The organism is Neobacillus sp. B24, from assembly GCF_055381825.1.
Map to the genome: position 1 here is coordinate 5,332,778 of NZ_AP035777.1, position 57,671 is coordinate 5,390,448.

Genomic DNA, 57,671 nt, shown 5'->3' on the forward strand with positions numbered 1-57,671 from the left:
GGCCCGCATAAGTTTGACGTTGCGGCGTTCAATGCGAAATTTGCTTACACCGTTGACGGCGGTCCGTTAGGGGAGCTGGAATATGAAAGCTTCAACGCTGCTTCAGCGAAAATCACCATAAAGGGTAATAATATTCACCCGGGCTCTGCGAAAAATAAAATGGTTAACTCGATGAAAATTGCCATGGAATTGCAAAGCCAATTGCCAGCACAAGAGGCCCCGGAACTCACTGAAGGCTATGAAGGCTTCTATCATCTAATTTCCTTCAATGGCGAAGTCGAGCAAACCAAGCTTTATTACATTATCCGTGATCATGACAGAGAGCTTTTTAACAACAAAAAAGCCAACATGAAAAAAATCGTTGCTGACTTAAACGAGAAATATTGCGAGGGTACTCTTCAGCTTGAACTGAACGACCAATATTACAACATGAAGGAAAAAATTGAGCCGGTGTTCGAAATCGTAGAAATTGCTAAGGAAGCAATGGAGAACCTGGACATTAAACCGCTGATTAAACCAATCCGCGGCGGTACCGATGGATCACAGCTATCCTACATGGGTCTGCCGACTCCGAATATCTTTACTGGCGGCGAAAACTTCCACGGTAAATTTGAGTTCATTTCCGTAGATAATATGATCAAAGCCACCAATACAATCATTGAAATTGCCAAGCTTTTCGAACAAAAAGCTTAATTTTAAAAAAGCTAACCCCTTGTGGTTAGCTTTTTTCAATAATCGACATATTTCCCGGGGCATATCGACAATTTCCCCTAACTTAAAGAACCGCCGCGCACTCTCTCAGGCTCAACACCGTTTCACTCAATTGTCTTTCCAACTGTTCCTTCGACCATTTTCCATCGCCCTCAGCCAAATCCTTCTGAATCAACAGGATCATCCAAATGGAGAATACAGCGGAAAACAAATGGTATTCCCGAAAAAACATTTCAGCATCCAGTTCCAACTCAACTTGCTCAAGATAGTTTCGTAAAGCTCGCTTGCGAAGCCCGACCTCTATCTTTTTTGGAAAAATTGGATGCGACAAATCAAGCAGGTGGTACAGGTCCCAGAAAGGGGTATTCAAATGAGCATGCTCCCAGTCCAAAATAACAATCCGGCCATCCGCAAATGCATAATTGCCCACATGCAAGTCGCCATGCGATAGAACAAGTCTCTTTGAAAATATGAAACTATCAATCCATTCATAAACACGCTCAATCAATCTTTCATCCAGCGCTAACGCAGGGAGCAGCGCAAAGAACTCCTCCTTATCCCGGCGGATATCCGAAATCAACTGTTCCAGCTTCGGCTTCAGTCCTGCCACTGGGACTTTGGGAAATGACTGTAGCGGAAGGGAATGCCACCAGGCCATCAACTTGATTACGCCAAGTATATTTTCTTCGCTGAATTCGTGCGAAAGCGGGCCTAGATCTTCAAGTACCATCCAGCTTAACTCAGGATTATCGTGTTTCGAATAGGAAATAATTTTTGGAAAAATGGCTGGGAAGAGACGGAGGACATGTTCATTGATCCACGCTTCCCTGCCTAATTGAGCATTATTCGTTAATGGTTTAAAAATATAGCTTTCGGACGGCGATACATAAAACCGCTCCACAAACTTTCCGTTCATCCCTTGATAGAGAGTTTCTTTTTTAAAAATTAACCGTTCATTTAAGGTTCCATCCGAAAGAACGATATCATCAGGAAGCGCCATAGACCCACAACCTTTTTTAGTAGGTTTTAACTATGAATATAATGCGAATCCAAAACACATGCAAACTTTTTACCCATAGGTGGAGAGGGAAGTAATACCCGCTTTTTACATATGTATGATGGATATAGAGATTAATTCTGATAGCGGTCAAGGATACTAAAGAATTCGCTGAGGAATTCATAAAATAACATTTCCGTTGGCAGCAGCTCGCGGTCAGTTGGGATGATGACGCCGACCGTGCGGCTGACATTAGGCTCCACTACCGGAATTTTGACCGTTGACCGCGGCAGGCTGTCAATCAAAGTGATTTCCGGAATGAGCGTCACGCCAAGCCCTGCAGAAACCAGTCCTTTTATCGCATCAATATCCTTGCCCTCAAAGGCTACATTCGGCTCAAATCCAAGCTGGGCACAGGCGTTAACGATAATTTCCCGCAAAATATACCCATTGGGGAACAAGATAAAAGAATCCTCCCGCAAATCGGCTAATTTGATATTTTTTTTGGCTGCAAGGGGATGACTCAGCGGCAGCAGAGCGACAATATTTTCCGTAAATAACGTCTTTCCGGTAATCTTCTTTTCCCGTTTTGGAACCGGACCGAGCAATGCCATATTAAAATTTCCTTTAATGACACCTTCAATTAAAAACAGATATGATCCTTGATTTAATTGGAACTTCACATCGGGATAGCGTTCGCGGAAGGCAGAAATTGCTGTCGGCAATGTATAACCGGCAAGGCTTGAGGGAAACCCAATATGAACCGTGCCTTTTTCCGGGTCGAGGTATTCCTCAACCTTGCGTTTGGCATTATCAATCAACTTTACGGCTTGTTCCATCTGCTGCAAAAACATTTCGCCGATTGGGGTCAATTTGACATTACGGCCCTCGCGAATAAACAGACTAACGCCTAGCTCTTCCTCAAGATTAACGATTTGTCTGCTTACCGCGGATTGTGCTACATGCATGGCGTCAGCTGCCTCTGTCACATGCTCCCGTTTTGCTACTTCAATGAAATATTTAATCTGCCGTAACTCCATCAATACCGCTCCTTCCCATTCCATCTCATTATGGCATTAATTATATCTAATATCCATATTGCTTAGATTAATAATCAATTATAAAATAATTAAATGTAAATAAAAAGAATTTTCAGTTAAATAATTTACTTAAGGGGTGATTTCATGCAAACCATCGAGCATGTTAAACAATCAGGATCAAAGGCAGCAAGGGACTACGTAACCGAGGTATTTGCCACAGTGCAAAGCCGGAACCCTCATGAATATGAATTCCATCAGGCCGTTAAGGAAATATTCGATTCCCTCGTGCCTGTTTTTGCAAAACACCCAAAATATATGCAGCAGGGTATTCTTGAAAGAATCGTTGAACCGGAGCGGGTCATCAGTTTCCGCGTTCCATGGGTAGACGATAATGGAAAAGTTCAGGTAAACCGCGGTTTCCGTGTCCAGTACAATAGCGCCATCGGGCCTTATAAAGGCGGTCTGCGTTTTCACCCATCAGTAAACGCCAGCATTATCAAGTTTTTAGGCTTTGAGCAAATTTTTAAAAACTCACTAACCAGCCAGCCTATCGGCGGCGGTAAAGGCGGGTCAGACTTCGATCCTAAAGGGAAATCTGACGGAGAAATCATGCGTTTCTGCCAAAGCTTCATGGCTGAGCTTTACCGTCATATCGGACCAGATGTCGACGTGCCGGCAGGAGATATTGGTGTTGGCGGGCGTGAAATCGGCTATCTGTTTGGAATGTATAAGAAGCTCCGTGGCGGCTATGAGGCTGGTGTCCTCACAGGTAAGGGCATCGGTTATGGCGGAAGCTTGACGCGGACTGAGGCGACAGGCTATGGTACCGTCTATTTTGTTAATGAAATGTTGAAGGATCGAGGACAAAGCTTCCAAGACAGCACTGTCGTTATTTCCGGATCTGGCAACGTGTCCATTTATGCAATTGAAAAAGCAACCCAGCTTGGCGCGCGCGTTGTCGCTTGCAGCGATTCTAATGGATATATTTACGACGAAAATGGAATCAACCTTGAAACGGTTAAGCAAATTAAAGAAGTCGATCGCCAACGAATCAGTGAGTATGTCAACTATCATCCACATGCTCAGTATTTCGAAGGCTGCACAGGCATATGGTCGATTCCTTGCGATATCGCCCTTCCTTGTGCGACGCAAAATGAAATTGACGAGTGCTCCGCTAAATTGTTAGTGGAGAATGGCGTGAAAGCAGTAGGCGAAGGCGCCAACATGCCATCAACCCTTGAGGCTGTTGATGTATTTTTAAACAATGATGTGCTGTTTGGTCCTGGTAAAGCAGCCAATGCAGGCGGTGTCGCCGTATCAGCACTGGAAATGGCACAAAACAGCCAGCGCCTGTCTTGGACGTTTGAAGAAGTCGACGCCAGGCTGCACCAAATCATGATAAACATTTACCAAAACGCTGTGAAGGCTTCCGAAGAGTACGGCTTCCCTGGCAACCTCGTTGTCGGCGCCAACATCGCCGGATTTACAAAAGTGGCGGATGCGATGATTGTGCAGGGCGTTATTTAATTTTTGGTCTAAAAGCTTCCGGGGATTCGGAGGCTTTTTTTATGTGAGATTTTCTTCCATACTTTTGTGGCTGCATGTTTTTCTTGCTGATTGGTTACATTAACCAATGTCCAATCAATAAGGAGGTTAATGGCATGGATAAAAATCTTCAAGGCGATACCCAGCAATTTGTCGAAAACTTGCACGATCGGCAGGAAAAGGATCTCAAAAATCGACAAAATCAGGGCAGCGACACCCCTTCTAAAAAATTGCCGAATAAGCAGCATTAATAAGAAGAAAAAGGTAGGCTCTTTAGAATGGTACCTGTAGGTAGGACACTTGTAAAAAAGAGTGTTCAACCTGCAGGTATTTTTTATATACTTGAATTTCAGAATATGGGGATTAGGGGACAACATGAGTAAAATAACTTTTTCATCTAAAGAGATAAATACACTACAAAAAAATCCAAATGTACAGCGTGTCAGCGAAAAATCCATTACCTATACAGAAGAATTTAAAAATAGATTTATCGATGAATACCAAGTCGGCAAACTCCCACGTCAAATTTTTGAGGAGAATGGATTTGATGCGGACGTCATTGGCATAAAACGAATTGAACAGTCGGCCTGTAGGTGGAAAAAAGCCTATGAAATGAATGGCTTGATCGGGCTTACAGATACAAGAAAAACATCCTCCGGCAGACCTTTAAAACGGGAGCTTACACCCTCCGAAGTAATTGAGAGACAAAGAGCCAGAATTGAGCTATTGGAAGGGCAGGTAGAGCTGTTAAAAAAGCTAGAAACGACCGAAAGGAGGCTGCTAAACGCAAGCGAGAATCTAAATCCAAATAAGGCATATCAATTGATCCAGGAGACGCTTGAGCAAAACGGATTTAAGGGAATGACTAGGTACTTTTGTGAGCTTCTGGGTGTTTCCCGGTCTGGATACTATAGTTACATGAAGGCTGCCTCTGTTCGTGAAGCAAGGGAGAAGTTAGACCTCGAAGCGAAGGAACTCATTTTAAAGGCTTTTGACCGAAGAGGATATAAGAAAGGTTCACGCTCCATCAAAATGATTTTGAAGAATGAGTTTGATGTTAACTTCAGCCGTAAAAAAATCCGGAGAATAATGAGGAAATATGGAATTGTCTGTCCTCACAGAAAGCCAAATCCATATAAAAGAATCGCCAAAGCAACAAAGGAGCATCAGGTCGTACCAAATAAGTTAAACAGGGAATTTAAGCAAGGTGTACCAGGGAAAGTATTATTAACGGATATTACATATTTACCATATAACGGAAGTAGTATGGCCTATTTGTCAACCATAAAAGACGCCTCCACCAATGAGTTATTAGCTTATCATATTTCAGATCGTATCACTTTAGATATCGCAACAAAGACCATCGATAAATTAATGAAAAATAAGAAAATTAGTTTACATTCGGAGGCATTTATCCATTCTGATCAAGGGAGCCATTACACAAGCCCAAGATATCAGAAATTGTTAAAAAGACATGGTTTAGACCAGTCAATGTCTCGGAGAGGAAACTGTTGGGACAATGCCCCGATGGAGTCTTTCTTTGGGCATTTAAAGGATGAGGTAGACTACCAGTCTTGTAAAACATTAGATGAACTGGAGGCGAAAATAAATCATTACATGGTTTACTATAACAATTATCGATATCAATGGAATTTAGAAAAGATGACCCCTATTCAATATAGGAATCATCTTTTAGCTTCATAACTCTTTTTTTCATGTGTCCTTGACATGGGTGCCAGATTACTTCTTTGTGTAGAAGATCTCCCTTTTTAATCTTATTTAGTTCCATACGCAAACAGTAACAGGAACTACGGATACAATATTTGCTTTATCGGTTGCAGTAGTATTAGTAGCAATAGTAACTCATGGATTATTATGCCGCCTTTATCAAAGAGGAAGAAACAAAGTTAGGGTGGCGCATGCCGCCCTAAATGCCTATTTTAAAAACCAATTCTTCCTGTATTCAAAGCAACATAAACCACCAAAAACAACCCCACCATCGTGACAGAAACAGCCATCCCAAACACCTTAAATCTATGAAAAAAAGCAAAACAACTAATCGGCACGGCCACCACGATAATAAAGAAAAACACCGTAGAATTTATGTATTTGTATAAGTATTTAATAACATCCGGCTGCTCAATCCCCAATAAATAAAACAGCAGCCACCCGGCAAGGATTCCTATAACAGCCTGCAAAACTATCTTCATTCATCCTACCTCCCTCCTAATCCATTAAAATTCGATAATATGAATCTTAAGTCCTACTAATATATTATTTTTGGGGCAATAAATGAAGAAGGCACCTCAAAGGGGTGCCTTCTCATTACTCTACTTATTCATACTCGCTAAGAACCCGCCCAATAGGTCATCAAGGTCTGGCTCTTCATCCAGGTCCGTTTCCTTAGCAGGGAATTCCTGTTGCCTTGCTGCGCTGTCCCAATCAAACTCATCAAGGTCATCAACCAAGTCAACACCGGCCGCAATTTCATCCGCAAAATCTGGCTCAACTTCGGGAGGCTGTACCGGGTCGTCCATAAAAGCATCTTCCTCCTGCAAATACAACGCTTCATCAATATCAACCGCTTTGCTATTCATCGAGGCAAGCAGTGCGGTCGACCTCACGGGGTCATTGATGAGCTGATAGATGATGCTCCCCAGCAATGCCTCCGAATGCTCATGCTTCAGCCAATTGCGCTGGGCCTTGGTTAATCCCTTCGGTAGGGGAACGGTAATGGTTTCCTTTTCGCGGGAAACCGATTGGCTTACCCCCTGCATGACAAACGCAGCAATGCTGCTGGAAAAATTCCGCCGCTCGGTTTCCTTTAATTTTTGCAAGTGCTTCAAGATGTGGTCAGGTGTATCGGAGGGGACCCGGAACGATATCGCCTGCCCCCTCTTAATTTCATTACCCGCCGTCTTTTTCATAGAATCACCCTAAGTTAACTTTTTACAGGAGCTTTTTCAGCCTTTTGCTTTTCAGACTTGCGGACAAAATCGGTAATCAGCTTATAGTAAGCATTGGCCATCATCCAAATACTTTCCTTCTCATCCTCGAAGAAATCGATATTAAAGCCATCTAAGCCATTATTTAATGTTTTTAAGTATTCTTTTAAAATGATTGACCCGCCGCCGACAAAATAGCAGATTTCCGTTTGCGAGTTTTTTGCCCACACATTGCGCAGCAAGCGATATTCCTTTTTTGCCAAATCAAGCAGGATTCTATCGGTGATATCGTGGACGCTTGTCCGGCTCCCTTTCACCATGATGTGGTTACGATCGTTTTTCTTGGTGATAATCTCCACGACATCACGGCGGCTGTCGAGCTCTACGCCATGCTTTTTACGGATTTCCTCACGGATCGCTTCTAATGATTCTGAAACCCCGAGATTAAAACCTTGGGCCTTATCATCATCAACGTTCCGGTTCTTAATAACCGCGATATCGGTCGATAATCCGCCGATATCCTGGATTAAAATCCGCTTATCGATTAAATCCTTATTAATAATTTTTGAATTATTATCCATCACAAGGTTAATGTAGGCCGCAAAGCCTTCGGGATAGACCTTTACCTCATTAAATTTAATGTTAACCTTGATTCCTTGATACCGCGGCGTCACCAAAAATTCAACCTGGTGGACTGAACCAAGCAGCCTAGAGCGATAACCGGCATCCTTGCCTTCCTTAACCTCGCGAAGCGGCAGGCCCGTTCCGAGCGTATAATTGGCATCAATCACGTTTTTTGACCTTGGAAAGTCCGTATTCACTGCATCCAATGCCAACGTCGCAAATAACATAATTAAAGTTTGGTCTTCTTCAGACTTGCTGCTGCCGGGATCAAGTTCTGTCGCATTATCACTCTTGGCAGCCAAATTTCCGATACGATAAATACTATTGTTTTCTTTTAGGGCAGGGGAGTGGACTTTAATATGAATTCCATCGAGAGGGTCCTTGCTGTCCAATTCTTCAATTCCGATTACCGGGCGATCTTCCGTATCTCTGGCGATAATGTTTGGGATGTTCAATTCGTAGTCTATTTCTCCGAAAATAGCTTTAATGGAGTCATTACCTACATCCACCGCTGCAATTCTGGACTTAGTCATATTATCATTCCTTTTCATTTAATAGATTCTTTTCTTTTAAGGTTATAGAAGATTACTAGATTCTTCAATGACACTGAGTGAAAAGAAACACAAGTGTAAAGTTGTAAACATGATGTAAACATAGAAGAAATTGTAAACATTTTTGTAAACAAAAATGACAATATCGTTTACATGGCGGTTTAACGGAATGTATACAGATTTGTAAACATGTAAACGGATTTGTAAACATCATGTATACAAAAAGTAAACACGTATACAGTTTTGTATACAGTCCTGAATTGTTACAAATATTTCATGATAAGAAAAAAGAAGGCACCCATAGGGAACCTTCAAGTTCAATGTATTCTATCATTAGTGTAGGTGGATGTTTACTCAGGTCTATTCCTGTGAATTAATACCTTAAACCATTCTACAAATTCAATTCTAAATCCGTACTAACATAAAGGTAATACCAGTTATTATTGTATTTAAGCAAAGAGGTTTCCACTGGTTTGCTTAAAGTAAAATTATATTTGATTCCGCCCATATTTAATAAGGCAGTTTTCGGATGATCCGGTTGTTCAAAGTAGTCCTGATTGCTGATTAACGAGGCAGTTGTTAATTTCAAGACCCCAGTTGAATCTGTGTAATACCACTTTCCTTTATAGTTGACCCAGCCGGTTACCATTACACCATTATCGTCAAGATAGTGCCAAGACGAGTTATCTTGAAGCCAGCCCGTTTTCATCACACCCGCCGCATCAAAAAAGTATTTCTTCCCAGCTTCGTCCAGCCAGCCCGTTTTCGTTGCCCCGGTAGGCTCAAGGTAATATCGTATTCCATTATCTAATAACCAACCGGTTTTCATGACGCCGTTGTGGTCAAGATAATACTTTTGCCCAGCATCCTCCAGCCATCCCGTCTTCATGGCACCAGCACCATCAAAATAAAACCTTTGCCCGTTCTCCTCATGCCAGCCTACCTTTGCTTTTCCTTCTCCATCAAGTAAATACTTTTGCCCGCCCTCTTCAAGCCATCCCGTTTTCATTTCACCGTTGGCATCAAAATAATATTTGCCTCCTTGAAGCTCCAACCATCCTGTACGCATAACACCGTTTTTATCTAAGAAGTACTTCTTTTTACCTTCAGTAAACCAGCACGTTTTCATAACCCCGGAGCGGTCAAAGAAGTATTTTTTACCTTTTATAGTCTGCCATCCCGTTTTCACAACACCATTAACGTAATAAAACTTTTTGCCACCGGCATTGACCCATCCGTTCAGGATTGGGGCAACAGCATCACCTGCATTCGCACTTGCCGGGGCAGTAACCACATACCCATTCGCCGCGGCAATCGCATCAAACCCGGCACTTGAATATGTAATAACAACATCCGTCTTCAGTTTGATTTGGTCAAATAGCCAGCGAACATCTGCATTATGCATCCGAACGCAGCCAGCACTGACATATCTGCCAATCGAATTTTCATTGGCATTGCCGTGAATTGCGTAAGTTGTTCCATACGTTCCTCTAGCATCAAGTCCCATCCAGCGATTGCCTAAAGGATTACGAGGGTCACCACCTGGGATATTGTTCTTATAATAAGGGCGATTGACAATCTTGTTCACAATCTTGAACTTCCCTTCTGGTGTTAGCGACCGTGATCTGCCCGTTCCTACCTTAAAGGTTTTGACTAAAGTGCCGCCATTATAATAGGCAAGCGTATTAGTCTTCTTATTGATAATGATTAACTGGGAACCATTGCTGGCTTCTGCAGGACCAACAAAGGCAAAAAAAGTAAAAAACAGTAAAAATGGTATTAGTAATTTCTTCATTGCAGCTACGCACCCCAATTATGTTTCTTTTCTTTAACATAACATGCCGGATAGGGAATTTTTGTCATATCCTATTAAAAAATTTGTAAAATTTTGATATTTTAATAGGTATATCTTAGTGATTTTTAACATTTCAGACTACATCAAATCGACCTGCTTTATATTTTTGAGGCATATTACCTAGATTCATATACTTCGACAGAAATCATAACTAATAATTATACCTAATCATGAATATAAGTAAAAAAATTATTCTGAACTCCCAAAATATTGATACAATGGTATAAAAGGCGATTGGTGCCTGACACCAAAAGGAGTATTACCATGTTGGAATTGTTGGTTACAATGGTGGAACGGCTGGGGATTTTGGTGACGATTGCGTTTATTTTGACGCGGATTCCGTTTTTTCGGGGGATGGTTTATCAGGAGGAGCTAAATCCTAGGCAGCGAATAACGGCCATTGTGTTTTTTGGATTTTTCGGGATTATTGGAACATATTCAGGGTTAACGCTTAGTACGGACAGTCTGCAGTTTAACCGCTGGACTTCCGGATTGAATAGTGATGAGGCGATTGCCAATTCCAGGGTGATCGGTGTCGTGCTGGCCGGACTGTTTGGCGGCTGGCGGGTTGGACTTGGCGCCGGATTAATTGCAGGAATTCACCGTTTTACATTGGGAGGATTCACCGCCATCTCCTGTGGGTCAGCCACGATTATTGCCGGAGTTATCGCTGGGATGTTTCATCGTAAAAACAAGCACGTAAGTTTAAAGGCTGCTTTTCTCATTGGTGCTCTCGCTGAAACGATTCAAATGGCGATCATTCTATTAATCTCACGGCCATTCGAAAAGGCGTGGGCATTGGTGGAGATCATCGGTCTGCCGATGATTATTGCAAATGGACTCGGGTGTACCTTGTTCCTTCTTATTATTAAGAGTGTCATCAATGAAGAGGAAAAGGCCGGAGCACTGCAGGCGCAAAAAACGTTGAGGATTGCTGAAAAAACGCTTGTCTACTTGAGAAATGGACTTACCACTGAGTCAGCACAAGCTGTCTGCCATATTCTTCATAATGAAATCAACACAAGTGCTGTGGCAATGACTAACTTAACCGAGATATTGGCACACGTCGGGATTGGCGATGATCATCACCATGCAAAAAGCCCGATACAGACTCAAATTACCCTTGAGACAATCAGCGAAGGGAAAATTCTCGTTGCCAATCAACAGTCGATCCATTGCCGTGTAGAAAAATGTCCGCTGGATGCAGTGGTAGTTGCTCCGCTAAAGCAACGGGGGCAAACAATCGGGACATTAAAGTTTTATTTCCGGTCGGAAAAAGAAATTAACCCTGTCATTATGGAGCTGATTTCCGGGCTTGGCTCGTTATTAAGTAACCAATTGGAAATTGCTGATGCCGACAGTGCCTATCAATTGGCCAGAGAGGCCGAAATTAAAGCGCTACAAGCGCAAATCAGCCCTCATTTCTTGTTTAATTCACTCAACACGATTCTCTCACTTGTTCGTATTGACCCAACTAAAGCAAGAAGGCTGCTGGTATCTTTGTCACATTTTTTACGGCAAAATCTTTCAGCTACTACCCAGAACATGATATTGCTTGAGCAGGAATTAAGACATGTCAAAGCTTATTTGGCGATAGAAGAAACCCGCTTTGTTGATAAACTGACAATTATTTATGACATTCAAGAGGAAGCTCTCATCCAGCAGATCCCGCCATTAACCTTGCAGCCCATTGTGGAAAATGCAATCAAACATGGGTTCAAAGACAAAGAAAGCAATTGCATCGTAAAAATCACGATTCAAAAACAATTGGACTCCGTTTATGTGGAGGTGGAAGACAATGGCCAGGGGATGACAAATGAGCGCGCGCGCCAAATTTGCAAGTCCCCAATTGATTCTAACACCGGCAGTGGTGTGGCACTTTATAATGTCAATCGCAGGCTGTCGATTATGTTCGGGGTGGCAGCGGCTCTAACAATCAAAAGTGAACGTAACAAAGGTACAGTCATCTCGTTTTCTATTCCATTGGTGGAGGTGGAGAGTTATGGAACAATCAATCAGAACGTTAATTGTGGATGATGAATTATACAGCCGTGACGAACTGAAGCATTTATTGGAAGCCTTTCCAGAAATTCATATTGTCGGTGAAGCGGAGTCAGGGGAATCTGCTTTACTGAAGGCGCTTCAGCTCCAGCCTGATGTGGTGTTTCTTGATGTAGAAATGCCGAAACTGAACGGGATGAGTACTGCAAGGGCGTTTATGGAGTTAAAAAAGCCGCCATTGGTGGTGTTTGCCACGGCTTATCCGGAATTCGCCGCGGAAGCCTTTCGCTACGAAACAGTTGACTATTTACTGAAACCCTATGACGAGGAGTTACTTGCAGAAACCGTCAACCGTATCATAAAAATCATTCGTACCGCTAAAGAACTGGACTCGGGGAAACCCGCCGGAAAGCTGGCGATCGAGGCGGATGGTGAGATTTTTTACATTGAGCCAAAAGATATTCTCTATATTTATCGGGATGAAAAATGGACCAAGCTTATTACCAAGACCGGTGAGTTTGAAACAAAGACGCCGCTAAAGGATTTGGAGACGAGGCTATTAACCTATGGATTTTTTCGAATCCATAAAGGATTCCTCGTCAATCTTGAATACGTAACAAAACTGACACCTTGGTTCAACGGTGCCTATCAACTGCAAATTTATGGCAGAAAAGAAATGTTATCTGTCAGTAGAAACTACGTAAAAGCATTAAGGGCACGATTAGAAATATAGATATTTTTTAATTTTCTGCATTTTGGTTCATAAATAAAACATGTTAATGCCATTTTTCTACCTTTTGTGCCCAAACTCCGATAAACCTGTTTCTTCTTTTTTATAATGATTATATGTAACCGCATTCATTTTTTTAAAAAAAGGAGGAACTATTTTGTATACGTTTTTAGGTGGAATTGCACTTTTAATTATTGGTTATTTTACGTATGGCAAGTTCATTGAAAAAGTATTTGGGGTTAAGGAAGAACGGGCAACACCTGCCTATGTTAACAATGATGGTGTTGATTACGTTCCAATGAGCACTAATAAGAATTCTTTAATCCAATTATTGAATATTGCCGGAACCGGACCTGTCTTTGGTCCAATTATGGGAGCGCTTTACGGGCCGGTAGCGTTTATTTGGATCGTTGTCGGCTGTATTTTTGCTGGTGCTGTCCACGATTATTTAACCGGGATGATTTCAATTCGTAACCGAGGGGCTCATTTGCCTGAGCTCGCCAGCAAATTCTTAGGAAAAATCATGAAACACGTGGTTAATGCCTTCGCAGTCCTGCTTCTGCTTTTAGTAGGAACCGTGTTCGTTTCCACACCGGCCAGCTTGTTGCATGTTTTAATGGATGGAAAAATCGCTCTTGGCATCATTATCGCGGCTATTTTCGTCTATTACATTTTAGCGACGCTGCTCCCAGTTGATAAAATTATCGGTCGTCTATATCCTTATTTCGGAGCATTACTAGTAATCAGTGCTCTCGGTGTCGGTATTGGTTTAGTGGTCAAAGGAGCTCCTATTCCTGAATTATCATTAACCAATTTCCATCCTGCTAATGCACCAATTTTTCCATTATTATTCTTTACGATTACTTGCGGTGCATTATCTGGATTCCATGCTACCCAAACGCCGATTATCTCTCGTACAACACAAAAGGAAAAACAAGGCCGGTATATTTTCTACGGCATGATGATTGCCGAAGGGATCATCGCGATGATTTGGGCCGCTGCAGGGATGAGCCTATTTGACGGCTACACCGGATTGCAGGAAGTACTTGCTGCTGGCGGACCTGGTGCCGTTGTAAGTGAAGTTTCTACCGCAATGTTAGGTGCAATTGGCGGAACACTTGCTGTCCTAGGGGTTGTTGTCCTGCCAATTACTTCTGGAGACACCGCTTTCCGCAGTGCCCGGATGATTATTGCTGAATACTTAAATATTGCCCAGAAGAAATTCTCAAGCCGTTTATGGATTGCCCTTCCGTTATTTGTTATTTCCGTTGTGTTAACACAAATCGACTTTAACATTTTATGGCGTTACTTCAGCTGGGCAAACCAAGCGACCGCTGTCATTGCCTTGTTTGTTGGTGCCATGTATCTATACATTGCCAGAAAAAACTATTGGATCTCACTTGTCCCAGGGTCATTCATGTTGGTGATGGTTATCACCTACATCCTTAATGCCCAAATCGGGTTCGGCTTGTCAATGACTGTTTCCTGGTATGGCGGATTCATTGGGGCTGCCATTCTAATTGCATTATTCTTCAATGCTGCCAAGAAAGCCCGTACCAACGGACTGCCGCTTGAAGAAGATATCTCCGGCTGGAATAAGGTGGCCTAAAATGGGCTGCTGCAGTCCAAACTACCGTAATACAGTGAATGAGCATGAGGAAAAAATTAATCAAAATTCCAAGGAAAGTTTGCCGCTTTTCGCAAAAATTATCATTGCAGTTATAACGGCAGGAGCGGCCGCAGCCGCATTCCTTTTTTGAAGCAGGGGGCCCCTTGCTTCTTTTTTTTGGGGGTGCAAAGCCCTCCTCCCGCTTTCCAACAGGAAATATTTGCTATACAATTTACTTGAGTATTAATAAAGCGTGGTGAATGTTGATGTTTAGGCTGTTGTTGGTTGAGGATGATGTGACTCTGTTTAATGAAATAAAGGACAGGCTTACTGGCTGGTCGTATGATGTTTTCGGGATTACTGATTTTAGCAAGGTACTTCAGGAATTCACTGCTGTCAAACCCGACTTGGTGATAATTGATATTCAATTACCGAAATTTGATGGATTCCATTGGTGCCGGATGATCCGCTCCCACTCGAATGTACCAATTTTGTTTTTGTCATCCCGCGACCATCCGACCGATATGGTGATGTCAATGCAGCTTGGTGCTGATGATTTCATTCAAAAGCCGTTTCATTTCGATGTCCTAATTGCTAAAATTCAAGCGATTCTACGCCGTGTCTATAATTACAGTACGGAGCAAATAGAGTTAAAAACCTGGTGCGGGGCCACCATTGATTACCTCAAAAACACAGTAACCAATGAGTACGGAACGATAGAATTAACAAAAAATGAAATGTTTATCCTACGGCAGTTGATTGAACAGAAAAATAAAATTGTCAGTCGGGAGGACCTCATCAAAAGCCTGTGGGATGACGAACGATTTGTCAGTGACAATACGCTGACGGTTAACGTCAATCGCCTTCGTAAAAAACTTGATGAACTTGGACTCGGCCAGTTTATTGAAACAAAGGTCGGCCAAGGCTATAGGGCCGTGGAAGAAGCGGGCACATTATGATTAAGAAGTTCCTTATTGAAAGGAAAAGCTGGATTCTGCTCATTATTGTCCTAGAAACCATGGTGCTATTTGTCTCATTTCTTGATGCATCGATTCCGTTTACGTCCCTCTTTTATATTGTTTTTTTATCGTTGCTGATTTTCACCGTTTTTCTCATCATTCGTTACCATAAGGAAACGAAATACTATAAAAGTTTAGTAGATTGGGAAACCCATCTTGATTTAACTGGGCTGGCAGAACCGGAAACTCCCTTTGAAAAAATTATTTCCGACAGCGTCAGCATCCAGACAGATCACTTGAAGCAAGAAGCTTCACAAAACCTATTGGCTCTGGAGCAGGAAAAAGATGAACTGCTGGCCTGGATTCATGAGGTGAAAACACCGCTGACAGCTATGGCATTAATGATTGACCGTCTCGATGATGATAAGGCTAAAGCCAGTCTGACCTTTGAATGGCTGCGCATCCATCATTTACTGGATCAACAGCTCCACCAGCGGCGGATTCCGTTCATGGAGAATGATTTGTATATTGAAACTGCTGAATTAAAACCGCTAATCTTTAGCGAGATTAAAACGCTGCGTTCATGGTGTATGCAAAAGGGTATCGGCGTTGAGATTGACCTTGAGGTGAATGAAGTGCTGACCGATGCCAAATGGGTGGCCTTTATCATCAGGCAATTGCTGACAAATGCCATCAAATATAGCAATGAGGCTGACATCATCATCAAATCGTACCAGAAAGGTGGCCAAACCTGTCTCGAGATTAGGGACTTCGGGCGCGGGATCTCTCCACACGACCTGCCGCGCATTTTTGACAAAGGCTTTACCTCCACGTCCATGCATCAGGAAAATGCCGCAACCGGAATGGGCCTATTTTTGGCCAAAAAAGCAGCCCAGCCATTATTAATTAAAATTGATGTGCAGTCTAAGCTCGAAGAGGGGACGACATTCACACTGACCTTTCCAAAAAGAAATGACTTCCTACATATTTCGGGCATGTGACAGTTTTGTCACATGCTTTTGTAATTTGTTACCTCAATCGCAGGAATTGAACTGCCGGCTTTTTTATAATGAAGCTATGTAATGAAGGAGTGTGTAAGAGATGAATATTTTAGAAGCTGTGAAAATTAATAAAAGCTACGGCAACAAGTTCAATAAACAGGAAGTATTGAAGGGCCTCGATATCAGCATGGAAAAGGGCGAATTCGTCAGTATCATGGGGGCTTCCGGTTCTGGGAAAACAACACTGCTCAACGTGCTTTCCTCGATTGATACAGTAAGTCACGGGACGATCAAAATTGACGGCAATGAAATTACCCGGAGGAGAGAAAAACAGCTGGCCCAATTCCGCAAGCATCATTTGGGATTTATTTTTCAAGAGTATAATTTATTGGACACTTTGACCGTCAAAGAGAATATCCTGCTTCCGCTATCGATTAACAATGTTTCTAAACAAGCGGCAGAACAGAAATTTACCGAGGTAGCCGCTGAACTTGGCATTTTGGATATCAAGGACAAATATCCAAATGAGATTTCCGGCGGACAAAAGCAGCGGACCTCGGCAGCGCGGGCATTTATCCATGAACCAAGCATTATTTTTGCTGATGAGCCCACCGGTGCCCTTGATTCCAAGTCGGCATCCGACTTATTAAACAAACTAAGTCAGTTAAATCAAAAACGCCAGGCAACCATCGTAATGGTCACTCACGATCCAGTTGCGGCGAGCTTTAGCAACAGAGTTATTTTCATCAAAGATGGGGCGATTTACACCCAGTTAAATAAAGGGGAGCAATCACGGCAGACCTTTTTCCAGGATGTCATGAAGACGCAAGGCGTGTTAGGCGGGGTGAATCAGTATGAGCATTAACCAGCTGATCCTCCGCAATCTAAAAAAGAATCTCAAAAATTATTTTCTTTATGTATTTGCGCTCATCTTTAGCATCGCCCTGTATTTTGCCTTTGTCACGTTACAGTTTGACCCAGCGATGGTGGAAGCAAAGGATTCGATCAAAGGGGCGGCGGCACTAAAGGCCGGAACGGTTATGCTTGTGGCAATCGTTTCGATTTTCCTGCTTTATGCCAACACTATTTTTATCAAGAGGCGCAGCAAGGAAATCGGGTTATTCCAATTAATTGGCATGACCAAGACAAGAATTTTCCGAATCCTGACCACGGAAAACTTTATCCTTTACTTCAGTTCCTTAATTATTGGGATTTTTATCGGATTTTCCGCCTCCAAGCTTTTGGTCATGATTTTGTTTAAGATAACCAAGGTTGACGCTGTTGCGACACTGCATTTTTCACAGCAGGCTCTCAACCGAACGCTAATTGTTTTTGGCGTTATCTACTTGCTGATCATGATGATGAACTATGTATTTATTAAACGGCAAACCATTCTTGCTCTGTTCAGGGTGGTCTCCTCCACAGAGGGGAAAGTAAAGAAGATGTCGGTCTTCGAGATTATCATAGGAGTCATTGGCTTGATTTCCATTGCGACCGGCTATTATATTTCTTCGAAGTTATTTGGCGGTGACTTCACGACAATGATAGAGTTGTTCCTTGCAATGGCGGGCATTCTAGCATCAGTCATTATCGGGACTTACCTGTTTTATAAAGGGTCAGTCAGCTTTATATTTCACCTTATTCGAAAAAAGAAGGATGGCTACCTGAATATTAACGAGGTCCTTTCGCTTTCTTCCATCATGTTCCGGATGAAATCAAATGCCTTGTTATTAACAGTCATTACCACCGTATCGGCATTGGCAATCGGGTTATTGTCGTTAGCGTATATTTCCTACTACTCCGCAGAAAAAACAGCGTTAAATAATGTCGCGGCAGATTTCGCTTTTACCAATCCGAAGGAAGCACAACAATTTACAGGGGCATTAACTGAGAACGGTATTAAATACAAAGAAAAGAGAATTGATGTTATAGAGGTTGAGGCTAATCTAAGCTCAATTATGGAAACAAGCATGGAGGGCATGCTTGTTGATGCCGAGAAAATGCCCCTTTCCGTCGTCAGTGAACAGGACGTAACTGGTATAGATGTTGCCTCGGATGAAACGATTTTTACTGGTTATAATGATTTACTTCAGAAGTTTATGTCGTTTAAAGATTCCGGGAAAATTGAATTAAAAGGACAACAAGAAGTGATACCAGTGGAATATGCGGGTTTGAAAAAGGATTTCATTGTTTCCTGGTATTTTACAGGCGGCGGCTCACCTACAGCTATTGTTGACAATACCATATTTAACAGGTTAAAAAATGATTTAAACCCTGAGATTCAACGAGGGTCCTCTACTTTTATCGGGATTACCCTGAATGATGAAGCAAAGCTGGAAAAAGCCAATGAGCTATTTAAAGACGAAGGTTACAGCGAGAATAGTCCTAATGATTCACGCCTGGAAATCAGCAATGGGCAGAAACAAACCATGGGTCTTGCCTTGTTTATCGTCGGATTCTTGGGGCTCACGTTCCTGATTACCTCTGGCTGCATCCTATATTTCAAGCAAATGGGAGAAGGTGAAGAAGAAAAGCCAAACTATACGATTTTGCGTAAACTTGGCTTCACCCAGGTAGATTTAATAAAAGGGATTCGCGGCAAGCAGCTATTCAACTTTGGCATTCCGCTAGTAGTCGGCTTATCCCACAGCTATTTCGCTGTCCAATCAGGCTGGTTCCTGTTTGGCGCAGAAGTTTGGACACCAATGCTCATCGTCATGCTGCTATATACTGTCCTTTACTCCATCTTCGGATTCCTGTCCGTCCGCTACTATAAAAAAGTCATTAAAGAAGCGCTGTGAAGTTGCTTCCAGCTTTTCCGAACGGGTGGTGCCTGACACCACCCGTTTTTTTATTTAGATTGATTGGTACACCAGCTTACCTCCAACCATCGTCCAAAGTACCTCAAACTGCCCATCGATTAGTATCAAGTCAGCATCAGCACCTGGCTGAATTCGGCCTTTTGTGGTCAAACCTAATACATCAGCCGGAGTTTGGGTTGCCATCTTAATGGCATCTGCCAATGGGATGCCAGCCTGAACAGCTTTCTTCAAGGCTTCATTCATTGTTACTGTGCTCGATGCAAGAGTTCCGTCAGCAAGCTTTGCCACTCCTTGAGACACTTTGACTTCATGCCCTCCAAACAGATAGGTCCCATCGCCCATTCCCATTGCCTGCAGGGCATCGGTTATCAGGACCATTTTATCGGCTCCTTTTTCGCGGTGCATCAACCGAACAATCGCCGGATGCAGGTGTACGTTATCAACAATGGCTTGAACACTGACATGCTCTTCTTCAAAAGCGGCAATGACCATGCCAGGGTCACGATGATGGATCGGGCGCATTCCATTAAAACAGTGGGTAACATGGCTGGCACCGCGGCCAAATGCTAGCTTTGCTTGATCATAGTCGCAGTCCGAATGAGCAATAGCGGCAATAATTCCTCTTTCGGTTAAGAAATCAATTAACTCAAGACCCCCTGGCAGTTCCGGTGCTAGCGTGACCATACGAATCAAGGAACCTGATTTTTCAAGAATCACCTTCATTTCCTCTATATCAGGATGGCGTAAATACTGTTCATTCTGCATCCCTTTGCGTTTGATATTTAGATAGGGGCCCTCAATGTGAACGCCTACAATTTGTGCCCCTGGCTCATTTCCTGAGACCATGGCAACGTTGGAAATCATTTTTTGAAGATCCTCCAATGTTGACGATACCGAGGTAGCCAAAAATGTGGTGCAGCCTGTCCGGGCACAAGCCTTTGAAACAGCTTCAATGCTAGCCAACGTTCCGTCCATCATGTCATACCCCTCTGCACCATGTATATGTACATCAATCATTCCCGGGATTAGCAATTTGCCGTCTCCATCGATTTCAACATCTGCTTTATAAATGTCATTTTCTCCACTTACAGCCTCAATTTGACCATCGTGAATAAGAACAGTTCCAGGCTTTGACTCTTGATTTTCCAGTAATATAATATTGCGAATGAGAGTTGTCGCCATTTGTATTAACCCCCTTATTGAAAATAATAATTTGTTTAATACTATTATAGATGTTAAACCTGGAGGATTGGTATGTAATATGGAAGAAATACAAAAACGACTCACTCTTAGTACAGTTAAACCGGTAATTCTTAAATACGGACAGTTTCTTAAATTTTGTATCGTAGGTGCAGCAAACACATTGATTTCACTAGTGGTCTACTACCTTTTAATTAAGTTCTTCGGGTTGCACTATTTACTTTCCAGTGTTATCGCTTATTGTGCCGGGCTCTTAAATGGCTATATTTTCAGTTCCACATTTGTATTTCAACAAAAACGCAATGTAAAACAGGGAGTTAAATTTATTGGTGTTAACACCTCTTCACTCCTGATTAACTTGCTGATCCTTTATCTTCTGGTCGAGGTAAGTGGAGTATCGAGCCTCCTTGCTCAACTATTCGCCACCATTTTTAATGTCATCTATAACTTTTCCTTAAACAAATGGTGGACATTTAAATAAATTTCGAGAAGCAGGGGACAGTTCTAATATAGGCAATCGGAAGTTTTGCTCAAGTTTCGAAGCACTTTATAAGTAAACGGAATTTTAATCTAAAGGAATTACTTCTAAGGAATTATCGCAAAATTTTTGATTGCCTGAGTAAGCAGGAAGTTTTAAAGTTTTTGTACAAGTAATTCGACATCCATAGTCAAATTTCCTGCTTCTATTTTTTCTCGCAGGAATAAGGCAGGGATAAAATAGAAAACGACCCCTTTTAAAGGGACCGTCCATTATGAGACCTCTACGACTGGCCAGTTAGACTATATGATGGTTCACTCGTTTCTATAGTACCCGACAACCATTTATCAAAAAAATCACGGTATCCTTGTTTCATGACTGTACTTGAAAATCTGTCGAATGCGTGCATCCGATTTTCCATTGAATATTTGTAAGGTGCCGCCAGCGCCATATTAACGAGTTCAAACCAGTTCTCTTCGTTGCCTGAAAAGGAGTGTCTGGAATTGATGTGATCGTAGCAAGGATGCGCGGGCTTTATTATCAATTTCCCCATCGCCATCGCCTCAGTTAATGGCATGGCAAACGTATCAAATTTGGAGCTGTTCCAATAAACCTTTGCCGTGTTCATCAGCGAAAAAACCTCATCCTGTGACAAAGCAAACTGAAGCTTTACATTATCAGGAATTTTATGCCTTCTCACACTATCCCGATACCGTTCGCCGCCAAAGACCATGAACACTTCCTTGTCGGGATTTTGCCGAGCGTACTCCAAAACAAGCTCAGGCTGGCGGTTTTCTTCATCCCGTCCAATCCAAAGTACGCGGTTATCAACAATTTGCGAAGGGTCAAAATACCTTTCTGCCATTCCTTCATCAAACCCAATCGGTATAACCGTTACATCGTCGACACCAAATTTACCATAGAGCTCCCGCTTTAAAAAATCAGTCTGAACAATAGCCTTGTCGACAATCGAGTAAAATGGCTTCATCATTTCATAGCCCGTCAATGCCGGGTCGGGGAAACTATGCGGGAACAGTACACTATTTTTCATAAACATCTTTAAAAAAGTAAACCCGGAAACGGTATAGATAACATGGTTAATTTTTTCTGCATAGAGTTTGTCCAATACAATATCATAGTTGACGAGGTCACCCTTTTCATGTTCGTAACCAGAGAGATGATCATATCCACTCACATGCCGTTCAGGAGAAATAAACACGATGTCCACACCGAACTCCTTGCAAAGTGCCTTTAAGCGATCCGCAAAGATTCTAGGTCCATGTGCTTCTGTAAATTGTATTTTCCTCATCACTAAGCCAACTTTTTTCATTTAAACTCACCTAACATTAGTATTCTGTTATTCCTCTATTCTATCATAGATAGGCTGCTATATTTCCTTTCCAACCGTGACATTAGGAGTTTGCTTTAGCTTCTGATTTCGCAAATTAACATATCCAAATGCTGTTACAACCATTGCACCGAGGGTATCGACGATCAAATCCTCCATTGTGTCGGTCACTGCTTCCCGTCCAATTAATACTGTTCCGTCAGCGGTGATAAATTTTTGCATGTTTGTTCCTAGCAAACCGTCAGCAGCAAATTCATAAATTTCCCATACAGCACCACAGGCAAGGGCGAAACAAAAGGCGAATAGCGCCACAAATAAAGGACTTAATTGAATCTTAATCTTCTCTGTATCATTAAAGAATTGGACAAGGACGAATCCCAATGCCCCTAACATCCCTGCACTAAAGCAATGCAGAATCACATCCCAATAAGGAATTCGATAATAAAAATTACGAACTTCGCCAAGATAGATCGCACAAAACAAGAATATGAAATAAATGATTTCCATTACATCTGGAATATCAACACGAAACCGCTTCTCCACCTTTGACGGAAGGAAAATAATAATACTGCCAAAGGCACACTGAAGAATCATCAGGACATAATCACTTTTTACATGTTCGTATTCATTTCTGGCAGTACCTGATGGGGCTATGCTAAACATATAAATGGCATAAATAACTGAAATAATTAGTAAGGCCAAGACAATTCTAAAAATCCAGGTCTTTCTTTTCTCATACTTTTTCTCTGTCAACACTTCCCCCCCTTTATTCTGAGGTAATTTTATTATAATACTCTATCATTATAGCTTTTACGTACAGAAATTAGGAAAGATTCGCAATCGATGCAAAAGGGATAAATTTTAATTAATTTTCATTATTATTACGGTAAATGCTTAATTTTTTTTACAGTGTAACAATCTGTAAAATTCCAGTAACAATTTAGTGATAATTTAAGAATAATAAGGTAAACTAAATCAGAAGTTTACTATAATATTACAAGAAAAAATCTATTTGTAATAATGTCTAGGATAACAGGCATTCGGGGGTAAGGAAGTATGAGTAACACTGGAAGAAAATCAGTCGAAGAAATTGGAAGGGTACAGGCACATGCAAAGAAAAAGAAGGGTATAGGCAGGAAGGCGGCAGCCGTAACTGGCATCGCTATCCTTGCTCTACTCATTGCAGGACTCAGTTATTATCAGGCCACTCGCTTCAATTCCCAGATTATGATTAATGAGATTAAGGTCGGCGGGCTGACTGCCGACGAGGCGATAAAGAAGTTAAAAACGGAAGTACTAGTGAACAAAGTCTCCATCGGTCAACAGCAAATTTTGGATGAAGCTGACACGAAGATGGGATTTTCTGATAAGGATCTGCCCGAAGTGAACAAACTATTAAAAAGCCAGTGGACATTTTTCCCTTCTTCAAAGGAAAAAAATTATTGGCTGATACCGATAAAGGCAGACCAATACCGGACTGAGACAATGAAGAAACTGGTTGAAGACAAGCTCCTGTCCATGAATGAATCGTTGAAAGCACCAGTAGATGCTTTTGCCAAACTTGAACAGGGCAAAATCGTCATCTCCAAGAGCAGTGATGGGGAACAGTTTGACGTTTCAACACTTATGAAGGATTACGACAAGCAGTATTATAAAAGCGAAATTAACCTGGAGCCTGTATACATACAGCCTATTCGAGAAGATAGCAAAGTTGTAAAGAACGAAGCGAAAAAACTTCAGGAACTTCTTGGACAAACGATTGAATACAAGGTGCAGGATAAGGTATACACTTTAAAAGCCAGCGACCTAATAAAAACTGCTACGGTATCAAAGGACATGCAAATTACCATCGACCCTGATGATATTAAGAACACGATTAAAGAAATTAATGATACCCAAGCTACGTTAAACAAAAATATCAACTTTAAGACCCACTCAGGTAAGGTTGTTCCTGTCAAAGCTCGAGGCTACGGCTGGGCATTGGACGTTAATAAAGAGGCAGCACTCGTTCAACAAGCTTTTGAAAAAGGGGAGCCAGCCATTTCTGCTTCCAATATTGTCGGTCATGGCTGGAAAGGCGAAGGCTATGGTTATGACACAACCACGAATAATGGAATTGGAGATACGTACGCTGAAGTATCAATTGCTGAACAGCGAATTTGGATCTACAAGGAAGGAAAACTGGTCATCACTACAAATGTTGTGACTGGCAAGCACAGCACCGGTAATGATACATCAACTGGGGTTTGGTATATCCTCTATAAGAAATCACCTACTGTATTAACAGGCAGAGAGGTCGGAGGAAAACCAAGCTATAAAACCCCAGTCAATTATTGGGCTCCATTTACAAATGATGGACAGGGATTCCACGATGCTGGCTGGCGGAAAAATTGGGCAAGCAATGCCTACCTTAACGATGGATCGCATGGCTGTGTCAACACTCAGCCAAGTGCTATGAAGACGGTATACGAAACCCTTAGCACGTACGATCCAGTTATTATTTACTAAATAGACAACTTGGAACAAGCAGGAAACCACTACGGTTTCCTGCTTGTTTTGTTTCACGTGGAACGGAAAAAAACCTTCTTCGATCACGCTTTGATGAGGATAAAAGGTCATTGTTTAATAATTTCTGATTTAATAGGAGTTTTTTATTAATATAATTCTTGCAATTTATCAATTAATTTAATAGAATAGTTTTTGTTGAAGTGCTTTACTATGCTAAATAAATAAAGCACTAAAGTCAACTTAGGAGGATACTACCATGAAAAAGGCCATATCATTACTATTCATTGTTGTGCTTGCTGTGATGACTGCAGCTTGCGGCACACAGCCTGATTTACCGGATACATCAAAAAACACACAAAGTGAAAAAAAATCCGACAGTAACACACTGTCACAAATAAAAGAAAAAGGTGAACTCACCATTGGCATGGACGATACACTACCGCCAATGGAATATCGCAATGATAAAAATGAGTTAGTCGGCTTTGATATTGATTTTGCCAATGCACTTGCTAAGGAACTTGGAGTTAAGGTAAAATTTGTACCCTCTGCATGGGATGGAATCATTCCTGGCTTAGATGCAAAACGCTTTGACATCATTCTCTCTTCCATGAATGTAACGGATGAGAGAAAGAAAAAGGTTGATTTTGTTGAGTACTTTGGCGTCGGGCAAATTTTAGCTGTAAAAGCAGGAAATCCTTTAAAAATTCAATCCATTGATGACCTAAAAGGGCAGGTTGTCGGTGTCCAATTAGGTTCAACAGGTGAAACAGCTGTAAATTCCATTGACGGAATTAAAGAAGTGAAAAAATATGATTTGACGACCGATGTATTCAATGACATGGGACTTGGACGGGTGGATGCCGCAGTTATTGGTGAAGTAGTTGGCCGTTATTATATGGCGACTAAACCTGGGGTATTTGAAGTGGCAGGAAATGCTTTCAATGTACAGCCGATGGGGATTGCCGTTCGAAAAGGTGATGCTGAGCTCAGAGAAGCCTTAGAGAAAGCCGTTCAAACACTTGAGGACAATGGAACATTGAGTAAAGCCAGCGAAAAATGGTTTGGGTCTGATATTACTAAACAATAATAGGGATACATTGGATAAATCGGGTCTTCCGATTTATCCCTTTTATTTTCACAAGGAGAGATGTCAGCATGAGTGAGTTTTTATCTTTTACCAGCACATACTTGCCATACCTGTTACAAGGTGCGTTAGTGACCATTGAAATTGCCGTCATCGGTATAATTTTTGGGAGCATCATCGGTCTACTTGTTGGTTTAGGCCGGATTTCATCAAACCCGCTAGTTTCTCAAATTAGCCGTTTTTATATTTGGGTAATCCGCGGCACCCCGCTTTTGCTGCAATTATTTGTCATCCACTTTGCGATTCCATCCGTATTCAGTGCATTGACAATGCCACCGTTTGTTTCAGCCTGCATTGCGTTATCACTGAATGCAGCTGCTTATATTGCGGAAATTGCCAGAGGCGCAATACAGTCGATTGACAAAGGGCAAATGGAAGCAGCAAGATCCCTTGGCTTAAGCTCAGGCCAAGCGATGAGAAGGGTCATTATTCCTCAAGCCTTCCGCCGCATGCTGCCGCCTTTAGGAAATGAATTTATTGCGCTAATTAAAGAATCCTCCCTTGTATCAACGATTGCCTTATATGATTTGCTTCGCACTGGCCAGCAAATCATCAGCAGCACGTACCGATACATGGAAGTCTTCCTTTTGGTTGGCTTAATCTATTTACTCTTAACAACCATCATGTCTTATATTGTAGGGAAAATCGAGCAGAAAGTAGGTGCATACGAATGATTTCATGTAAAAACATCGTCAAGAAGTTTAATAGCCTAGAAGTTTTAAAGGGTATAGATTTAGACGTTTCTTCCGGTGAAGTAGTTGTCATAATTGGTCCAAGCGGCTCGGGGAAAAGCACGTTTCTTCGGTGCATGAATCATTTGGAAGCGGCCGATCTTGGAACCATCAGTATTAATGGGAAACTAGTAGAGTCGAAGGAATCTTCATTAAATAAATTGCGCCAGGACATCGGCATGGTTTTTCAACAATTCAATTTATTCCCTCACATGACCGTAATGGAGAATATTATTGAAGCCCCAATCTTACTAAAAAAAATGACCAAAGACCAGGCAAAGAAAAAAGGTTTGGAGCTTCTCAAAAAAGTAGGACTTGAGGAAAAGGAAAATGAGTATCCTAACCGCTTGTCCGGGGGGCAAAAACAGCGGGTGGCGATTGCCAGGGCGTTGGCCATGGAGCCAAAAATCATGCTATTTGATGAACCGACCTCTGCCCTTGACCCTGAATTGGTCGGAGAAGTGCTTAGCGTTATGAAACAATTGGCAAAGGAAGGCATGACCATGGTTGTCGTCACCCATGAAATGGGTTTTGCCAGGGATGTAGCCGATCGCGTTATCTTTATGGATGGAGGCACAATCATTGAACAAGGGTCTCCGAATGTGATTTTTGGAAACCCACAGCATGAGAGAACAAGAGAATTTTTAGGACACTTAAGATAGGAGAGTAATCATGATGAACGAATTATCTGCCATACTTGATGAAAAAATAGATCATCTGTTTCCAAAATTAGTAGAAATCCGTAGAGAACTTCATATGAATCCTGAGCTTAGTAATCAAGAATTCGAAACAACCAAACGCATCAATGGGTGGTTTAAGGAATTCAGCATCACACAAATTCCAACGAGTTTAAAAACAGGGACAGCCGCCGAGGTCGCTGGAAGTGAACAGGGACCGACAATTGCTTTACGTGCCGATATTGATGCGCTGCCCATTCAAGAGGCATCCAATCTCCCATTCCGTTCCAGAATAGAGGGGGTCAGTCATATGTGCGGCCATGACGTCCACACAACGATTGCTTTAGGGGCTGGTATCATCCTGCAAAGCATGCGCGATATCCTTCCGGGAAATGTCCGTATTTTGTTCCAGCCGGCAGAAGAAACCGAAGGCGGTGCTGTATCCATTATAGAACAAGGTTTATTGGAAGGTGTCAAATCGATCATTGGCCTGCATAACTCCCCTGATCTTCCTACGGGAACCATTGGGATAAAAGAAGGATTCTTTATGGCCAGTTGTGATGATTTTACAGTAACCATTAAGGGAAAAGGCGGGCACGCCGCATTGCCGGAAAACACTATTGATCCGATTGTGATTGGCAGTGCGGTTGTCAGCCAGCTCCAAACGATTGTCAGCCGTACCGTACCAGCCAAAGAATCAGCTGTTGTCAGCATCGGTGCTTTTCAAGCAGGAGCAACCAATAATGTCATCCCTGATCAGGCTGTCCTGAAAGGAACAGTCAGAACTTCAAATGAAGAGGTTAGACAAAAAATCTATCAAACGTTTAAAAACATCGTGACCAACACGGTCACTGCACTCGGCGGCGAAGTTGAAATAGACTATCAATTTTTAATTCCGGCTGTCGTGAATGATCCAAAGGTTACTGAAATTGTTCGCTCCACTGCTATTTCCACTGTTGGCGAGGAAAATACGCTGCTTGCGGAATCAACCATGGGCGGCGAGGATTTTTCCTATTATCAAAAGGAAGTTCCCGGATGCTATGTATGGCTGGGTTCAAGAAATGAAGAAAAAGGCATTATTCACGGCTTGCATCATCCCGAATTTATGGTCGACGAGGAAGCGATTAGAATCGGAGTAAAATGGATGGTCCTTTCTGCCTTTCAATTATTGCAGTAACAAGAAAAAGAAGCTAACGACCACTGAAGGTTGTTAGCTTCTTTTTTTATCCGCACAAGCTGCAATGGCATGTCTACAGATCTCATGGAGATATAACTATTGAAGACTTCACAAAATAGTTAAAAGAAAAGTAGTCTCACGGTTGAATGGAATCCCCAAGCTGACCGCTTTTCAAATCGAAATACGCCTTCATAATTCCCTGCCCGATTTTTTTGTTAACTGGATGGGAGTCGGTTTGGGTAAACGGAACCACGATGGAAAAGGCAATTTCGGGATCATTGAATGGTGCATAGCCGACCAAGGTTAAATTGTAAGTCGGCATATCTGTTATGATCCGTTTCTTTACGGAATCATAATAGAAGGATTCTGCTGTTCCAGTTTTTCCTGCAATGTTGTAGGAACGGTATGGCTCTTCCGAGAAGTATTTTGCTGCCGTTCCACCCGCTTCCTGATAAACCTTTCTGAATCCTTCCTGTACCCTTTTAATTTGGGCAGGCTCCATATCAATTTCATTTAATACCTCCGGCTCCATCGACGAATACACCGGCCCTAACTCATTATCGTCGGAACTATGTTCGCGAATTTCTTTAACAAGGGTTGGCTTGACTCTTTTTCCATCATTGGCAATGGTTGAGACATACTGAGCCAGTTGAATTGGTGTATAAGTATCAAACTGCCCGATGGCAAAGTCAAGCGCCTTCCCCTGAACAGAGGTGTTGCCAAGCAAGCCAGACGCTTCATTCGGCAAATCAATCCCCGTCTTGACACCAAGTCCAAACTGGTTGAAATAATATCGGAACGTTTTAAAAATCTCCGGGCTCTGCGGCAGCTTCATATTGGGGCGATATTCCGTCCCCATCATTTTAATTGCCGTTTTAAACATATACACGTTCGATGACATTTTTAGAGCGGTTAAGTCGTCAATCATGCTCATATTTGTATAGGAACTTTTCGTCGGCGTACTTTGAATATGAAGGGGTTCATCAAGGAGCCTGGTGCCCGGCCGGATCGCACCTGTTTTATAACCGGTCAATACCGTTGCGCCTTTCACTGACGATCCTACGGCATAAGCGGAGTTAATCGTCCCGAGCGCATAGTCATTTACTGTCCACTGGCCATCCTTCTGCACGAGTTTTTTTCCAGCCATGGAAAGAACTTCTCCTGTTTTTGGATTCATCATCACAACAAAAGCCTGGTCAAGGAATGGGCCCCCGCCATTATTTTTTGCCGATAACAGCTCATTGGCCAAGACCTCTTCTACCCGTTTTTGCAACTCCATATCAATCGTCAGCACTAGATCCTTACCCGGTTTTCCTGCGCTGATCACCTTGTTTGAAACGATTTCCCCTGCATTGTTTGTCTTGTACTGGACCTTTTCCTTTTGTCCTTTTAGCACATCCTCATAAAATAACTCAAGCTGGCTTTTTCCAACCCGGTCATTTCGACTATATCCTCTAGGAAGATAGTAATCTAGCTTTTCCGCAGGCAGCCCTTCCTTTGAAGACGTTATATTTCCTAAAACAGAGCGAAAAATGTCCCCATTCGGATACTCCCGCTGCCAATCCGTCACGACATCCACACCTGGAAGGAGATCCAAATTTTCGCTCACGAATGCCAGTTCTTCTAATGTCACATCTTCATTTTTGACAATTTGCGGGGTGAGGGTATAACCGCCAGCCATTTCGCGATAAAGCGCAGCAACCTCCAGTTCCTCCTCACTGATCTCAGCCAAATCTGTCTCTGGGTCAATTCTTTTTAGTTGCAGCTGGTATAGCTCTTTACTGGTTAATTTCGTATTGGCAAGTTCCTTGGATGTGAGCTTTTTTTCCGCTTTTTCCGGCCGAGTTAAAATCCAATAGTCCTTCAAGTCTCGCTCCGTTAATCGCTCTGTTTCCTTATGTATGAGTTTGGCCAGATCCTTTGCAACATCGAGAACTTTTTGATTCGATAAATTGACATCCCTGGTGTAAATAATCGTATTCACTGCAAGATTACTAACAATGGGCCGTCCAAATCGGTCATACATTTGTCCTCTTGGAACAGGGTTATTGACGGTAATGTTTTCCGTTCGGGCAATTTGTTTTTGATAGTCTTCGCCATATACAATTTGGACCATTCCCATTCTGAAAATAAGAGTAGAAAAAAGTAAAAAAACAATCAGGAATAGAATATTAACCCGTAACAACGTACGCTTTTTTTCTTTCTTGTTGGCCATCCAACCGCCCTCCCCCTTTGCAGCTTCAAAATGTTTACAAAATTTTTGCTCATTACTATATAAACGAATGAAGAAGGGCTTAGGTTTCAAATTTCTTCCAAAAATACACCAAGGGGACGGTTCTAATATAGGCAATCGGAAGTTTTGCTCAAGTTTCGAAGCACTTTATAAGTAAACGGAATTTTAATCTAAAGGAATTACTTCTAAGGAATTATCGCAAAATTTTTGATTGCCTGAGTAAGCAGGAAGTTTTAAAGTTTTTGTACAAGTAATTCGACATCCATAGTCAAATTTCCTGCTTCTGGTGGCGCTGGCGCCACTAGAACCGTCCCCTTGGTTCCGTTCCTTCCTAAGGATTTGTTTGTCCTGTATTTCCTGTGCCTGATTCTCCCCCTCCATTATTGCCATTGTTGTTGTCGTTCGGCTCTTTATTATCGACTGTAACGGAAGTTGAAGCTGGTTCACTTGTTTCTGTATTATTGGAAGCTACTACTGTTATAACATAATTTTGCCCAGGTTGCGGGTTGCTTAAAATTGCATTTGTACCTGGTGTTGTCGTTAATGTTTGGGTATTTCCATTTACTGTATAAGTAACGATATAGCTAACATTTTGTGCCTCAGCTATATTGTTTTTCCAGCTGATTACAATTTGATTCGAATTCTTATCATATTTAGCCTGCAAATTACTTGGACTTTGCAGCACTTCAACTTTTCCCTCAACCGTTAAGGAAGCAGATGCTGCATCACTCTTGGTGCCACTTGTAACAGCAACGACATTAAACACATAGGTTTTCCCCTTTTCCGGACTTTGCAGTACTGCTTGCCTGTCACTTGTGGACGGCAGGTTTGTTGTTGCTCCATCCACAGAATAACTAACCTCAAAAGTTGTATCGGAACCATTTTCAGAAGGGTAATTCCAGGTTAATAAAATGCTGTCTGATGTTTCATCATAGGCTGCCTTCAAGTCTGTTGGTTTATTTGGCTTCGGCGGCTTCGGTTTTTCCCCGCCTTTTACGTAGTATTCATTCCCGGATTTCGCTACACTGCTAGGCTGCTCAAATTTTTCATTGCTTGCATCCGCCCGTGACAAGATGGCTTTAAATACTAACTTAGAAAAGTCCACACTCGATTTTCCTAAATAGTCATCTGCTGTTTTTGTTGTGGAGTACCCGGTCCATACCGCACCAGTGTATTGCGGCGTATATCCGACAAACCAGGCGTCACGTGTTGCATTATTCGGCAATCCATATTTCGCTATAGCTGATTTATCAAAGCTGGTCGTTCCCGTTTTTCCCGCTAAATCAAGTCCCGAAATGTTGGCCAATTTTCCTGTACCAGAATCCACGACCGTCCGTAACATATCGGTGATGAGGAATGCCGTGTAGTCCTCCATTACTTTCTTTTTACTTGGTGCCAATTTCTGTTCTGTTCCATCACTATAAACAACCTTTGAAACCGTATATGGTTCAGTATAGTAACCGCCATTTCCAAACGCGGCATACGCACCAGCCATATTCAGCGGAGATGCTATATCAATAGCACCAATAGCATTCGCTTCATTTTCCTTTTGTTTATCCGAGATTGGGATGCCAAGACTATTGGCGAACTTGGTCGCATCATCAGCTCCTACTTCTTGATACGTTTTTAAAGCCGGAATATTTCGGGACCATGCCAGGTGATCCCTAATGGTTCTATTTCCAGCATAGGAACGGTTAGCATTACGAATTGGAGTCCCATTAGAGTATTGGTATGGTTCGTCCTTTAATATGTGTCCCGTCGACCATTTAAATTTTTCAATGGCTGGACCGTAATCAAGAATAGGTTTGATCGATGAACCAGGATGACGTTGAATCTTTGTGGCATAGTTGTAGCCACCGGTTTTATAATTTATGCCGCCTCCGATTGCTTTAATAGCACCCGTTTGTGTATCTAAAATAACAACGCCAGACTGTAATCTTTCATTATCCGGATATTTAATAATCTCATTGGTAGACAAGACATCTTCAGTTATTTGCTGAATTTTCGGGTCAATAGTTGTATAAATTTTTAACCCATCCTCAAATATATTCGCACCTGTTTTGGCTTGAACTTCCTGAATCACCGTGTCAACAAATGCCTGGTATTTATTGGTCTGCTGTTGTTGAATATTTAACGTATTTTCAATCGGTGTCCTTTGTGCCTGTTTCATGTCTGCTTCAGAAATGTAGCCATGCCTCTCCATATACTGGAGAACCATATTTCTCCGTTTTTCTGCTTTCTCAAGATTACCTTCAACGGTAGGAATATAGTTATTTGGACTCTGCGGAATTCCCGCTAGAAGGGCCGCCTGTTCGAGCGTTAACTTATTTAACTCATCAGGACCCAAACCGTAGAATCGCTCAGCTGCTTTTGCCACACCATAAACATCACTGCCATACAAATTCTTATTAAAATACATCTCAAGGATTTGATCTTTACTAAATTGCCTGTCTAATTGAATGGCCAAATACCATTCTTGCACCTTTCGTGTAATCGTTTTTTCAGTTGTTAAGAATGAATTTTTCACAATTTGCTGTGTGATTGTGCTTCCGCCCTGTGAAGTACCGGAAGTGAGATTCGTCCAAACGGCAACTAGTGTCCGTTTCACATCAATTCCGTGATGTTTGTAAAAACGGGCATCTTCCGTTGCCAACACCGCATTTTTGAGGACATCCGGTATTTGATTAATACTAATATTATCCCGCTTTTCTGTACCTACCTCAGCAATTAATGTTTTTCCATCAACAGCATATAATTCAGATGATAATGGTTCTTTTAATAACGTTTCATCAAACTTCGGTGCATCCTTGATGATCCATAGAATAGAACCTGCACCCACCAGGAGCAGAACAAGCCCGAGGGTAAGACAAATATAGAGAACTTTCTTCCAAGTGCTTTTTTTAGACTTCTTGCTGCCTTGCTGTTTTGGCGCTTTTTTCTGCTTTTCTTGTATTTTTTTTCGCTCTATGCGAGAGCGATAATCTTCTGACATGGTTCGTATCCCTTCCTTTTCAAAATAGTTTCCAACAAACATTTTATTTTCTATTTAATAAAATGAGTACACTAAGCGGTTATAGAAGAAATTATACTTATGCTAAATCATTTCATAAAATAAATCTATCATAAACATCTAATAAATGCGCTTTTAATACATTTTACAGATGCAATATTCTTTCCTTTTTTAAAAAAAGTTCACACTTTGGCATTATAAAACTGGCGTGTAAGCTATTTCTGCTTAACACGCCAAGTTTTATTATTTGCCCATTTATCAAAATATCTACCTACAGACAATCACTTCACGATTAAATGAACTTTTCTTAACACTCGCACGGTCAATGATGGACAATCCAGCAGTTTTGAGAATTTCATCGATTGGTTCAACAGTTACTACTAAGACTTTCTTAGCTATCCTGCGCGCACTTTGAAGCATTTCGAGCTGCTCTTCAGGAGATATAACAGAACACAGATTATAGGGTAAATCGATAATTGCTACGTCATATGTATTCGCGATCTTGCGTAAATCTGCTAATTTAACTTCTCCGGAAAGTCCAAAATGAGAGATATTCTCTCTGGCTCCACTAAGAATAAGCGGGTTTCTGTCACTTCCTACTATATCAATTCCCATGGATAAGGCCTCTACTAGTACCGTCCCAATCCCGCAACAAGGGTCAATTGCCTTTATACCTCTTGGTTCTGGGATGGCGATATTCACTAAAGCTCTTGCGACGCGTGTGTTAAGCGCAGTGGAATAACTATGCGGCTTTTGTTGATGTCGGAACCAAACTGACTCACTTTTAACATAGTCACCGATTACCCATCTTCCATTTACGTTCATGATACCAAACAAGTGCTGGGGATGATGCATATCAGCTTTACCATTGATATGTAATCCTATTTCCTTCTCAATAGCACGCCGCTTCTCGAAGCCCACATCTACTGATCCACCATTTTTTATATATACCACTTTAAATGTTTTCCCTGGTACCTGTATGGATGCTGCTTGTTCTAGGAGTTTTTCGAAGCTTTGCCCATCATAAATGACAGCAATTCTTCCCTTAATAAACGGACTGCGGCTTGGATCAATTTTAATATGACTTTCGATAATCCCAGTTAGAGAATCCTCCCCAAAGAACGAACGCATTTCCAAGGCACACAAAGGACGTTCTTCCTCATAACAAGCATAAGTATAAATATACTTCATCGGTTTTATGTTTTGTTTACCCAATTATATTCCATCCTTTAAGTTTCAATTAATAAAGGCAATAGGTATGGCCATATATGCCAGTACCCATTGCCTTTATAATAAAAGTTTATCTAAAAAATACTTTATCTATATTGTACTTTGACTTCAATTCATTAATTATATACGTTTCATAAATTTCTCTATGTACAGGATCTTCAATCACACAAACATCAATTTTAGTGACTTCATCTCTATGCATTTTTATTGGGGAAACAGTATCTTCAAAATGCTTTTTAATCCTTTGCCGTAATTTCCTGGCCTTACCTACAAATAATAGTTCTTGATTATTATTGAAGAACATAAAAATGCCACCCTTATCTCTAGGGATTAGATGAAAATCAGTAAATCCATATATATTACTTAATTCTGGATTATTTTGTTTGGTAATTGTAACAGTTGGTTTTGGAATGGTTATCTCTATCACTTTCGTTCACTTCTCCTTCGGTATTGTTTAAAGACAAAAGTAACTGTCCCTAAAATGTCGCCTAGCTCTTCTATTAAGTATACCACTAAGATGTAGTGTAATTCATAAGTTGAAGGAGTGTGACCAATTTGTTCAAAAAAAACACAATACAATTTGCAAAGTTGGTGCCCATATTATAACCGGGGTACTTATAAAAGCAAATTGGGTGAATCGAACTAAATTTTCGATTCACCCAACTAATATGTTCTAGGTTATTAATATATGATATCAATGAATTTCTGAAAGACAGGAAAATATAAGTGCCTCATTTGTTTCCTTCGAACTATTAATCGATCAAAATTGGACCAACTAATTCTTTTGGATTTTCCCCTAATGCCAACTTGCTAATGTTGACATAGGTTACTTGTTTATACTTTTTTAGAACCTGTTTTAATTCAGAGAATTTTTCGTCTGTTTTTAATTTCTCGATTTCACGATGGTAGACGGACATTACGTAGTCATCCAGGGACTTAGGGTAGAAATCACTTGTGTTTTCATCCATAATAACTGTGCCCATATATTGATATCCACAGTGCAATTGACGTGTTAGTTTTACGATATTGATAAATTTTTTATAGATAGAAGGTTTTGTTGCATGTAAGTTTTCGATAGCAATTTGTGCATTTTTCAATTCAGTGTAATTTGATTGTGTGATCATACTATCTTCCCCTTTGTTTCACTATTAATCCCATGGTTTATCTAGTGTAAGTCTGGCCACAAGTTCTTTATTTTTTGTTCTTTTTAACTTACGGATTTCTTCGCGCTCTTTTCCCGTTTCGTAAAGATATTTTTCTTCCTCTGTTTCTGGAATGACTCCAGGCACTTCCAACGGTCTTTTATTTTCATCTAGAGGGACAAAAGTAAAAAATGCAGTAGCAGCAATTCTTCGTTCCCCGGTTTCAAGATCCTCTGCAATCACTTTACAGAAAATCTCCATTGATTTTGTACCTGTATAGCTGACAAATGACTCGATACAAACTGAATCACTTCGTCGGATTGGTTTAATGAAATTAACGGAGTCTGTCGATGCAGTAACACATTCCTTTACCCGTGAATGCCTACGGGCAGAAAGCGTCGCGCATGCATCCATCTTCTTCATCAGAACTCCACCGAATAATGTAGAGTAATTGTTCAAATCGTTAATGAGTACTTGATCGGTTTGAACAACACGTGTGTTTTTAATTTTCTTTGCTTCCATTTATTTTCTCCCTATATATATAAAATGTTTTTGAAGCGTTCGCTTCTCATACATGACATAGGTGATTATAATATAGCCACAGTGGAAAGGTACAATGCCAATAATACATGGAATTCATAACAAAACTGTATGAAAGCGTTTTTGGCCTGACCATTAAAAGACAAGTTCATTATTTCAGGAAATATCTAACTGGTTTAATTGAGATAACATCTCCCAACACTAAGAAAAGCGGATGGTAAGTATGAAGAAATTGCTTAATATAGGGTGATAAAATGGAAGCGAAAAAAATTAGTGAAACTCGTGTAATTCATACCGATCAGGTGTTGCTTAATGATTTGAATAATTATGATACATTATTTGGCGGGGTTCTTATGAAGAAGATGGATGCATGCGCGACACTTTCGGCTCGCCGGCATTCACGAGTAAAACAATGTGTTACGGCATCGACAGATTCCGTTAATTTTCTTCACCCCATTCGTCAAAGCGATTCGGTTAGTATCGAATCATTTGTTTGTTATACAGGTAGAAGGTCAATGGAGATTTTCTGCAAAATAATTGCTGAAGATCTTGAAACAGGGGAACGCAAAATTGCCGCTACAGCTTTCTTCACTTTCGTCCCTCTAGATGAAAATAAAAGACCATTGGAAGTGCCAGAAGTTATTCCAGAAACAGACGAAGAAAAATATCTTTACGAAACGGGAAAAGAACGCGAAAAAATCCGCAAACTCAAAAGAGAGCAAAATAAAGAACTCGTATCCAGACTCTCACCGCAAAAAGCATGTACTTAGGGGGTTGAAACATGTTAGTCTCAGCAAATTATGAAGATTTGATTGACGCAAAAATGGCCATTGAACACTTAAGTGAAACAAAACCATCTATTTATCATATGTTCTTAAATATCATTGAACTAACTCGTCAACTTAATTTTGGATACCAATATATGGGAGCACTACTCATGGATGAAGACCCAAGCGAATTTGCGCCGGTAGGACAAGATGATTATGTTTTGTCCGTCTATCAACACGAAATCGAAAAGTTAAAAAAGGACGAAAAATTTTCTGAATTAAAACAGGTACTAAAAGAGTATGAACAATTGAGTTATGCTAATATCAGCAAGTTAGCTTTGGGAAACCCGCCAAGGGAACTAGCCGGTCCAACTGTGATTCATTAATAAAACGAGGCTGTGCGGAAATCCCCCCAGCCTCGTTTTATTTGTAGACACAGCATAAAAATCTATTGCTGAAATCTTCTATCATAGATTATGAATCACGGTAAGGGAGCCTTAGACAGTTTCGCTTTTGCAAACCGGATAAATTCTTTCTCAACCTGTGACATGTATGCATCCGTTTTCCAGATCAATGCTAAACTCCATCGGATTGTCGGGTTGGTTATTGAGATTGTTTGAATATCATGTGTTAATTCCATACATATACTCTCAGGCAGCAAGGTAATACCCAGATTAGAAGCAACCATTTCTTGGATAAAATCTAATTGTGATGTTTCCGAAATAATGGTCGGTTGAAAACCAACTCCTCTGCATGCAGCAATAACCAGACTCCTTAATTCAAAATCTCGGTTAAACATAATAAAATTTTCGTCTTTCAGCTCTTGCAATGGCACTTCCTGTTTGCCAACAAAACGGTGGGAGGCGGGTATAACCAGTTTTAGTTTCTCATTAATAAACGTATAATAGTCAATACTTTCATTTTTGTCAGGGAGAAAGACAATCCCAAAATCAAGTAAACCATTGACAATCTTCTCTTCAATTGGCTTTGATCCGTCCTCTTCCAATTGGAACGTAACTTCTGGATATTCTTGATGAAAAGAAGCAAGAAGTTTTGAGAAAAAAGTAGAATTGGTAACTGTAGGAAGCCCGATACGGATGTGTCCTTTTTTTAGCATTAACATCTTATCCATTTCCTCATCCAATTGCTGCAGCTGTTCTTGAATTTTTAATGCATGTTTTTTTAGGACACGTCCTGCATCGGTTAGGATCAACTTTTTCCTTGTTCGAACAAAAAGCTTTGTGCCAAGTTCCGCTTCCAATGATTTGATTGTTCTGCTGAGGGCAGGCTGTGTAATGAAAAGATTTTCTGCTGCACTGGTAAAACTGCCAGTACGCGTAACTTCAATAAAAAATTGCAACTGTTTAATTTCCAATTATCATCAAACACCTTATATTTCTTTTTCAAAGATAGACTAATTTATCACAAATTTTTCTTTAAAGACACGCACTTGTGTCATACCCAAAAGGGAAACATATTAAATCTTATGCTTACTCATATGCTGGCTGGCTTTTAATTAATTTATTTATAATAAAACCTCATTTATTTATGATACGGCTCATTCCTGTTAATACGGAAAGCCCGATAGATTTGCTCGACTAATATTAACCGCATTAGCTGATGAGGGAAAGTCATCTTGGAAAACGACAGCTTTTCATCTGCCCTCGCAAGCACTTCATCGCTCAAGCCTAAAGACCCGCCAATCACAAAGGCAATTTTACTTTTACCATAAGTGGCTAGTTTATCTAGAGACTCCGCAAGCTCTTCCGAAGATTGCATTTTTCCTTGTATCGCCAGGACTATGACATATGTATCTTGGCTGATTTTGGCCAGGATCCGTTCTCCTTCTTTTTGTTTAACCTGAACCATTTCCAATTCACTTAATTGTTCAGGTGCCTTTTCATCGGGGACTTCTATCACTTCCACTTTAGCATAGGCCGACAATCGCTTTAAATATTCCTCAATTCCTTGCTTCAAATACTTTTCTTTTAATTTGCCAACCGTGACTATTGAGATATTCACAATCCACAGCCCTTCTTTTTTATATTACAAACAGGTTACAAACAAGATATCCACAGAAGTTATCCACATATTCACATTTTTTGTCCACATTTTGTATGGAATCATTTGTTCGCCACAACATATACAGCCTGTTTTTCGCAAAATTCACAGATTGTTGATAACTTATCCACAGGAACTTTATCTAAAACCGGATAAGTTTCATATTTAACCACAATCGAATCCAAAGCGATATCCACATGTTCTTCACAGCTATAAATCATTTTTTCTTCCCCTTTATAAAAAATACTTTTATATAGTTTTATCTTTCTGTACAAAACCTCATACATCATACCAAATAAAAACAGGGAAGTGAATCGATCACTTCCCTGTCTTCCTATTGTGTTTTTTCACTGGCCAAGGTCATCTTGGTTTCCTTCAACTTTCCGTCTCGGTAAAATTTTATCGTCATCTGTTCGCCAATTTTCTTTTCCTGGTATAAATGCTTACGCAGTTCAATGACATCGTTAATCTTTTTGCCATCCATTTCAACTATAACATCCAATTCCTTCAATCCGGCAGCTGCTGCCGGTGAGCCAGGTACAACTTGGCGAATGGCGACTCCATAAGTCACATCGCGCGGCAGCTTTAATGCTTCCTGTTGATAATATCCCGGGATTTCCTCAACGGATTTTAAATCTAATCCCATATAAGGCCGTTTTACTGTTCCATATTGTTCAAGGTCATTAATTACTGGCTTTGCTGAATTAATCGGAATCGATAAGCCAATTCCTTCAACAGCCTCTTGGGCAATTTTCATTGAGTTAATTCCAACAACCTGACCGGCCATATTAATCAATGCTCCACCGCTGTTCCCTGGATTAATGGCAGCATCCGTCTGAACGACCTCTGATTGCCAGTCAACTACCCCATCCTGATTAATATCAGTGGGTATTGTCCGTTTCAAACCAGAAATAATCCCTTGGGTTACGGAGCCGGAGAAGGTTGGTCCAAGAGGATTTCCAATCGCAATAACAGGTTCGCCCATTTTTAGTACGTCTGAATCACCAAATTCCGCAACCTTTTTAATTTTGCTTGCTTCTATTTTTAACACGGCCAAGTCCGTCCAAATATCACTTCCCAAAAGCTCAGCGGGGATTTTTGTGCCATCGGATAAGGTCACTTCCAACTTGGTGGCCCCTTCAACGACATGATGGTTTGTCACAACAAAAGCCTCATTACCAGTTTTCTTATAGATGACGCCTGATCCTGTACCGGCTGCTTCCTCAGTACCATTGTTTTCGTCAAACCAGAAGCTTGATGACTGGGACTGAATATTATTGATGCCGACAACTGCATCGGCAGCTTTATCAATGGCATTGGTTGTATCGGTTTTTACGTCATAGGATACTTGTCGAATGACCTTCCCATTATTATTTCCGTTATTCGTTTCGTTTACAGTTTTATTCCCCGGCTCTACTGCATAAGGAAGAAACCCCCGATCGGACAGGGCAGGTATCGAAATAACCACGAGCATGGCCCCAAGAACAGCTCCGACCAAGCTGGCAATGACAAATCCACCTTTATTGCCTTTTTGTTCCCTGTATCGATTTGGTGAATGATCATCATAGTAACCCAATTTACACCATTCCTCTCTTTCGAAACAATTGCTAATCTATATTTTGGCTTATAATTACAATTATACTCTTTCAGTTGTAATTTACTAAAAAATCGCATATATTTACATAAAAATTACGACTTTGTTCATAATTTTTTCAAAAAAAATGAGGAGCCATTAAAAAGGCATCCCCACTATTATACTGCAGTTAAAATTGTCGGTATTTTTGGATCGGTGTCATATAATTCGAATTGCTCACCAACAATGACCCCGCGGCTTTGCAGCGTTTGGGCCACTGACATTCTGGCCAGGTCCTTCATATTATTATCAAGACTTAAATGAGCAAGATAAACCCGTTTGGTCTGGTCACCAATCACGTCACTCATTGCTAGAGCCGCATCCTCATTGGATACATGGCCGACATCACTTAAGATTCTGCGCTTGATGTTCCATGGATAACGTCCCATCCTCAGCATCTGGACATCATGGTTTGATTCAAAAATATACACATCAGCATTAGAAATAATACCCTTCATTCGGTCGCTGACGTAACCTGTATCGGTTATTTGCACTATTTTCTTCTCACCTTGATGAAAAATATAAAACATTGGCTCTGCTGCATCATGTGAAACACCAAATGATTCAATTTCCACAGAACCGAAGCTCTTTACCGATTCCATATTAAACACAAACTTCTGCTCAGTTGGTATTACGCCTACTGAACTTTCCATCGCCCGCCACGTTTTTTCGTTGGCATAGACAGGTAATTTATATTTACGGGCAAGAACGCCAATTCCTTTAATATGATCGCTGTGCTCATGCGTGACAAAAATAGCAGACAACTTACTGATATCCCGCTCAATTTGCTCGAACAACTGCTCCATTTGTTTGCCGCTATGCCCGGCATCCACTAAGAAGGAGTGTTCGTCCGACTCTACATATAGAGCGTTTCCCGTACTGCCGCTAGACAGAATGCTATAACGTAAAGACATACTATTGTTCACTCCACATTCGTTTTTTCATCGCTACTAAATTGAATAATTTGCCCCTCAAAGGCATTCACAAACAAACTATCTTTATCATTTACGACAAAGTGCCAGGTTGGGGCCAACACCTGAGAGGCAGCTAATTGAATTAAAGTAGAGTAACCAAGCTCAACCTTGGTAATTTCGGCTTTTGGTTTCAACTCTCCCTTTTGATGTAAGGTTTCAATTGCTTTCATCGGCTGCAGGATTTCCTCTTTTACTGCCAGCTTTTCAATTTCCTCTAGATATGTTTGCTGATAAGAAACAATCTGTTTATCAGAATTAACCGTAAAGATAATCATCCCATTAATATTTTTATATAAAGGGAAGTTCTCAAATTGTTGGTAATAGGTGATTGTATTCTTTTTATCATCCTTCTCGCCAAATTGATATTGGTCTCCGAAAAGAATATTGTCTTTTACAAACGAAGCAAGCTCTGTAGGTAGAAATTTATCGCTTATCTGAAATGGTTTTTCTAACTGAGCTTGAAGCGTTGTTCCAGGTTCTTTCAGCGTAGGAAGCTGACCTTTTAATTTTGTTACATCACTCTTTGTAAACGTTTTGGGCTGGGCGCTTAAATATTGGGCCTTAATCTGCGTCTTAGGGAGTTCAACGTCTATCTTGATTTCTTCATCCTTAAGCCTTTGTTCAAAGGAAGTCTCCGTAATGACTTCGTAATTATTGGCATCGCGAATTTTCATAAATTGAAATAACAAATACACATCCAAAATTAAAAAGGTTAGGATAAAGATCGTTTTGATTTTACTCCAATCCATGCTTCAACCCTCCCAGCTCTTCCATTGTAATCTCGCCCCATGTCCCATGGTAGCGATAGAACCAGGCTGGTTCCAAGAGGATTAGTTGATTTTCTTCCTTATCTCTTTCCATTCTGTAGCCCAAAACCAATTCTTCTAAAAGCTCCGGTTTAAAATTAGGCTTGCTCTGTAAAAATTCCAGTGCCAAATGGCCAGAGGGATGGGTTACCTGCTGCATTTCCGTTGTCAGCGGAAGCTCAAGTGCAATGTTGGGTCGAATGTATTGACTGATTTCATTCCGGCCCCAAGCTTGATAAATTTCCGAAAGCCCCCTGTCATTAAAGACTGGGTAGCCTTCACTTGTATATAATCGAAACATGACGGTGGCTTGATATTCATTTTTTGAAACGTAACGATAGGTATCCGTCCAACCGCCATGCTCATTGACAAAATCAATGCTACGCCTCACCAAATCATAAGAGGTTTCCACATTATCATCTACGGCTGTCGGATTGACATAGGAAAGGACATTCGTATCGTTATTAACAGTCATTTTACTCGTGTCACTGCTAAACTCTTCTATCTGCCCAACCGTATTTTTTTTGACAAAACTAGGGTCCCTGAACAAGGCCTTTTTAAATTCCTCAGAATTTAGAGTTACCGGTAAATACTTGTAGGTCATCATTTCTGTTTCACCATCAGGCAGAAACAATGTGCGATTTTCAGCTGCCTCATATGCAAAATATCGCGGCAGCTTGGCTGCATTTTTATAAAAGTCTCGATTAAAGGCATTTAAATTGGCAGGTGCGATGTTGCTGATGTACACCTGCCCGGTTTCGGTTGACACAAAATAAACAATTCCATTTTCACTTCCGGTACTTTCAACATTGATGATAATCCGGTTAAAGTTAAAGGTTGGCACTTTCCTGCCTTCTATATTGAGGACACTTCTATATAATTCAATCGGAACTTCGCTCGGAAAAATAATTTCCGCATTGCCTGCCCCATGGGTTAAGTCCTTGATATCTTCAACCTTCTCGGTATAGTTCTTCACATCAAAGAACGTCCACTGTGCTAGTTCCTTGATTAGCCTTTCGATCTCTTTACTATTGTTCGTACCGTAGTGATCCCCTTTGTAATGGTACAAAATCCGATCGGGGCGAACTATTTGCTCCACATCCTTTTTCTCACTTAAGCTGACTTCGGAAATGGTATTGCTATTTTTCATGGTTTCCAAATTAGGCTGATAGGTCCAAAGATTCCAGGTGAAAAAAATACTGACTAATACGAGAATCGTTAATATGATTGACTTGGTTGTTTCATACTTCATGACCAATCATCCTCTTCCGTATACTCGAACGGCAAAGAAAAAGAAATCGTCGTACCTTTTCCTTCCTGACTGGTTGCCCAAATGTTGCCGCCATGACCAATAACGATCTCTTTGGCAATAGCCAGGCCCAATCCAGTTCCGCCCATTTTTCGTGTCCGTGCTTTATCAACACGATAAAACCGGTCAAATATTTTTCCAATACTCTCTTTTGGAATCCCCATGCCCTGGTCAGATATACTTACCACAATCGTATCCTGTTTTTCCTTGATGGAGAAAGTCACTTGGCCGCCTTCCGGAGAATATTTCAAAGCATTGGAGATAACGTTGTATAGCACCTGTGTCATTTTGTCCTCATCTGCTTCGACAAAAATGGCGTGCTCCGGAAGCTTTCTTTTAAATGTTACATTTTGATTTTTGGCCACCTCAAACCGGTCAATGATTCGGTTAAAGAAATCAACGAAGTTTACCCATTCCATTTTCATCCGATAATCGGTACTGTCCATTTTCGACAATGTCAACAAGTCATTGACAAGGCGAATCATCCGCTCCGTTTCTGTCCTGGTCACTTCCAAAAAGTTCGGAGCAATTTCCTCATCCTGCCAAGCACCATCTGCCAGAGCCTCTAGGTAACTGCGCATGGTGGTTAACGGTGTTCGAAGCTCATGGGACACATTCGCAACAAACTCTCTCCGTTCAGCATCAATTTTTTCCTGCTCCGTAATATCATGAAGCACACAAATCAAGCCGTTGACGAAGCCTGTTTCTTTTTGAATCACAGATAAATTGGCCCGAAGAATATATCGTTCTGTGTTCGTACTATAATCAAGGATAATAGAATCGTTTTCTTCCAGCAGATCTTCAAATGTATTGGTATCATCCAAATCCAGTAAGGACACAATGGGCTGCGACAAAACTGTTTCACGTGAAACATTCAGCATCTCTGCAGCAGGCTCATTAATTAAAATAACTCGGCCTTTTCGGTCGGTTGCAATCACACCATCCGTCATGTAGGAGAGGACAGAGGACAACTTACGGCGTTCCCCTTCGGTCATCGCCTGTGCCTCCTGCAGTTTTTTCGTCAAATGGTTAAATGTCATCGCCAGTGTACCAATTTCATCATGGCCGTACACTTTAACCTTACGTGAAAAATTCCCCTTTGCCATTGCCAGCGCCTGCTTTTTCATATCTGCAATCGGCCTTGCGATGGTTTGAGCCAATAAAATCCCCAATATGGCCGTAATGGCCAAAGCTATCCCTGTACCGGTGGCAAAAATTTTATTAATGGTTTTCATTTGTTCAAACACATTTTCAATTTTTGCTACAATATAGATGGCGCCTATCACTTTTTTTCCTGACTTGATGGGGGTGGAGAGGACCCAAATCCGATGTCCAGTTTGCTGATCCAGCAACACAGCACTTTGATCTTCTTCTAATACCATTGATTGTTTGATCCTCAGTTCAGTCGTTCTCTGACCGACCACCCCTTGGTTACCTGCGTGAGAGGTGCCTAGGATTTTAAGAGATCTACTTTCAATCACACTCACTTCGGAAATGTCACCCGCATTATCAAAGTCCCTGAGAATTTTCTTGATATCCTCCTGGAGCGATGGATCCTCTGGTGTCCGCTGCTTTTCCATTTCCTCACGAACATTATATCTAAGCAAATTGACACGTTCTTTTATTGACGTCTGGAAATTTGTTCTTAGAGTTTCTTCCAGCTGTCTGACAAAATAAACGCCAATAATCTGCATCGCCACTAAAATAAGCAGGACATAGATGAGGACGAACTTAACGTGTATCGAGCGAAAAAAACCAACTTTTTTCACAAGTCATTACTCCTGTTCGGGATTCCGCAAATAATAACCGACTCCACGGCGTGTCACAATCCAAGCTGGGTGACTCGGGCTGTCTTCAATTTTTTCCCGCAAACGTCTGACTGTAACGTCAACTGTCCGAACATCACCGTAGTAATCGTAGCCCCAAACCGTTTGCAATAAATGCTCCCGGGTCATTACTTGACCAATGTGCTGCGCCAAATAATAGAGCAACTCAAATTCCCTGTGGGTCAATTCAATTGTTTCACCACGTTTAGAAACAACATAGGCGTCTGGATGAATCACAAGTGAACCAACCTCGATTTCATTACTTTCATTGTCAGCTTCCGGCTGTGAAAGAACGTGCTGGTGGCGGCGCAAGTTAGCCTTGACACGGGCGATTAATTCCCTTGTACTAAACGGTTTTGTCACATAATCATCAGCGCCAAGCTCAAGTCCGAGAACTTTGTCAATCTCGGAATCCTTTGCTGTCAGCATAATAATGGGCATTTCATATTTTTTTCGGATCTCACGGCAAACTTCCATGCCGTCTCTTTGGGGCAGCATGATGTCCAATAGTATTAAATCAGGCTGTATTTCTTCTACCAGTTGAAGTGCTTCGTTTCCATCATAAGCACAATAGACATCATAGCCCTCTTTTTTTAAGTTAAACTGAAGAATATCAGCAATCGGTTTTTCATCATCAACAACGAGAATTTTCTTTTCCATACCATTGCTCCTTTTAACAAAATTAATCTATTTTATCTAAGCTGTTTTTAGTCATAACTACTCTATTTTACTTTACCACTGTTTTCACTGAAATTCACCTATTAGTAGTATTTGCTTTAACAGGAAATAAAAAGCCTCTAGTAGGTAACTAGAGACTTTTTCTATTATCGATTTAAGTAATTCATCGGATTGACCAGGCTGCCATTTTTAAATACTTCAAAATGAAGGTGAACACCCGTAACATTTCCAGTTGCCCCCATTATTCCTATTGCCTGACCTTTTGAAACAGTTTGGCCCGCTTTTACATTCAGTGATGACATGTGGCCATATAAAGTGCGCAGCCCATTTTGGTGATCAATAATGACTTTATTTCCATAACCGCCGCTATCCCAGCCTGCCGAGACAACGACGCCATTATCAGCCGCTTTAATTGTTTTATCACTTGGTCTGGCAATGTCGATACCTTTGTGCATTCTGCCCCAGCGCGGACCCATTTGACTGGATATATAGCCTCCGACTGCCGGCCATGCAAGACTTCCATCACCACGGGATGGAATAGCTTTAGTTCCCTTAATCAAAATGTTGGTAACCGGTTGTTTCAGAACCTGTTCACTTGTTTGGTCTTCCTTAACTGTTACACCGTTTTGTTCTGAGATCAAGTACGTGACTGCGCGAGATCCATTCTGCCCCTCTTGTTTAAGAATACTTTGACCCTTTGGAATCGAAGCATCTTCGGTAATTTCTTTAGTAAATGGAATGGATTCTAGTTGATTGGATTCCTTTTCAACGATAACTTCAACAAACGGTTGAATTGCTGTAACATTGATTTCTTGTCCAATTTGGAGTGTACTATCTGCTGTTAACCCTGGATTCAAACCTGTAATATCAGCAAGCTTTAAGCCATGCTGCTCGGCAATAGACTCGAGAACATCACCTGCTTGAACAGCATACTTCTTTTTTTCCACACTGCCGTTGCGTAAAAAAGTAACTGCTTGTTCTGGGGACATTAATTTCTCTATTTCAACATTTTGCTCTTCTACTGAAACATTTTTGGATAAATGAACGTCTAATAGACGTGTTTCATTTTCCTTCAATGGTGGTAATACTGTTTCAGGATCAGCTTTTCTCGCTTCAAGCTCTTGTAGTTGATCATCAGATACATATTGAAGTTTCAGCTGACGGAGAACTTCCTCAGCGGCCTCTTTTGTTTCTAAATATACAATCGGCTTACCATCGATGAATATAGCAGCTGCTTCCGCATGGATTTGAAAAGTGTTTTTAAAATGTTGAACCGTTTCGGTGTTATTACCTGTTGAGCGAAAAACCTGTTCAGGTATGTATTGAACTTGTGAGCCAAGTTTAAGGTTCTGATATGGAAGTGATTCTTTTATTGATTCCACCTTTTCAGCAACGATATTATCGACAACTCCCTTATCGGTAACATTGCCCATATATGTACCATTCACATATACATGATAAATGGTGGTTAATTTCGCCGAGTCTGCTAAGGCAACAGGTCCGCTGCTAAACGCAATAACAGATGCTGCAACAGTTGCCGCAACTGCCGTTTTAAGCAATAATACCTTTTTGGGATTGGATTTTCTATTTAAGAAAAACATTTTTTCCTCCTAAACCACGGGTAAACCCTTTCAATCTAGTGTTTTTTACTAGTCAAGAGTTATCCAGAATTTTAGCCTTCTTAACTTTACCATAGATTAATTTAAAAAGATTAGTAGTCTTTATAATGTAACAAAAATGTATAATTGCTGACATTTTCCTACTTTTATTTGAAATATGCTAGTTATTTTTTCCTGTTATTTGTCACTTGAAGGTGTTAAAATCCCTATTAAATCAAGGTTTCTTCTAGTTCTAGAGTAGTAGGCTTATTTATTACAAATTTGGACAAGTCAGGGTGGTTTTTGTAAGAAAAAGGAAGGTTTTTTACGATACTATTACAGATTTATTGCAAAAAAAGAAGCTTGCTGATTTGCAAGCTTCTTTTGGGATGGCTCAGGACGGAATCGAACCGCCGACACATGGATTTTCAGTCCATTGCTCTACCGACTGAGCTACTGAGCCAAGTATTAAGATGGTTTCCTACAACGAGATTGTGACAGTCCATTGTCCCCGCCTCAGGATGCTTATTCAAGCAGCGGCTCGGCGTGTACAACTCGTAGCCTATTCATGGATGTTTTGCTCGTTGCTCTACCGACTGAGCTACTGAGCCATTTACACTTTATGTATAAGTGGCGGTCTGGACGGGACTCGAACCCGCGACCTCCTGCGTGACAGGCAGGCATTCTAACCAACTGAACTACCAGACCAATATATAAGGCAGTCAGCAAGGAGACCGTCCTTGCCGATCTTTTGCCGACCAGCCTAATGCCGATGACCCCTACGGGATTCGAACCCGTGTTACCGCCGTGAAAGGGCGGTGTCTTAACCGCTTGACCAAGGGGCCATTTATAAAAAATGGTGAGCCATGAAGGACTCGAACCTTCGACCCTCTGATTAAAAGTCAGATGCTCTACCGACTGAGCTAATGGCTCATATTGAGATGATTCCCTAATCTTAGATACCGCCGTCAGATGTCCCCGCCTCAGAAAGATTATTCAAGAAGCAGCTCGGCGTGTACAACTCGCAGTAATTTCATAGAAGCTTTGCTCGTTGCTCTACCGACTGAGCTAATGGCTCATTTGTATCTACGCCGTTTGTGACGACGCTTTTTATAATATCATGGCAGGATTTATTAGGCAATACTTTTTTGAAAAAAATTATTATCATTGAAGCCCTCATTTAAGAGGGCTTCAATGTGTTAAATTAGATCTGTCTCCATGGGCTGCGAACAACGTTTGTTTGATTCCGGTCCGGTCCAACAGAAAACGTTGATAATGGAATACCTGTCAACTGTGTTACACGCTCTACATAGTGACGCGCATTGACTGGGAGCTCATCTAGCGATTTGACGCCAGTAATATCCTCTGTCCAACCTGGCAACTCCTCATAGATCGGTTCACATTGTGATAAAATCTTTAAGTTTGCTGGATACTCGGTAATTACTTCATCCTTGTATCGATAAGCCGTACAGATTTTTAATGTCTCGATTCCAGTTAACACATCGATTGAGTTAAGCGATAGGTCTGTTAAACCACTGACCCTGCGGGCATGGCGGACAACGACACTGTCAAACCAGCCGACACGGCGCGGGCGGCCAGTTGTGGTCCCATACTCTCGGCCAACTTCACGAATTTGATGTCCAATCTGATCATGAAGCTCAGTAGGGAATGGACCGTCACCAACACGTGAAGTATATGCTTTGCAAACCCCTACTACATGTGTAATTTTAGAAGGGCCTACTCCTGAGCCAATTGTTACACCACCGGCAACCGGATTGGAAGAAGTAACAAACGGATATGTGCCCTGATCGATATCAAGCATAACACCTTGTGCACCTTCAAATAACACGCGCTTGCCCTCATCCAGAGCATCGTTTAATACTACAGAAGTATCACAGACATATTTTTCTATCTGCTGTCCGTAATCAAAATATTCATCTAGAATATCTTCTATCTTAAAGCCCTCAGTTTCGTAAATACGCTCAAATAAGCGATTCTTTTCTTCAAGATTATGTGCTAATTTTTCCTCAAAAATCTCTCGGTCAAGCAGGTCGGCAATGCGGATTCCAACACGTGCTGCTTTATCCATATAAGCAGGTCCGATGCCCTTTTTTGTCGTTCCAATTTTATTGGCACCCTTCCGCAATTCTTCAACTTCATCCAATTTCAAATGGTAAGGAAGAATAACATGGGCACGATTGCTGATCCGAAGATTTTCCGTTGAAATGCCCTTTTCATGCAAATAAGCTAATTCTGCAACCAATGCTTTGGGATCTACCACCATCCCATTGCCGATAACACTAATTTTTTCTTTATTAAATATCCCTGATGGAATCAGATGCAGCTTATACGTTTCACCATTAAACTTGATGGTATGCCCAGCATTGTTTCCACCTTGATAACGGGCAATTACCTCAGCATTTTCAGACAGGAAATCGGTAATTTTACCTTTTCCCTCGTCCCCCCATTGTGTACCAACAACCACTACTGATGACATAAAGGCACCTCCGAAATTTTTATTTCATTTATATAAATTCAATTATTAACCCTTCATAGTTTATCAATTTTTATAGCAAGAAGTCAACAAAACACGAACGTTTTATATAAAAATAGTAAAATATGTTCGTATTACTATTAAACTATAAATGGAAACTCGCCGATTGGCGAGTCCAATAGGACGAAGACAGAGGCGTAGTTGAATTTATGCGTGCGAAGCTAGGATGAAAAAATCGGTAAATTTTATACTTTCCTATTAGCGAAAAAAGGAGCCAGCCTGCAATTAGGCTAACTCCTCTTAAGCACCTGGCGCATCATACCGCGTTTCCAAGTTAACGAATTTATTATACTCTTTGACAAACGCCAGCGATACCGTTCCAGTAGGGCCGTTACGCTGTTTAGCAATAATGATTTCAATGATATTTTTATTCTCGGATTCTTTATCGTAGTAATCATCACGATATAAGAAAGCGACGATATCGGCGTCCTGCTCGATACTTCCTGATTCACGAATATCAGACATCATCGGACGCTTATCTTGACGCTGCTCGACACCACGGGAAAGCTGGGATAAGGCAATAACCGGCACTTTCAATTCACGGGCTAGCTGCTTTAAGGCACGGGAAATTTCCGATACTTCCTGTTGCCGGTTTTCGCCTGGCCGGCCGCTTCCCAAAATAAGCTGCAGGTAGTCGATCATAATCATTCCCAAGCCATGCTCCTGCTTCAATCTGCGGCATTTAGAGCGGATATCATTAATCCGGACACCTGGCGTATCATCAATGTAGATCCCTGCATTCGCTAAGCTTCCCATCGCCATCGTTAGTTTACCCCAGTCTTCATCGGTTAAAGACCCGGTACGAAGCCGCTGGGCATCAATATTTCCTTCAGCACACAGCATACGCATGACAAGCTGCTCGGCACCCATCTCGAGACTAAAAATCGCGACATTTTCGCCAGCCTTTACCGCAACATTTTGGGCAATATTTAACGCAAATGCCGTTTTACCAACAGAAGGACGGGCGCCGACAATAATTAAATCGTTGCGCTGAAATCCCGCTGTCATCTGGTCGAGTTCGGTAAACCCAGTCGGAATTCCAGTAATATCACCAACACGATTATTCATCAGTTCAATATTGTCATACGTACGGACTAGAACATCTTTAATATGATGGAATGCCCCGGCATTTTTCCGCTGGGCCACTTCCATAATATTTTTTTCTGCTTCACCCAAGAGAGCTTCCACTTCATCCTCTCGCGTGTATCCATCAGTAGCAATATTCGTTGCCGTCCGAATTAATCTTCTGAGTAACGACTTTTCCTCTACGATTCTAGCATAATATTCAATATTGGCCGCCGTTGGCACAGAGCCGGCCAGATCATTTAAATAGCTGATGCCGCCAGTATCCTCTAACAGCTTGGCTGCTGCCAGCTCTTCGGTAACGGTAATCAGGTCAACCGCCTTACCTTGGTCGCTTAACTTCAACATCACATTGAAGATTTTTTGGTGGGCTGCGCGGTAGAAATCTTCCGGAATTAATATTTCAGAAGCCGCAGTCAGAGAAGATGGCTCCAAAAAGATCGCACCTAAAACAGCCTGTTCTGCTTCAATATTTTGCGGCGGCATACGGTCTGCAAACATTTCACTCATAATATCAAAAACCTCCTAATTCAAGAGGAATATACTTTCAAAGAAAAAAGTGACCAGCCAAAACCGATCACATCCCATTCTTGCTTGTTTTTATTCTATCATGTTTGTTTGAAAAACGAACTGGAAATTATTTTACTTCTTTTACATGTACTGTTAATGTTGCCGTTACATCATGGTAAAGCTTAACTGGAATCTTCGTATGGCCCAAAGTACGAATAGCGTCGGCCAATTCCATTTTCCGCTTATCAATTTTAATGCCGTGTTTCTTTTGCAATTCTTCAGCTACTTGTTTTGTGGTAATGGAGCCAAATAATCGGCCGCCTTCACCAGCTTTTGCGCTTAGTTCTACTGTAATTTTATCTAATTGTTCCTTCAGCTTTTTCGCCTCGGCAAGCTCCTCAGCAGCAGCGTTCTCCTGCTTTTTCTTTTGGGCGTCCAAAGTGCTTATATTGGCATTTGTTGCTTCAACTGCTAGACCTTGCTTGATTAAAAAGTTATGTGCATAGCCATCAGCAACATTTTTGATTTCACCTTTTTTTCCTTTACCTTTTACATCTTTTAGAAAAATTACCTTCATTCCTTTTTGCTCCCTTCAAAATAATCATCTATCGCTTGTTTCAACTGAAGCTCTGCTTCATCAACGGATACCCCAGAAAGCTGCGTTGCTGCATTTGTCAAATGCCCGCCGCCATGAAGACTTTCCATGATTACCTGGACATTGATATTTCCTAATGAACGAGCGCTAATCCCAATGACCCCTTCAGCGCGTTTGGAGATGACAAACGACGCGATTACGCCATTCATTGTAAGCAGTGTATCAGCTGCCTGGGCGATCAGGACTTGATCATTTATTTCATCCTCTTTGCCTGCGGCAATCGCGATACCCTCCCGATAAAATTGAACCGACTCTATTAGCTTCGATCTTTTTATAAAGGTATTTACATCTTCCTTCAGGAACTTTTGTACCAAAATGGTATCGGCACCATGTGCTCGTAAGTAAGAGGCAGCATCAAACGTCCGCGAACCAGTTCTTAAGGTAAAGCTCTTTGTATCAACAATAATTCCAGCCAACAGTGCAGTAGCCTCTATCACTTCAATTTTACCTCGTTTTGGCTGATATTCAAGAAATTCAGTTACCAACTCCGATGTTGAGGATGCATACGGCTCCATATAGACCAATAATGGATTGGCAATAAAGTCTTCTCCACGGCGATGGTGGTCAATGACCACTTTATGATCAATTTTATGAAGCAGCCGTTCATCCATAACTAGCGAAGGTTTATGCGTATCAACGATAACCAGTAAAGTTTTGTCGGTAGAAATTTCTAATGCTTCCTCAGGGCCAATAAAGTGGGAAAATAATTTTTCCTGAGAGCGAATTTCCTCCATCATCCGTTTAACACCGCTGTCTATTTCCTGTGTGTTTACAACAATATAGGCATCCTTCTGATTTAATTCAGCTACCTTATAAATCCCAATGCTTGAACCAATCGAATCCATGTCGGGATTTTTATGCCCCATAATGATGACTTTATCACTCGCCATAATTAAATCACGGATAGCATGAGAAATGACCCGTGCCCGGACTCTTGTTCGTTTTTCAATCGGATTGGTTTTCCCGCCGTAAAATCTCACCTTGCCATTCGGCGTTTTAATGGCTACCTGATCGCCTCCACGGCCCAATGCTAAATCAAGGCTCGACTGGGCATAGAACCCTAGATCCGGCAATGATGAGACCCCTGTTCCAACTCCAATGCTCAATGTAAATGAAACATTTTGCTTGGCGGTCATTTCTCTAACTTCATCTAAGATGGTGAACTTTTCCTTTTCAAGATTACGAAGGATTTTCTCGTTAAAAACAGCTATAAATCGTTCCGAGGAAACTCGCTTTAAGAAGATGCCATTTTCATTTGCCCATTTATTTAGTATAGATGTCACCATATTATTAACACTTCCACGCATCTGGTCATCCATACCCTGTGTTAATTCATCATAATTATCCAGAAAAATAGTGGCAATAGCAGTCCGTTCATCTTGATACATTTTTTCAATTTCTGCCTGTTCCGTTACATCAAAGAAGTAGAGCAGACGCTCTTCCTGCCGATGAATGACGCGGAATTTCCGTTCGTGAAGTGTGATAACTTCAGTTTCTACTTCTTGCTTAATTAGTGGCAGCAAATTATCGGCCACATCATAAAGCGATTTGCCCACAAGGGTCTCTTCGTCAAAATAGGAAGATAGAAAAGGATTTGTCCACTCAATTGTATAGTCGTCATTGATTAGCATAATACCGATAGGCATTTCCAGAAGCGCTTCTTCGCCTACCTTTTTGACCCGATAGGAAAGAGTAGAGATATATTCCTCCATTTCCTTGCGCTGCCGGTTTTCAATGATAAACATATAATAAATTGGAATAAACATAAACACCAGGCCTGCCAGGCTTAATATCCAATTATATAATGACAAACAAATGAGCACTACAATTGTTACGCCTATTGACCCGTAAAAGGGATAACGGATAGACCGTTTTTCTAAGAATGCAGGCATTGTTTCAGCTCCCAAAACCAAGTAATCATGACTGTTTTTTTATAAGATGTTTTCGCAAATCAAAACCTAAATCAATTATACCTAATATCCCTATAATATAAAGAAAAATTGGAATAATGAATGAAACAACAGCCAAAGTGACCGAAAAACCTTTAGATATCCCTTTTACGTCAAAATAATAAAATAAAAAAGTATATCCCTGGAATATCATCAACATTTGCAAAATATATGTAAGGTTGAGTAATGCCGCAAACCAATAGGTGCCTTCCTGTGGATTTAACAGCATGCTGGCCAATAAAGTTAAAAGCAGCACCCAAAGCAAACTTTTGGGCAAGCGAATATCTTTAAATGCTTTCCATTTTTTCAGCTCAATGCCAAACCGTTTAATGATCGGATAATTTACTATTTGAATAATAAATACAATCAGAAAGGAAGACGCCACCAGTAAGGTTGGCAGCAGTGTTCTAATCAAATCAAAAGCATTTTTAAATTGTTGAATTGTTTTTTCTGCTTCCTTCTCCTGGCCGAGGCTTTTTAGCATATCAGCCGACATGTCGAGCGATTGCTTCATTGTAGTAACCATTTCATTAATAAAATCAATTTTAAAGAAAATGACGCTGACACCGTACATGATAATGAGGTTTACTAAAAATACAAAGGAACCTGCAAGCAGAACGCTGAATCTGTCTTTTTGCTTGCGTATCAATATTCCCATCACAACACCCGTTGTTCCAAAACCAACTGTGGTCGGGACGGAAAGGATGGAACCAGTAATCAACGAAAGGCCCATAGCCGCTGCCAAAAAGGTTAGTGTCCATTTCCAATCATTCTTGGCAGCAAAAAGGATAAATGGGAGCGGTAAAAACAAATTCAGAAATCCCAATAACGGAATATAGAACGTTATTAACATAATAACAGTAAAGATTGCCAAAAGCATGGCACCTTCTGTCAACTTACGGACATTTTTCACTTCTTCACCTCAAATACTTTAATTCAACTACTCTTAATTTTAGCCAGATACCTTCGTGTATTCAATGAAAAAAGAAAAAGGCAGTGGAGACGTGATACCCCCAACTGCCTTTTTCCATTTATAACCATACGTCGATAGTTAAAGACGTTTATTCTATCTTATTCACCTGCTACGAATGGTAACAATGCCATTTGACGAGCACGTTTGATAGCAACAGTAAGTTTACGCTGATATTTTGCGCTAGTACCTGTTACACGACGTGGTAAAATCTTTCCGCGCTCAGAGATGAATTTTTTTAGTAAATCCACATCTTTATAATCGATGCGAGTGATTCCGTTTGCTGTGAAATAGCACACTTTACGACGTTTTGCACGTCCGCCTTTACGTCCACCTGCCATGAAAATTCCCTCCTTTATTTAGGTTCATCCGTTCAAAATAAGGTTACCATTAGAATGGAAGATCATCGTCGGAAATGTCAATTTGACCGCTTCCAGCAAATGGATCATCATTCACTTTTGTATAACCTTGGTTGGAGTTTTGTCGTTGATTCTGATTACCGCCGCCGAATGGATTTCCTTGCGGTTCCATTGGTGGTTCGCCATAATGATCGTTGCTTCTTCCACCGCCGCCCGATGCATTTCTAGGCTCAAGGAATTGAACACTATCTGCTACAACCTCTGTAACATAAACACGTTTTCCATCTTGTCCATCATAGCTGCGGGTTTGAATCCGGCCATCAACACCTGCCAAGCTGCCCTTTTTCAAGAAGTTCGCCACATTTTCAGCTGGTTTACGCCAAACTACACAATTGATGAAGTCAGCTTCACGTTCTCCCTGCTGATTTGAAAATGTACGATTGACTGCTAAAGTAAAGGTAGCAACCGCAACACCATTCGGTGTATAACGAAGGTCAGGATCTTTGGTTAACCGTCCAACTAGCACAACGCGATTTAACATCAGAATCAACTCCTTTTTCCCTAAAGAAATGTTTCACGTGAAACATTTATATCTTAGTTTTCTTCTTTAATTACGATATGACGAATGATATCTTCGTTAATCTTTGCAAGACGAGCAAATTCTTGAACGGCTGCAGACGAAGATGTCGTTTTTACAATTTGGTAGTATCCGTCGCGGAAATCATTGATTTCGTAAGCTAGGCGGCGTTTACCCCAATCCTTCGTTTCAACAGCTTCAGCGCCATTTTCAGAAAGGATGTTGTTAAAACGCTCTACAAGAGCCTTTTTCGCTTCATCTTCAATGTTTGGACGGATGATGTACATGATTTCGTACTTGTTCATCACAGTCACCTCCTTTTGGTCTAAACGGCCCATATGCGGGCAAGGAGCAATTATTCATTACTCACAAGTTAAAATTATAGCATAGCCATTCGAGAAAAGCAACGCCCTTCACAAGAATGCCATTTTAAGGTTAAGAAAAAGAAGCCAACCGTTAAAGTCAGCTTCCAGTTGATTATACATTAAAACGGAAATGCATAACGTCCCCGTCTTTTACTTCATAGTCTTTACCTTCAAGGCGGACTTTTCCTG

The 57,671-nt window shown here is 41.1% G+C and carries 54 protein-coding genes and 4 tRNA genes (2 of these 58 running past the window's edge); 20 read left to right on the forward strand and 38 right to left on the reverse strand.

Going from position 1 to position 57,671, the window contains the following annotated elements; genetic code table 11:
• Positions 1-693, forward strand: the 3' portion of a protein-coding gene (gene pepT, locus ACZ43M_RS26225; protein WP_464505446.1) for a peptidase T. Its footprint begins 540 nt before the window's first position; only the last 693 of its 1,233 coding nucleotides appear in the window; its start codon lies beyond the left edge, outside the window; its stop codon occupies positions 691-693.
• A gap of 82 nt (positions 694-775) precedes the next feature.
• Here pepT and ACZ43M_RS26230 read toward each other — a convergent pair whose 3' ends face one another.
• Both ACZ43M_RS26230 and ACZ43M_RS26235 read right to left on the reverse strand, forming a co-directional pair.
• Positions 776-1,711 (reverse strand): phosphotransferase family protein, encoded by a 936-nt coding sequence (locus ACZ43M_RS26230; RefSeq protein WP_464505447.1) that lies wholly within the window; start codon positions 1,709-1,711, stop codon positions 776-778.
• Between the two features lie 131 nt (positions 1,712-1,842).
• On the reverse strand, positions 1,843-2,748 hold the full coding sequence (locus ACZ43M_RS26235; RefSeq protein WP_464505448.1) for a LysR family transcriptional regulator: 906 nt from the start codon (positions 2,746-2,748) through the stop codon (positions 1,843-1,845).
• Between the two features lie 144 nt (positions 2,749-2,892).
• On the opposite strand from ACZ43M_RS26235, the gene gdhA reads away from it, so the two are divergent.
• The 3 genes from gdhA (at position 2,893) to ACZ43M_RS26250 (ending at position 5,997) form a co-directional block, all read left to right on the forward strand.
• Positions 2,893-4,275: an NADP-specific glutamate dehydrogenase gene (gdhA, locus tag ACZ43M_RS26240; protein WP_464505449.1), complete on the forward strand. Its 1,383-nt coding sequence runs from the start codon at positions 2,893-2,895 to the stop codon at positions 4,273-4,275.
• 134 nt (positions 4,276-4,409) lie between these two features.
• Positions 4,410-4,544, forward strand: coding sequence for a DUF4023 domain-containing protein (locus tag ACZ43M_RS26245; RefSeq protein ID WP_464505450.1), 135 nt, complete (start codon positions 4,410-4,412; stop codon positions 4,542-4,544).
• Positions 4,545-4,668: 124 nt separating this feature from the next.
• The gene (locus tag ACZ43M_RS26250; protein ID WP_464505451.1) at positions 4,669-5,997 is read left to right on the forward strand and encodes an IS3 family transposase; all 1,329 of its coding nucleotides are present in this window, start codon (positions 4,669-4,671) and stop codon (positions 5,995-5,997) included.
• 236 nt (positions 5,998-6,233) lie between these two features.
• On the opposite strand, the gene ACZ43M_RS26255 is transcribed toward ACZ43M_RS26250, so the two are convergent.
• The 4 genes from ACZ43M_RS26255 to ACZ43M_RS26270 all read right to left on the reverse strand — a co-directional run bounded on the left by ACZ43M_RS26255 (position 6,234) and on the right by ACZ43M_RS26270 (position 10,208).
• Positions 6,234-6,503 carry a hypothetical protein gene (locus ACZ43M_RS26255; protein WP_464505452.1) on the reverse strand — a complete coding sequence of 90 codons (270 nt, stop codon included), beginning with the start codon at positions 6,501-6,503 and terminating at the stop codon, positions 6,234-6,236.
• 120 nt (positions 6,504-6,623) lie between these two features.
• The gene (locus ACZ43M_RS26260) at positions 6,624-7,220 is read right to left on the reverse strand and encodes a hypothetical protein (RefSeq protein ID WP_464505453.1); all 597 of its coding nucleotides are present in this window, start codon (positions 7,218-7,220) and stop codon (positions 6,624-6,626) included.
• A 14-nt stretch (positions 7,221-7,234) separates the two neighbouring features.
• Complete coding sequence (locus ACZ43M_RS26265) at positions 7,235-8,395, reverse strand: Alp7A family actin-like protein (RefSeq protein WP_464505454.1); 1,161 nt, start codon at positions 8,393-8,395, stop codon at positions 7,235-7,237.
• A gap of 409 nt (positions 8,396-8,804) precedes the next feature.
• The gene (locus tag ACZ43M_RS26270) at positions 8,805-10,208 is read right to left on the reverse strand and encodes a L,D-transpeptidase family protein (RefSeq protein ID WP_464505455.1); all 1,404 of its coding nucleotides are present in this window, start codon (positions 10,206-10,208) and stop codon (positions 8,805-8,807) included.
• Between the two features lie 324 nt (positions 10,209-10,532).
• Here ACZ43M_RS26270 and ACZ43M_RS26275 point away from each other — a divergent pair, with 324 nt between their 5' ends.
• The 8 genes from ACZ43M_RS26275 to ACZ43M_RS26310 all read left to right on the forward strand — a co-directional run bounded on the left by ACZ43M_RS26275 (position 10,533) and on the right by ACZ43M_RS26310 (position 19,369).
• Positions 10,533-12,305: a LytS/YhcK type 5TM receptor domain-containing protein gene (locus ACZ43M_RS26275; protein ID WP_464505456.1), complete on the forward strand. Its 1,773-nt coding sequence runs from the start codon at positions 10,533-10,535 to the stop codon at positions 12,303-12,305.
• Positions 12,271-13,002: a LytR/AlgR family response regulator transcription factor gene (locus ACZ43M_RS26280; RefSeq protein WP_464505457.1), complete on the forward strand. Its 732-nt coding sequence runs from the start codon at positions 12,271-12,273 to the stop codon at positions 13,000-13,002. Before ACZ43M_RS26275 ends, ACZ43M_RS26280 begins: the two co-directional genes overlap by 35 nt.
• Before the next feature lie 154 nt (positions 13,003-13,156).
• Entirely contained in the window at positions 13,157-14,608 is a 1,452-nt protein-coding gene (locus ACZ43M_RS26285) for a carbon starvation CstA family protein (RefSeq protein ID WP_464505458.1), read from the forward strand.
• A gap of 1 nt (position 14,609) precedes the next feature.
• Entirely contained in the window at positions 14,610-14,759 is a 150-nt protein-coding gene (locus ACZ43M_RS26290; RefSeq protein ID WP_464505459.1) for a hypothetical protein, read from the forward strand.
• Between the two features lie 115 nt (positions 14,760-14,874).
• Positions 14,875-15,567, forward strand: a complete 693-nt coding sequence (locus ACZ43M_RS26295) for a response regulator (protein ID WP_464505460.1) — start codon at positions 14,875-14,877, stop codon at positions 15,565-15,567.
• A complete protein-coding gene (locus ACZ43M_RS26300; RefSeq protein WP_464505461.1) occupies positions 15,564-16,568 on the forward strand; it encodes a sensor histidine kinase in 1,005 nt (334 codons plus the stop codon). The genes ACZ43M_RS26295 and ACZ43M_RS26300 overlap by 4 nt, the downstream gene beginning before the upstream one ends.
• 100 nt (positions 16,569-16,668) lie before the next feature.
• On the forward strand, positions 16,669-17,433 hold the full coding sequence (locus ACZ43M_RS26305; RefSeq protein WP_464505462.1) for an ABC transporter ATP-binding protein: 765 nt from the start codon (positions 16,669-16,671) through the stop codon (positions 17,431-17,433).
• On the forward strand, positions 17,423-19,369 hold the full coding sequence (locus ACZ43M_RS26310) for an FtsX-like permease family protein (protein ID WP_464505463.1): 1,947 nt from the start codon (positions 17,423-17,425) through the stop codon (positions 19,367-19,369). The genes ACZ43M_RS26305 and ACZ43M_RS26310 overlap by 11 nt, the downstream gene beginning before the upstream one ends.
• A gap of 54 nt (positions 19,370-19,423) precedes the next feature.
• Here the strand turns inward: ACZ43M_RS26310 and nagA are convergent, their stop codons facing one another.
• Positions 19,424-20,572, reverse strand: coding sequence for an N-acetylglucosamine-6-phosphate deacetylase (nagA, locus tag ACZ43M_RS26315; protein WP_464505464.1), 1,149 nt, complete (start codon positions 20,570-20,572; stop codon positions 19,424-19,426).
• A gap of 79 nt (positions 20,573-20,651) precedes the next feature.
• Between nagA and ACZ43M_RS26320 the strand changes: the two genes are divergently transcribed.
• Positions 20,652-21,071: a GtrA family protein gene (locus ACZ43M_RS26320; RefSeq protein WP_464505465.1), complete on the forward strand. Its 420-nt coding sequence runs from the start codon at positions 20,652-20,654 to the stop codon at positions 21,069-21,071.
• Positions 21,072-21,351: 280 nt separating this feature from the next.
• On the opposite strand, the gene ACZ43M_RS26325 is transcribed toward ACZ43M_RS26320, so the two are convergent.
• Together ACZ43M_RS26325 and ACZ43M_RS26330 are read right to left on the reverse strand one after the other, a co-directional pair.
• Positions 21,352-22,398: a glycosyltransferase gene (locus ACZ43M_RS26325; RefSeq protein WP_464505466.1), complete on the reverse strand. Its 1,047-nt coding sequence runs from the start codon at positions 22,396-22,398 to the stop codon at positions 21,352-21,354.
• A 57-nt stretch (positions 22,399-22,455) separates the two neighbouring features.
• Positions 22,456-23,169 (reverse strand): DUF2238 domain-containing protein, encoded by a 714-nt coding sequence (locus ACZ43M_RS26330; RefSeq protein WP_464505467.1) that lies wholly within the window; start codon positions 23,167-23,169, stop codon positions 22,456-22,458.
• 303 nt (positions 23,170-23,472) lie between these two features.
• On the opposite strand from ACZ43M_RS26330, the gene ACZ43M_RS26335 reads away from it, so the two are divergent.
• The 5 genes from ACZ43M_RS26335 to ACZ43M_RS26355 all read left to right on the forward strand — a co-directional run bounded on the left by ACZ43M_RS26335 (position 23,473) and on the right by ACZ43M_RS26355 (position 28,653).
• A complete protein-coding gene (locus ACZ43M_RS26335; RefSeq protein WP_464505468.1) occupies positions 23,473-24,924 on the forward strand; it encodes a L,D-transpeptidase family protein in 1,452 nt (483 codons plus the stop codon).
• A gap of 256 nt (positions 24,925-25,180) precedes the next feature.
• On the forward strand, positions 25,181-26,011 hold the full coding sequence (locus ACZ43M_RS26340) for a transporter substrate-binding domain-containing protein (RefSeq protein ID WP_464505469.1): 831 nt from the start codon (positions 25,181-25,183) through the stop codon (positions 26,009-26,011).
• Between the two features lie 68 nt (positions 26,012-26,079).
• Positions 26,080-26,742 carry an amino acid ABC transporter permease gene (locus tag ACZ43M_RS26345; RefSeq protein WP_464505470.1) on the forward strand — a complete coding sequence of 221 codons (663 nt, stop codon included), beginning with the start codon at positions 26,080-26,082 and terminating at the stop codon, positions 26,740-26,742.
• Positions 26,739-27,461, forward strand: coding sequence for an amino acid ABC transporter ATP-binding protein (locus ACZ43M_RS26350; protein WP_464505471.1), 723 nt, complete (start codon positions 26,739-26,741; stop codon positions 27,459-27,461). Before ACZ43M_RS26345 ends, ACZ43M_RS26350 begins: the two co-directional genes overlap by 4 nt.
• Before the next feature lie 10 nt (positions 27,462-27,471).
• Complete coding sequence (locus tag ACZ43M_RS26355) at positions 27,472-28,653, forward strand: M20 metallopeptidase family protein (RefSeq protein ID WP_464505472.1); 1,182 nt, start codon at positions 27,472-27,474, stop codon at positions 28,651-28,653.
• A 136-nt stretch (positions 28,654-28,789) separates the two neighbouring features.
• On the opposite strand, the gene ACZ43M_RS26360 is transcribed toward ACZ43M_RS26355, so the two are convergent.
• The 6 genes from ACZ43M_RS26360 to ACZ43M_RS26385 all read right to left on the reverse strand — a co-directional run bounded on the left by ACZ43M_RS26360 (position 28,790) and on the right by ACZ43M_RS26385 (position 36,790).
• Entirely contained in the window at positions 28,790-30,868 is a 2,079-nt protein-coding gene (locus ACZ43M_RS26360) for a peptidoglycan D,D-transpeptidase FtsI family protein (protein WP_464505473.1), read from the reverse strand.
• Between the two features lie 349 nt (positions 30,869-31,217).
• Positions 31,218-33,878, reverse strand: a complete 2,661-nt coding sequence (locus tag ACZ43M_RS26365; RefSeq protein WP_464505474.1) for a transglycosylase domain-containing protein — start codon at positions 33,876-33,878, stop codon at positions 31,218-31,220.
• A gap of 285 nt (positions 33,879-34,163) precedes the next feature.
• Positions 34,164-35,111, reverse strand: coding sequence for a TRM11 family SAM-dependent methyltransferase (locus ACZ43M_RS26370; RefSeq protein WP_464505475.1), 948 nt, complete (start codon positions 35,109-35,111; stop codon positions 34,164-34,166).
• An 85-nt stretch (positions 35,112-35,196) separates the two neighbouring features.
• Positions 35,197-35,553, reverse strand: a complete 357-nt coding sequence (locus tag ACZ43M_RS26375; protein WP_464505476.1) for a nucleotide excision repair endonuclease — start codon at positions 35,551-35,553, stop codon at positions 35,197-35,199.
• A gap of 325 nt (positions 35,554-35,878) precedes the next feature.
• Positions 35,879-36,250 (reverse strand): hypothetical protein, encoded by a 372-nt coding sequence (locus tag ACZ43M_RS26380; RefSeq protein WP_464505477.1) that lies wholly within the window; start codon positions 36,248-36,250, stop codon positions 35,879-35,881.
• A gap of 24 nt (positions 36,251-36,274) precedes the next feature.
• Positions 36,275-36,790 (reverse strand): acyl-CoA thioesterase, encoded by a 516-nt coding sequence (locus tag ACZ43M_RS26385; protein WP_464505478.1) that lies wholly within the window; start codon positions 36,788-36,790, stop codon positions 36,275-36,277.
• A gap of 272 nt (positions 36,791-37,062) precedes the next feature.
• Here ACZ43M_RS26385 and ACZ43M_RS26390 point away from each other — a divergent pair, with 272 nt between their 5' ends.
• Both ACZ43M_RS26390 and ACZ43M_RS26395 read left to right on the forward strand, forming a co-directional pair.
• Positions 37,063-37,578, forward strand: a complete 516-nt coding sequence (locus ACZ43M_RS26390) for an acyl-CoA thioesterase (protein WP_464505479.1) — start codon at positions 37,063-37,065, stop codon at positions 37,576-37,578.
• 11 nt (positions 37,579-37,589) lie between these two features.
• The gene (locus ACZ43M_RS26395) at positions 37,590-37,961 is read left to right on the forward strand and encodes a hypothetical protein (RefSeq protein ID WP_464505480.1); all 372 of its coding nucleotides are present in this window, start codon (positions 37,590-37,592) and stop codon (positions 37,959-37,961) included.
• A gap of 95 nt (positions 37,962-38,056) precedes the next feature.
• On the opposite strand, the gene ACZ43M_RS26400 is transcribed toward ACZ43M_RS26395, so the two are convergent.
• The 23 genes from ACZ43M_RS26400 to ychF all read right to left on the reverse strand — a co-directional run.
• Positions 38,057-38,950 (reverse strand): LysR family transcriptional regulator, encoded by an 894-nt coding sequence (locus tag ACZ43M_RS26400; protein WP_464505481.1) that lies wholly within the window; start codon positions 38,948-38,950, stop codon positions 38,057-38,059.
• 167 nt (positions 38,951-39,117) lie between these two features.
• Positions 39,118-39,597, reverse strand: a complete 480-nt coding sequence (gene rlmH, locus ACZ43M_RS26405; RefSeq protein ID WP_464505482.1) for a 23S rRNA (pseudouridine(1915)-N(3))-methyltransferase RlmH — start codon at positions 39,595-39,597, stop codon at positions 39,118-39,120.
• Between the two features lie 101 nt (positions 39,598-39,698).
• Positions 39,699-39,857, reverse strand: coding sequence for a CxxH/CxxC protein (locus tag ACZ43M_RS26410; protein ID WP_464505483.1), 159 nt, complete (start codon positions 39,855-39,857; stop codon positions 39,699-39,701).
• Between the two features lie 113 nt (positions 39,858-39,970).
• Positions 39,971-41,212, reverse strand: coding sequence for a S1C family serine protease (locus ACZ43M_RS26415; protein WP_464505484.1), 1,242 nt, complete (start codon positions 41,210-41,212; stop codon positions 39,971-39,973).
• A 176-nt stretch (positions 41,213-41,388) separates the two neighbouring features.
• Positions 41,389-42,183: an MBL fold metallo-hydrolase gene (locus tag ACZ43M_RS26420; RefSeq protein ID WP_464505485.1), complete on the reverse strand. Its 795-nt coding sequence runs from the start codon at positions 42,181-42,183 to the stop codon at positions 41,389-41,391.
• Positions 42,184-42,191: 8 nt separating this feature from the next.
• On the reverse strand, positions 42,192-42,992 hold the full coding sequence (locus ACZ43M_RS26425; protein ID WP_464505486.1) for a two-component system regulatory protein YycI: 801 nt from the start codon (positions 42,990-42,992) through the stop codon (positions 42,192-42,194).
• Positions 42,979-44,301, reverse strand: a complete 1,323-nt coding sequence (locus tag ACZ43M_RS26430) for a YycH family regulatory protein (RefSeq protein WP_464505487.1) — start codon at positions 44,299-44,301, stop codon at positions 42,979-42,981. Before ACZ43M_RS26430 ends, ACZ43M_RS26425 begins: the two co-directional genes overlap by 14 nt.
• Positions 44,298-46,127 (reverse strand): cell wall metabolism sensor histidine kinase WalK, encoded by a 1,830-nt coding sequence (walK, locus tag ACZ43M_RS26435; protein ID WP_464505488.1) that lies wholly within the window; start codon positions 46,125-46,127, stop codon positions 44,298-44,300. The genes ACZ43M_RS26430 and walK overlap by 4 nt, the downstream gene beginning before the upstream one ends.
• Positions 46,128-46,133: 6 nt before the next feature.
• A complete protein-coding gene (gene yycF, locus ACZ43M_RS26440; protein WP_464505489.1) occupies positions 46,134-46,844 on the reverse strand; it encodes a response regulator YycF in 711 nt (236 codons plus the stop codon).
• Positions 46,845-47,008: 164 nt separating this feature from the next.
• Positions 47,009-48,463 (reverse strand): peptidoglycan DD-metalloendopeptidase family protein, encoded by a 1,455-nt coding sequence (locus tag ACZ43M_RS26445; protein ID WP_464505490.1) that lies wholly within the window; start codon positions 48,461-48,463, stop codon positions 47,009-47,011.
• Positions 48,464-48,850: 387 nt separating this feature from the next.
• A tRNA-Phe gene (locus ACZ43M_RS26450) sits at positions 48,851-48,923 on the reverse strand.
• A 168-nt stretch (positions 48,924-49,091) separates the two neighbouring features.
• Positions 49,092-49,168: transfer RNA gene (locus ACZ43M_RS26455), tRNA-Asp, on the reverse strand.
• A gap of 65 nt (positions 49,169-49,233) precedes the next feature.
• Positions 49,234-49,305: transfer RNA gene (locus tag ACZ43M_RS26460), tRNA-Glu, on the reverse strand.
• Between the two features lie 12 nt (positions 49,306-49,317).
• A tRNA-Lys gene (locus ACZ43M_RS26465) sits at positions 49,318-49,393 on the reverse strand.
• 271 nt (positions 49,394-49,664) lie between these two features.
• Positions 49,665-50,957, reverse strand: a complete 1,293-nt coding sequence (locus tag ACZ43M_RS26470; protein ID WP_464505491.1) for an adenylosuccinate synthase — start codon at positions 50,955-50,957, stop codon at positions 49,665-49,667.
• A gap of 297 nt (positions 50,958-51,254) precedes the next feature.
• Positions 51,255-52,607: a replicative DNA helicase gene (dnaB, locus tag ACZ43M_RS26475; protein WP_464505492.1), complete on the reverse strand. Its 1,353-nt coding sequence runs from the start codon at positions 52,605-52,607 to the stop codon at positions 51,255-51,257.
• Positions 52,608-52,734: 127 nt separating this feature from the next.
• Positions 52,735-53,184: a 50S ribosomal protein L9 gene (gene rplI, locus ACZ43M_RS26480; RefSeq protein WP_464505493.1), complete on the reverse strand. Its 450-nt coding sequence runs from the start codon at positions 53,182-53,184 to the stop codon at positions 52,735-52,737.
• Positions 53,181-55,154: a DHH family phosphoesterase gene (locus tag ACZ43M_RS26485; RefSeq protein WP_464505494.1), complete on the reverse strand. Its 1,974-nt coding sequence runs from the start codon at positions 55,152-55,154 to the stop codon at positions 53,181-53,183. The genes rplI and ACZ43M_RS26485 overlap by 4 nt, the downstream gene beginning before the upstream one ends.
• Before the next feature lie 25 nt (positions 55,155-55,179).
• Positions 55,180-56,124 carry a YybS family protein gene (locus tag ACZ43M_RS26490; RefSeq protein WP_464505495.1) on the reverse strand — a complete coding sequence of 315 codons (945 nt, stop codon included), beginning with the start codon at positions 56,122-56,124 and terminating at the stop codon, positions 55,180-55,182.
• Between the two features lie 158 nt (positions 56,125-56,282).
• Entirely contained in the window at positions 56,283-56,522 is a 240-nt protein-coding gene (rpsR, locus tag ACZ43M_RS26495) for a 30S ribosomal protein S18 (protein WP_007088219.1), read from the reverse strand.
• Between the two features lie 49 nt (positions 56,523-56,571).
• The gene (gene ssb / locus ACZ43M_RS26500; RefSeq protein WP_464505496.1) at positions 56,572-57,081 is read right to left on the reverse strand and encodes a single-stranded DNA-binding protein; all 510 of its coding nucleotides are present in this window, start codon (positions 57,079-57,081) and stop codon (positions 56,572-56,574) included.
• A gap of 53 nt (positions 57,082-57,134) precedes the next feature.
• Positions 57,135-57,422: a 30S ribosomal protein S6 gene (gene rpsF / locus ACZ43M_RS26505; RefSeq protein WP_464505497.1), complete on the reverse strand. Its 288-nt coding sequence runs from the start codon at positions 57,420-57,422 to the stop codon at positions 57,135-57,137.
• 172 nt (positions 57,423-57,594) lie between these two features.
• Positions 57,595-57,671, reverse strand: partial view of a redox-regulated ATPase YchF gene (gene ychF, locus ACZ43M_RS26510; RefSeq protein WP_464505498.1) — the end only. The gene runs 1,024 nt beyond the window's last position; the window shows 77 of its 1,101 coding nt (coding positions 1,025-1,101); its start codon lies beyond the right edge, outside the window — the gene reads right to left on this strand; it ends in the stop codon at positions 57,595-57,597.

Excerpts from the sequence above, each read along its gene's own strand:
- ACZ43M_RS26230 (WP_464505447.1), bottom strand. The coding sequence starts at position 1,711 with ATGGCGCTTCCTGATGATATCGTTCTTTCGGATGGAACCTTAAATGAA.
- ACZ43M_RS26235 (WP_464505448.1), bottom strand. The coding sequence starts at position 2,748 with ATGGAGTTACGGCAGATTAAATATTTCATTGAAGTAGCAAAACGGGAG.
- gdhA (WP_464505449.1), top strand. The coding sequence starts at position 2,893 with ATGCAAACCATCGAGCATGTTAAACAATCAGGATCAAAGGCAGCAAGG.
- ACZ43M_RS26245 (WP_464505450.1), top strand. The coding sequence starts at position 4,410 with ATGGATAAAAATCTTCAAGGCGATACCCAGCAATTTGTCGAAAACTTG.
- ACZ43M_RS26250 (WP_464505451.1), top strand. The coding sequence starts at position 4,669 with ATGAGTAAAATAACTTTTTCATCTAAAGAGATAAATACACTACAAAAA.
- ACZ43M_RS26255 (WP_464505452.1), bottom strand. The coding sequence starts at position 6,503 with ATGAAGATAGTTTTGCAGGCTGTTATAGGAATCCTTGCCGGGTGGCTG.
- ACZ43M_RS26260 (WP_464505453.1), bottom strand. The coding sequence starts at position 7,220 with ATGAAAAAGACGGCGGGTAATGAAATTAAGAGGGGGCAGGCGATATCG.
- ACZ43M_RS26265 (WP_464505454.1), bottom strand. The coding sequence starts at position 8,395 with ATGACTAAGTCCAGAATTGCAGCGGTGGATGTAGGTAATGACTCCATT.
- ACZ43M_RS26270 (WP_464505455.1), bottom strand. The coding sequence starts at position 10,208 with ATGAAGAAATTACTAATACCATTTTTACTGTTTTTTACTTTTTTTGCC.
- ACZ43M_RS26275 (WP_464505456.1), top strand. The coding sequence starts at position 10,533 with ATGTTGGAATTGTTGGTTACAATGGTGGAACGGCTGGGGATTTTGGTG.
- ACZ43M_RS26280 (WP_464505457.1), top strand. The coding sequence starts at position 12,271 with ATGGAACAATCAATCAGAACGTTAATTGTGGATGATGAATTATACAGC.
- ACZ43M_RS26290 (WP_464505459.1), top strand. The coding sequence starts at position 14,610 with ATGGGCTGCTGCAGTCCAAACTACCGTAATACAGTGAATGAGCATGAG.
- ACZ43M_RS26295 (WP_464505460.1), top strand. The coding sequence starts at position 14,875 with ATGTTTAGGCTGTTGTTGGTTGAGGATGATGTGACTCTGTTTAATGAA.
- ACZ43M_RS26300 (WP_464505461.1), top strand. The coding sequence starts at position 15,564 with ATGATTAAGAAGTTCCTTATTGAAAGGAAAAGCTGGATTCTGCTCATT.
- ACZ43M_RS26305 (WP_464505462.1), top strand. The coding sequence starts at position 16,669 with ATGAATATTTTAGAAGCTGTGAAAATTAATAAAAGCTACGGCAACAAG.
- ACZ43M_RS26310 (WP_464505463.1), top strand. The coding sequence starts at position 17,423 with ATGAGCATTAACCAGCTGATCCTCCGCAATCTAAAAAAGAATCTCAAA.
- nagA (WP_464505464.1), bottom strand. The coding sequence starts at position 20,572 with ATGGCGACAACTCTCATTCGCAATATTATATTACTGGAAAATCAAGAG.
- ACZ43M_RS26320 (WP_464505465.1), top strand. The coding sequence starts at position 20,652 with ATGGAAGAAATACAAAAACGACTCACTCTTAGTACAGTTAAACCGGTA.
- ACZ43M_RS26325 (WP_464505466.1), bottom strand. The coding sequence starts at position 22,398 with ATGAAAAAAGTTGGCTTAGTGATGAGGAAAATACAATTTACAGAAGCA.
- ACZ43M_RS26335 (WP_464505468.1), top strand. The coding sequence starts at position 23,473 with ATGAGTAACACTGGAAGAAAATCAGTCGAAGAAATTGGAAGGGTACAG.
- ACZ43M_RS26340 (WP_464505469.1), top strand. The coding sequence starts at position 25,181 with ATGAAAAAGGCCATATCATTACTATTCATTGTTGTGCTTGCTGTGATG.
- ACZ43M_RS26345 (WP_464505470.1), top strand. The coding sequence starts at position 26,080 with ATGAGTGAGTTTTTATCTTTTACCAGCACATACTTGCCATACCTGTTA.
- ACZ43M_RS26350 (WP_464505471.1), top strand. The coding sequence starts at position 26,739 with ATGATTTCATGTAAAAACATCGTCAAGAAGTTTAATAGCCTAGAAGTT.
- ACZ43M_RS26355 (WP_464505472.1), top strand. The coding sequence starts at position 27,472 with ATGATGAACGAATTATCTGCCATACTTGATGAAAAAATAGATCATCTG.
- ACZ43M_RS26360 (WP_464505473.1), bottom strand. The coding sequence starts at position 30,868 with ATGGCCAACAAGAAAGAAAAAAAGCGTACGTTGTTACGGGTTAATATT.
- ACZ43M_RS26365 (WP_464505474.1), bottom strand. The coding sequence starts at position 33,878 with ATGTCAGAAGATTATCGCTCTCGCATAGAGCGAAAAAAAATACAAGAA.
- ACZ43M_RS26380 (WP_464505477.1), bottom strand. The coding sequence starts at position 36,250 with ATGATCACACAATCAAATTACACTGAATTGAAAAATGCACAAATTGCT.
- ACZ43M_RS26385 (WP_464505478.1), bottom strand. The coding sequence starts at position 36,790 with ATGGAAGCAAAGAAAATTAAAAACACACGTGTTGTTCAAACCGATCAA.
- ACZ43M_RS26390 (WP_464505479.1), top strand. The coding sequence starts at position 37,063 with ATGGAAGCGAAAAAAATTAGTGAAACTCGTGTAATTCATACCGATCAG.
- ACZ43M_RS26395 (WP_464505480.1), top strand. The coding sequence starts at position 37,590 with ATGTTAGTCTCAGCAAATTATGAAGATTTGATTGACGCAAAAATGGCC.
- ACZ43M_RS26410 (WP_464505483.1), bottom strand. The coding sequence starts at position 39,857 with ATGATTTATAGCTGTGAAGAACATGTGGATATCGCTTTGGATTCGATT.
- ACZ43M_RS26420 (WP_464505485.1), bottom strand. The coding sequence starts at position 42,183 with ATGTCTTTACGTTATAGCATTCTGTCTAGCGGCAGTACGGGAAACGCT.
- ACZ43M_RS26425 (WP_464505486.1), bottom strand. The coding sequence starts at position 42,992 with ATGGATTGGAGTAAAATCAAAACGATCTTTATCCTAACCTTTTTAATT.
- ACZ43M_RS26430 (WP_464505487.1), bottom strand. The coding sequence starts at position 44,301 with ATGAAGTATGAAACAACCAAGTCAATCATATTAACGATTCTCGTATTA.
- yycF (WP_464505489.1), bottom strand. The coding sequence starts at position 46,844 with ATGGAAAAGAAAATTCTCGTTGTTGATGATGAAAAACCGATTGCTGAT.
- ACZ43M_RS26445 (WP_464505490.1), bottom strand. The coding sequence starts at position 48,463 with ATGTTTTTCTTAAATAGAAAATCCAATCCCAAAAAGGTATTATTGCTT.
- ACZ43M_RS26470 (WP_464505491.1), bottom strand. The coding sequence starts at position 50,957 with ATGTCATCAGTAGTGGTTGTTGGTACACAATGGGGGGACGAGGGAAAA.
- dnaB (WP_464505492.1), bottom strand. The coding sequence starts at position 52,607 with ATGAGTGAAATGTTTGCAGACCGTATGCCGCCGCAAAATATTGAAGCA.
- rplI (WP_464505493.1), bottom strand. The coding sequence starts at position 53,184 with ATGAAGGTAATTTTTCTAAAAGATGTAAAAGGTAAAGGAAAAAAAGGT.
- ACZ43M_RS26485 (WP_464505494.1), bottom strand. The coding sequence starts at position 55,154 with ATGCCTGCATTCTTAGAAAAACGGTCTATCCGTTATCCCTTTTACGGG.
- rpsR (WP_007088219.1), bottom strand. The coding sequence starts at position 56,522 with ATGGCAGGTGGACGTAAAGGCGGACGTGCAAAACGTCGTAAAGTGTGC.
- ssb (WP_464505496.1), bottom strand. The coding sequence starts at position 57,081 with ATGTTAAATCGCGTTGTGCTAGTTGGACGGTTAACCAAAGATCCTGAC.
- rpsF (WP_464505497.1), bottom strand. The coding sequence starts at position 57,422 with ATGAACAAGTACGAAATCATGTACATCATCCGTCCAAACATTGAAGAT.